This is a genomic window from Dellaglioa algida, from assembly GCF_030127605.1.
GTDB classification, from domain to species: Bacteria; Bacillota; Bacilli; order Lactobacillales; family Lactobacillaceae; genus Dellaglioa; species Dellaglioa algida.
In genome coordinates this window covers 1-57,671 of the sequence record NZ_JANXLE010000004.1, presented here as the reverse complement: position 1 = coordinate 57,671, position 57,671 = coordinate 1, and the positions used below count along the sequence as shown (strand labels likewise).

Below are 57,671 nucleotides of genomic sequence, written 5' to 3'. Positions count from 1 at the left end.
ATAATTCACGTTAGGATATCGTTCACTTAAGTTTTCATTTTTTAGAAATTTCTTAATTTCTGTCCCTAAATCCTCCATTGTCATCCTCCTTTTGGTGCCGTTTTATTAAACTCATCAAGTTGTCGTTGCAATGCAGCTTTATCAATCTCAGTATCCGCCTCAGGTGCTTGATAATCATCCTTTGCCCAATCAGGCAACGTTTCTTTTTTTATTATTTTTCTTTGACGCTGATTTGTTACTTTAGTTTCAGTTTTTTTCGTATTAAAATGACGAACCTGATTAATCGCGTCTTCAGGTGTTTTCACTTTTTGCTGTGACCAGTCATTGGCCATAGTATCAACAAATGATTTATTAAGCGTTGCTAAGTCTCGATCAATTAAAATATAATGAATCAAAATATTAATCACCGAATTTGAAAATATTTGGCGTTGTACAAGTTGTTGTAAAAGATAAGATTCATTATCGGTTACGTAGCCGCCCTTACTCTCCTTCAATGATTTCAAAAAATCGAAGGGACTGTATGCATCGCTAGCAAGAATTAATTGCGAATCTTCTTGTGAAAAGCCAACTTTTTTTAGGGTCTCAACTGATTTATGACCGCCATCCTGTTCATCATCATTCGTTGGATCTTCTTGTTTTTTTAGTTTAATTTGTTGATTATATTTATGTGCGATTTGTTGCTTAAAGGTATTATAATCAACTTCATTTGTTGACAGATCAGCCGCGTCACCAATAAACTGTGCCATTTCAATCTCGTCGATACCATATAGGAGATGTTCAGATACAATCAAATCTCGTTGGTTATTAATTTCATCTAAAGACACAAAACTTTTTTTCAATAATTCAATAAAAAATTTAAAATCAAATGAGTCAACGTTGTCTGATTCAATCAATTTTTGCGGAGTTTTTATATTAGTTAAAAACGACTTTTTACTTTCAGAAATAATATCAGGTTTATTAGAAAGATGTACTTGGCTAACTTGGAAAACATCCAAGAAACTTTTTGAAATTTCTTTAAATCCGTCTAACTTTAATGTGGGTAATGCAAATCGCGCAGTAATTTCTTTATACCGTGTATCCCCGATTGATTCCCATAACAGGATACTAAGCAAGTCATCTGTAAAAAAATCTGTCGCTTCTAAAGGCCGACGCAATTGATAGACCATCACTTTTCCCATAATATCATCTTTTTCAAAACTTTTTAAAAGACCTAAAGCCTCAAGTGAACTTCTAGCTTCATAGAATGCTGCTAAATCAATATTCAATAATGAGAGCAACTCGTTATGCATCTTCCGATTAGACAATTGTGGATTTTGGTTTGCTTCACCCTTTAGTAGTGAAAATAGACCACTCGCAATCACACCCATAATAGGTTGATACAAGTAGTCTAATCGTTCTATATCATCATTTGTAACCTTCTCATCCATTAATACGACGTAGCCGTCCTTTGGACTCATATTTTCCCATGTTTCAATCATTGATTATCATTCCTTCAAATCTTACTTATCGGTAGGTGTCTTATCCCGATCCATCATCTCATTCAATTCTTTAAGGAAAACGCTCATATCTTTAAACTGACGATAAACACTGGCAAATCTGATGTACGCAATTTCGTCAACATCAGCGAGTAGTCCCATGACGTATTCACCAATAAGTTGACTTGAAATTTCATTTTCGCCTAATGCTCTAACATTATTTTCAACTTGGTCAACAAGATGAGTAATATCCTTCATTGAAACTGGTCGTTTTTCAGCAGATCTGATAATCCCTTTAAGAATTTTTTCACGGTTAAACTCTTCTCGCGTTCCATTCTTTTTAATAACAAGTAATGGTGTAGCTTCAACCCGTTCAAATGTTGTGAATCTAAATTCACAATTTTCACATTCGCGACGTCGTCTGATAACGCGACCTTCATCTGTTGGTCGACTGTCAACGACTCGAGAGCCATTATGTTGGCAATGTGGACATTTCATTGTGACACCTCATTATTTTTTATTTACATTTATTTAGTCATTATTTTGATTACTAAGCCAGTTTAGCACTTGACCCCTCGTGACGGCAACCGTTGTCGAATTATCAATCACAAAATCAGCTAAATCTTTCTTCTTTTGAATTGGCCATTGTGCCTTAATTCTTAATTGCGCCTCGTCGGAAGTCAAGCCATCTCGATTAATTAATCGTTTTAACTGGGTTGTTTCAGGTACGAAAACAACCATAACGGCGTCACAGATTATTTGATAATTCTGTTCAAATAACAACGGCATGTCTAAAACGATTACCGGACTACCTAATTTTTTTTGAAACTGAATTTGCGCTAAAATCTCTTTTCTAATAGCGGGATGAATAACACCGTTTAACTTTTCTAACGCCGCACCATCATTAAAAACTAATTTCCCTAATTTTTTACGATTTAAAGCGCCATTTTCCATGAGATACTTCTCACCAAATTCATTGATAATCATTTTCAAAGTTTCCGATTTTGGCTCAACAACCTGCCTTGCGATAATATCTGCATCGATAACAGGCACATTTGAATTCTTAAAAATATGACTAACGGTTGATTTACCCGTCGCAATCCCACCAGTCAATCCAAGTATATAGGTCATATTTAGACTTTCCTCAGTGGTTGGCAGTGCGGACAATAATGGGTTCCCCGTTGTGCCACCTTTATTTTAACTATGGGTGTCCCACATCTAGGGCATGGTTTACCAGTTTGGCCATAAACATTTAAGTCAAATTGAAACAGTCCAGTCTCACCAAACGCGCCGGTATAAGATCTGATTGTTGTCCCACCAGCTTGAACCGCAGTAGCTAATTCAAGGATAATATTTTTACGTAAACTGCTTAATTTACTATCGGAAATTGAATTTGCTAGTTGTTCTGGATTTATTTTGCTCATCCATAATACCTCATCAACGTAAATATTTCCCAAACCAGCAACTGCTTCTTGGTTCAGTAACACAGGCTTAATAGACATATGTTTTCGCGCTAAATATTTCTTAAAATCGCTGAGTTTAAATTCATTTTCGGTCGGTTCCGGTCCTAATTTTTTAAGACCCGAAAGCTCACGTTCTTGCCCGGTCGGAATTAACTGCATTCGACCAAATTTACGAACATCATTATATCTTAAGTCTTGGTCATCGGTTAAGTGAAAGATAACATGTGAATGTTTTTCAATTGGTTCATCTGTGGCGCGAACGAAATATTTACCTTCCATTCGAAGATGAGATACCATTGTCATTTGATTATCAAACCGGAAAAGTAAATATTTACCCAACCGATCAATTGATTCAATTTTCCGTCCTTCTAATTCATGTTTGAAAGGAATGATATCCCCATTTATAATTTTGGGCCACAAGACGTCTATGGATTTAATTGTCTTGCCAATAACTAACTGACTAAGACCTCTTCGAACCGTTTCAACTTCTGGTAACTCTGGCATACTATCTCCTCCTCACCACTTTTATTTAGTATCAAACCAAGTATCGCCAAATGCACTTTCAACTTTTAGAGGAACCTCTAAAGAAACAGCGGCATCCATAACTTCAGGTACTTTCTTTTGTAAAATAGCAATTTCTTCTTCTGGCGCTTCAAAAATTAATTCATCATGTACTTGCAATAACATTTTAGCTTGTAAATGTTCTTCTTCAAGCATTTTGTTCATATTAATCATCGCCACTTTAATAATATCAGCAGCACTTCCCTGAATAGGTGTATTCATCGCTGTTCTTTCTGCGAATGAACGTAAGTTAAAGTTTCGACTATTAATATCTGGTAAATAACGACGACGATGAAATAGTGTCTCAACGTAACCTTTATCTTTAGCTTCGCGTACAACATTTTCCATATAATCCCTGACACCTGTGAATTCATTTAGATAAGTATCAATGAACGTTTGTGCCTGTTTTCTAGTAATACCAATATTTTTCGATAACCCGAAATCACTAATCCCATAAACGATTCCAAAGTTAACGGCCTTAGACGTCCGACGCATATTTGGTGTTACTTCATCCGGTGAGTCTAATCCAAAGATTCTCATTGCAGTATTGGCATGAATGTCAATTCCCTCTCTAAACGCTTCTTGCATGTTAGCGTCATGGGCAATATGCGCCAAAACACGTAATTCAATCTGCGAGTAATCAGATGAGAATATTTTCCATCCCTTGTGTTCAGGGACAAACGCCTGTCTAATTTTTTTACCTTCGGGAACGCGAACCGGTATATTTTGTAAGTTAGGATCAACAGATGATAATCGTCCCGTTGCCGTTAATGTCTGTAAATATCTCGTATGAACTTTTTTATCGGCATGTCTAACTTTTAATAATCCTTCAACATAAGTCGACTGAATCTTTGCAATTTGTCGATACTTTAAAATTAGGTCAGCGATTGGTGCTACCGCACTAAGTTGTTCTAAAACATCAACGGCAGTTGAGTAACCCGTTTTAGTTTTCTTAACAACTGGTAACTTCAATTTTTCGAACAAAATAACACCTAACTGCTTTGGTGAATTAATATTAAATTCTTCACCCGCTTCGGCATATATCTTAGTTTCCATCTCCGTCAAAATAGTTGAAAACTCACCTTGCATGGTATTTAGTCGATCTGCATCCACAGTGATTCCTTGGATTTCCATCTTGGCTAATACAAGTGATAGTGGAAGTTCCATATCTGTATATAAATTAAGTTGCTCATGGTCGGCCAATCCCGCCATCAATGGGGCTTTTAAAAGATGCAAAGCCTCGACTTTTGATGCCATATGATTATAGAAAGTAGCTTCGTCTTCTGGAATTCTACGCTTAACACCTTTTCCATATACTTCCTCATCCGTCTTAACATCATAATAGTCATGTTTTTGTGCAACCTTGCTAAGATCGTCACTATTATCACTTGTATCTAACAAATATGAGGCCAATAGGAGATCAAATCCAGTTCCATCAAGTTGAATCCCTAAACGGTTTAAAGCAACATAATTACGTTTAAAATTAAATACGTTCTTTGAAATCGAGGCATCCGAAAGAACATTAACCAAAGTAGCCGATTTTAATAACGCAACATCTTGAGTCACAAAGAATTTTTTACCATCGCCAATAGCAAATCCATCGAAATCCGCTGTATGATAATTATCATCTAACATCTCTAAATAAAATGAAATTGGTTGTGATAATTGCTTTAAGTCATCCAAATTATCAGTTGTTAATGTAACATAATTCGTCTTTTTGGGTTCTGGGAACAAATTTAGTTCAAGACTATCAGATGTCGGATTTAAATTCAGCTGGCTTAAAAACTTTTTAAAGTCCATTTCTTCATAGAAAGCAACTAATTTATCAAGGTCTTGTCCTTCCCATTTTGTATCAGGAAAATCGATTGTAATAGGCGCATCCTGTCTAATTCTCGCTAAATCCTTACTCATGAATGCTTGATCTTTATCTTCAATTAAATGTTCTTTCATTTTACTTTTCTTTAATTGATCAATATTATCGTAAAGATTTTCCATTGAACCATATTCAGTTAACAACTTAATTGCCGTTTTTTCACCAACTTTAGTGACACCAGGATAGTTATCAGACGTGTCCCCAACTAACCCTTTCATATCAATAATTTGTAGCGGCGTTAACCCAAACTTTTCCATCACATGTGCCGGCGTAAATTTTTCTATTTCACTAACACCTTTTTTAGTAACGGAAACAGTTACTTTATCAGTCGTCAATTGCGTCAGGTCGCGATCTCCAGTTACAATCGTAACATCATACCCCGCTTCTTCACCTTTTTTAGCCATTGTTCCGATAATATCATCAGCCTCAAAATCAATTAGTTCATACGTTTTAATTCCGTATCCAGCCAATAATTCTTTAAAATAAGGCATTTGTTCTTTTAATTCTGGTGGCGTTTTTGATCTTCCGGCTTTATAATTGTCATATTTTTTTGTTCTAAATGTCGTCTTTCCAGCATCAAAAGCAACTAAAACATGCGTGGGTTTTTCGGTATCCAATATGACATTCAACATATTATTGAAACCATATAACGCATTTGTATGTAACCCTGCTTGATTCGTAAATCGATCTACAGATTGATAAAGTGCAAAGAATGCACGGTACGCAATGCTATTTCCGTCAATTAATAATAGTTTTTCATTAGTATTCGTCATCTGATATCCGTCTCCTTTTAAAATCTCTATCCCCATTTTAACAAACATCAGCCATGATTAATAATTTATCACGCAATATCTCTAAAGTAATAAAAACCCCTAAGTTATGAATGACTAACTTAGAGGTTTAAACGACTTATTTTATTAATTACTAATCTCTACCACCGTAACCAAATATTCGCAAGAATGAAATGAATAGGTTGATAAAATCAAGATATAACATTAATGCACCCGTCATTGCCAGATTAGGAACTGAAACATCACTGTTACGTTGTAAAAATATCTGTCTTAATTTTTGTGTATCCCAAGCCGTTAAAATAGTGAAAATAATAACTGCTACATATGAGAATACGTAGTTAATCAGTTCACTTTGTAAGAATAAATTAACAAACGAAGCGACAATTAACCCAACTAAAGCAGCTAATGCTTGAGTACCTAACTTGGTTAAGTCTCGTTTCGTTACATTTCCTAAAATAGTCATTGTAACGAATACGGCTGAACTTGCAGCAAACGCGGCAATAATGTTTCCAACCGAATACATTGATATAATTAACGAAAGCGTTACACCCTCAAGTACCGAATAACCCATTAATAAAGCGAAGGTTACGAAAGGTGCCCTTGAAGCCTTAACATTAATATTTAAGACAACCACCAACTGAACGATAAATAACGCCCAGATTGACCAGCGATTTTCAGCCATAAACCCAAAAACTGATTCTTGAAAGACCGTTAAGGTTAGAAACGACGTAATGGCGGAGACGCCAACTGCAAGCGCCATATACCCATATAGTTTTGATAAAAAATTATTTAATCCATCATTTTCGTTAATAATAACTCTATTTTGATTATCCATCTCTTTTTCCTCCTGGTTCATTGTATAAGCACAAGTGTATCAAATTATTTAATATTATCAAGAATCTTCGCTTTTCTTAAAAAATAATTAACTAATAAAAAAGAAACGACTTTTACGTCATTCCTTACTGAATTCATTAATTATTTTTAAAACTTAAATTACTCAATAACTCTTCGTAAGCATATTCATATTTTTGAACATCACCGGCACCCATGAAGATAACCACTGCGTTACTATAATCCAGTAATGGCGAAATATTATCAAGTTTAATAATATCACCACCCTTAACAATTTTGGCACCCAGATCTTCACTGGAAACATTTCCTGACGTTTCGCGAGCTGAGCTAAAAATGTCAGTTAAATAAACTTTATCGGCAAGATTTAAACTAACCGCAAAATCATCCATTAACGCAATCGTTCTACTAAACGTATGTGGTTGGAAAACAGCAATTAATTCTTTATCAGGATATTTTTGACGTGCGGCATCAATTGTTGCTTTAATTTCTGATGGATGATGTGCATAATCATCAATAATTGTCATATCACCAATATATTTTTCACTAAAACGACGTTTAACACCTTTAAAACTTAATAATTCTTTTGCAATTTCTTCTAAATCAACTTTTTCAAAATGTGAAACAGCAATAACAGCCAAACTATTCAAAATGTTATGTTCCCCAAAGATAGGGATTTGATAATGACCTAAAGGTTCATCATGATAGAAAACGTCGAATTCTGAACCCTTAGTCGTCCGTTTAATATCACGAGCTTGAAAATCATCAGAATCCTTTGTTCCATAGTAATAAATTGGTACATCAGCTTTTATTTTGCGAAGTAATGGGTCATCTCCCCAAGCGAAAATACCTTTTTTCGTTTGTTTTGCAACAGTTTCAAAGGCATCGAAAACATCATCTATACCGGTAAAATAATCGGGATGATCAAAATCAATATTAGTCATAATTGAATAATCGGGATGATAAGCAACGAAATGACGACGATATTCATCAGCTTCATAAACAAAGAATCTTGCGTCCGGTTTCCCTTTACCGGTACCATCACCAATTAAGTAACTTGTTGGTGCAATACCACTAAGGACATGCGCAAGAAGTCCCGTTGTACTTGTTTTACCATGTGATCCGGCTACACCAATACTTGTGTAACCTTCCATTAGACGGCTCAACATTTCAGGATAGCTAACGATATCTAATCCCATTTCACGTGCTTTTTTAAGTTCAGGATGATCTGCGGTAAACGCGTTACCTGCGATTACAGTCAATCCTTCATGCATATTATTTTCATCAAATGAATAGACCTTAATTCCTGCCAACTCTAATCCACGTTGTGTGAACGTATATTGATCAATATCAGAACCTTCAACTTTAAAGCCCTGATCGTGTAAAATTAAGGCTAAAGAACTCATCCCTGAGCCCTTTATTCCTACAAAGTAATATACCTTTTGATTATTCATTATTATCCTCTTTTCTGACATTATTCATTCATAATTTTACCATAAATAACCCTTAAAATGAGTTAATATTCAGATTGTCGTTAAAATTCTTCTCTCATTCGTCTGAGCTCATCTTCATTTAAATAGACATCTCGTGGCTTTGAACCCTTAGCATGCGAAATATGTTGTTGGTTCTCAAGCTCATCAATAATATTCGCAGCCCTGTTATAACCTATTGAGAAAACACGTTGTAACTTAGAAATTGAAATCGTCTGTTCATGTGCTATAAAATCTAAAATACCTGGAAGCAAATCATCCTGTTGTTCATTTTGATCTGCCATTTTCTTCAATCCATCCGGATTAAATGCGTATCTTGGTTTCCCTTGCGTTCTGACAAAATCCGTAATTAAATCAACTTCATCTTCAATGTATGTTCCCTGCAATCTAACAGCTTGACTCGATCCATTACCGAGATATAGCATATCTCCTCGACCCAGTAATTTTTCAGCACCAGCAGTATCTAAGATTGTTCTTGAATCAATTTGACTAGAAACCATAAATGCTATTCGGGTTGGAATATTATTTTTAATCGTTCCTGTGACAACATCAACGCTTGGACGCTGCGTCGCAAGAATCAAATGAATTCCTGCTGCCCTAGCTTTTTGCGTGATTCTAGCGATATAATCCTGCACTTCATTTGAAGCAACCATCATTAAATCGGCTAACTCATCAATAATAATTAAAATATATGGCATTTTTAAGCCAAAATCACCATTTGCTTCCGCTTTTTGGTTAAAGTTACCAATATTTTTAGCACCGGCAGCAGCTAATTTTTGATAACGTTCTTCCATCTCATCAACAGCCCACTTCAATGCTGCTGAAGCTGCTTTTGCGTCTGAAATAACTGGTGCCAATAGATGTGGAATATCATGATATGGTGCTAACTCGACTGCCTTAGGATCAATTAATAAAAGCTTAACCTCATTAGGCGTTGCTTTATATAGAATAGAAACTAGCAAACTATTAATAAAAACTGATTTACCGGAACCTGTAGCTCCAGCAATCAATCCATGCGGCATTTTTTGTAGATTAGTTACTTGTGCTTCTCCAAATAAATCAACACCTAAGGCAACCGTTAGCGGTGATTTATTTTCCATAAAGACTGCAGATCTCAATACTTCAGAAAGGAGAACCGGTCTCGATTTCAAATTAGGAATTTCGATTCCGACACTGCTCCGTCCAGGAATTGGTGCTTCCACACGAATATCCTTTGCGGCTAATGCCAATTTCAAATCGTCAACAAGATTAGTAATCTTGCTTACCTTAACACCGGCAGCTAGTGAAATTTCGAATTGTGTAACAGTAGGTCCAACTGTCCATCCATCAACTTCTGCGTTCACATGGAACGCCTCTAATGTATTATTCAATACATCAATTTGAGAAAGTACCCACTCATCTAATTCGCCAGCATTCTCTAAGATAGGATCTGGTAATAAATCAAGGGATGGAAATTGATAAGTCGCATCCGCAATTACTATTTCTTCATCAGACTGGTCATCGTAATAACTGTCTTGTACTTCTTGTACTTCTTGTACTTCTTGTACTTCTTGTACTTCTGGTACTTCTGGTACTTCTGGTACTTCTGGTACTTTTGGTACTTCTTGTTTAGTTTGATAATCAGTTCCAACAGATGCAAGTTCTTCTCGTGATGAAACTTCAGGTTTATCTTTAAATACAGCAAGCTCTTTTTGAGCTTCATTTTCAGAATTAGTGATCTCAAATAGACCCCTAGCTAATGCATGTTTGTTATTAGCAACTATTTTTGGAGTCACATCTACTATAGGCGTAACTTCAGGTATTGGCGTCGCATTCGCCAAGAACTCGTTCTGTACCACTCTTTTTTCAACAACCGGTATAACTTCATTTGGCGATACCAAACTCTCACTAGCTGCGTCATCAGTTGTGCTTAAATCAGCATGAAGTGGTAACTCAACAGTCTCTTCACTAAAGTAATTATCAACTTGATCATCAAACAACAAATAAGTATCTTTCGCTTTGGTCAATTGAACCAAAATTTGACGATATTTAACATTTTTATTTTGTTTTTTACTCGTAAAGAATGTGGGTATTTGCTTTGGTCTGAACCCTCTAGAGTAATGATTAATTTGTGATTTCTCGTTCTGACTATCCGTTTTAGCTTCTTTTCGGATAAATCGATCATCATTACGAGGCGTCGTTTTTTCTTCTTTTATTGTTTTTTTATAAAATGCGGGTCCATCATAACGCTCCATTAATTTCATCCTAACTATGTAAAAAACTAATTGCCAATAACTGCAATTAGTTTTTATAAATCTATATTATGCAAATAATCTAGCTACCTTTTCGAAATCAAACGCATCGCCAACATGATTCGTCTTATCATCTAAAACTAGAATACCATGAGCGGTGGGCGCATTTGGAATACCCAATTCTTGAGCTGAACTGACCATCCCGTAGCTTTCAATTCCACGTAACTTACCCGGCCAAATAATAGCACCAGTTGGCATCATCGCACCAACTTTAGCAACAACCACTAGTTGGCCTTGTTCAATATTAGGTGCACCACAAACGATGTCTAACATCTCATTGTTGTTAACTTGAATTTTTGTGACATGTAAATGATCAGAATCAGGATGTTCCGTAGATTCTGCTACATATCCAACGACAAACTTAGGATCTTCATCAAGAACCAGTTTATCATCAAATCCAGCAGAAGCGATTAATTCATTTAATTTTTCAACCTGATTTTCAGTTAAAAAAACTTGTCCGTTACCAATTAAATTGGGTAACGCTTCAGAAATTTTCAAAAAATTAAATCCTAAAGTCATATTTGATTTTCCATCAAAAATACGAACAACATTATTTTTTAACTCTGAACTTTGTTGTTCCACGTCTTCACGTAAAACGACCATTAATGTATCACCAACATTTTTTAAATTATAACTTGATATCAACATATTTATTTGTTAATTCCCTTCTTTTTATCACTGATGACTAAAACATCACAAGACGCATTTCTAAGAATTGCATCCGTCGTTGACCCATTCACAAATCGCTCAACGGCATTAGCACCAGTTTGACCAACCATAATTAAATCAACATGTTTTTCTTCTGGTATTTCTCGACTTAATAACACTTTAGGAGACCCATAAGCCAATATCGTTTCAACATGATTGACACCCTTATCTAACGCGACTTGTTTGTAGTCGGCCAATGTATCATTTAACCGTCTAACTTCAGTCGTAACGTCATCTTCGTCCTCTGAAAATGTATTGTCAACACTGCCTTCCACAACGTGTACGATTAACAAACTTGCTTCATTTTTTAAAGTGCTATCGACAGCTTGATTGAATGCACGCTCAGATTGTGCACTGCCATCAATCCCTACCATTACTTTTTTATAAAGTTGCTCAAACATGGCCATCACCCCAATTAGTTTAATTTATTCATAAATGCTTCAATCTGTTCCTTTGTCTTACGATCTTTACTTACATAACGGTCAAGTTCATTTCCGTTTTCAAATGCAACAAAACTTGGAATGCCAAAAATACCCCATTCTTGGCAAAGTTCAATCTGTTCATCTCGATCAACTTTGTAAAAATTGAAATCAGTATACTCCGCTTCAATCTCGGGCATCATTGGCTCAATAAAATTACAATCTGGACACCAACCTGCGGTGAAGTAAAATAAAGACTTTCCATTTGCCAACAATTCATTTAATTTATTGGTTTCTAAAACTTCTAATTTTTCCAAGCTTACTACCCCTTAATAATTGTATCAACGGTTGAACGATCTAATCCTAAAATTGTTTTTTCAAGCAATTCTTTCGCCGCTTCGTAATCTCTGATTGAAAACATTGTTTGATGCGTGTGAATATAACGCGCGCAAACACCAATCACGGAACTTGGAATCCCATTATTTTCGGTTTGTGCAGCACCGGCATCAGTTCCACCCTGAGAAACAAAGTATTGGTATGGAATATTATTGTCTGAAGCAGTATCTAACAAGAATTCTTTTAATCTTGGAAGTGTCACTAATCTTGGATCGTAAATTCTAATCAATGTGCCCTCACCAAGATGACCAAACGTTCCCTTTGTTGTTTCAAGATCATTTGCTGCAGAACAATCAACAGCAAAGAACAAATCTGGTTTTAACATATTTACTGCACCCGGTGTACCTCGTAAGCCGACTTCTTCTTGAACATTGGCACCAGCAAATAATGTATTGGGTAATGTTGTATCTTTTAATTTTTCAAGCGTTTCTAATACAGCTGTACAACCGTAACGGTTATCCCAAGCCTTACTAATAATGTTTTTGCCATTCGCCGTTTTAATTGTTTCAACATCCGGCACAATATAATCACCAGGTGCAATACCAAATTCTCTTGCCTCAGCGGCTGATTCAAAGCCCCCATCAAATAAGATATCATTAATTTGTGGTGTCGCATTTTGATGATTATCACCACGTAATAAATGTGGTGATACCGAAGATGAGATGATTGGATATGTTTGACCTGATCGAGTTGTCAATGTGAATCGTTGTGAAGAAACAACGAATGGGTTCCATCCGCCAAGGGGACGAACTGAAAATAGACCGTTATCATTAATTGCAGCAAGCATAAATCCAACTTCATCCATATGAGCGGCAGTCATAATTTTAGGTGCATTTGTATCTGCGTTGTTACGAATACCAAAAATGCCACCCAAACCGTCTTGGACAACTTCATCAACATTCGGTGTCATTTTTTCGCGCATAACATCCCGAACATTATTTTCAAACCCACTTGTTGCTTGAAGTTCTGTCATTGTCTTAACTAAATTAAACGTTTTATCATTCATCATTAAAATCCCCTTTTCATTTTGTCTGAAAAATTGGTTATATTTTTATTTACTACCGTAGTATTACTTAATTTATATTATATAATACTACCATAAAAGAAGCTAAGAATGTATCTTCTTTACCATTTGGGCCACTAATCTAGTTCACATTCTTTATTATTGAAAATAATAAGTACAAAAAAATCTGGAATTATTATTCCAGATTTCCAGTCGGCATAAAGTGTGCCTCTAATTTATAGATTGGTTGACCCTTTTTACTAAACTTTTCTTCATATTCTGTCATCACATTATCTTCAGCCTCTATACTTGCATGTAAATCGAGCCAAACCTGATCATAAGCCATTCCATACTCATTTAAACTAACTAATGAATACTCAAATAATCCTCGATTGTCCGTCTTAAATTCAAGATGACCATCCGCTTTCATAACTTGTTCATATCCCTTTAAAAAGCTACCATGTGTGAGGCGGCGCTTGGCTTGTCTCGTTTTTGGCCATGGATCTGAAAAATTCAAATAGACGCCATCAACTTCGTTATCATCAAAGAATTCGGTAACTGAATCACCATTTCCTAATATTAATTGTAAATTGGGAATCTTGGCTTCAACTTGTTTTTTTAACGTAATTGCCGCAATTGTCGTTTGTAATTCAATACCAATAAAATTATATTCGGGAAACTTTTCAGCCATCCCCATAATAAATCCACCTTTGCCCATGCCTATCTCAATAAATAAAGGTTGTTTTTTTTCAAATCTTGACTGCCATTTACCTTTAAACTGATTCGGTGACGTCACAAGTAATTCTGGATGTTCAGCAATCAGTGGTTCAGCCCATGCCTTATTTCTTAATCTCAACTTATATGTCCTCATTTCATTTGATAAAGTAAGTGGGGCTAGAACGGTTTAATCGTTTTAGCCCCACTTCTCTTTAATTCATTTCTGCGTTATATTTTTGTAGTTCTACAAGCGCTTGGTTCATCTCATGGAATCGACCAAGTCCATGTGCTTTTTTAATCCGTTGTAAGATTGCCATTTTATAGTACCAATTAATTCGGTTCAGTAAATCATTATCTTCCAAAGATTCGTGATATGATTTTAACCAATCACGCCATTGCGAACTAGGAATATACTCAGACATCACTAAACTTAAATCCATAGCTGGATCGGCGATTTTTGCAGATTCCCAATCAACTAAATATAATTGATTTGTATCTGATCGCAACCAATTTCTGTGATTTAAATCACCATGACAAACTGTATAATTATCGGTTGATAACCCAGGTTGCTGTTCATTTAATTGGTGAAAAATATCAGTTAACAAAGGATGATTTTTTAAGTCACTACTTAGATCATCAAAATAATCTGCCAAAAGGCCACTTGGCGTAATTATTTCTCCGCCAACCTGACTCAACATGCTTCTAAGTTGTTTTGAACGATGTATTTTAGATAATAATTCAGGAACCATCTTCTGGCTCATTTCGTCAGAATTCAGATTTCGCCCATTTAACCATTCTTGAGCAGTCAATGTATCCCCACTTGAGATACGCTTAGTCCAAATTAATTTTGGTGTAATACCAGCAACCGATAATGCAGCTAAAAAAGGTGACATATTTCGTTTTAGAAATACCTTTTCTTGAGCTCTAGTTCCCATGTATGCGGTACCCGTATCTCCACCAATTGGTAACAATTGCCAACCGGGATCTAAGTTGAAATCCATCTTATTACTACCTCTTCTTCTCGACTGACCTCTGACCCTATAGTTTTATATTACAAACATCGACATTATACGTCAAGGATTTTTTTTACTCTAGTAACTAAGTAAAATTTCGTAAACAAACTTATTTCAATTAAACTTGCCAAAATACCGTAGCCAAGCATCATTAATTGTCCAGTACCAATGTAAAGTGCGATATTTAAAAATAACGCGCTTATCCCTAAAACGCCTAAAGTAAATTTTTTAAAGTTTTTAATTTGGAAGTCTTTTCCCTTTGGATACAATCTTGTAAAAATAATATTGTCATAATGCTTTGCAAATGGCAATAGTTGGAAGCCAATTAGATAGATGAATAAAACTAAAAAGGCAATTGCCAGCCATCCGACCGGTATAAACGCGATAATTAGTGCACCAATTAATGTTAATCGAATAAATAAGCCACTAAATTCAGTACCACGAATGAACCCTCGTGCATATAGAAACATGTACACATTTTTGTCATCTTTCCTCACTCGATTTAAAATAAAATCAAGGTATGCCCGCCTTTTAACTTGTCCCCTAACCATTGGTACATCAGTAAATAAATTAAAGAAGCGGTAAATGCCCAGCATTCTATTCTCTTCAAAGCTAATGGCTTTTTTCCAATCAAAAATCTCTTTAAAATCCTGAACCGATAGATAGCTTAATATTAAGCTACTCAACACAGCAATGATAAAACTCACAATAAAACTACCATACAAGCCAATCGAATAAATAACAATTGGTAAGAGCCCAGTAACTAGCGTCTTATTTAATCTACCAAATCGATTATTTTGATATTTTTCCAATAAAGAAACTGTCAGCCAATTATTTTTTAAACAGAGCTGCGTAAAAATTAAAAAAATAACATCAATCAACGTAATCTTCATACCAATCATCATGACAGGAATAAGAAGAACGATAAACACGAGTTGCATCAAACTAGCCATAATTGTTGAATATCGTTTCGCTTTTTTTAGATAGGTACCTAATGCGTATTCCTGTGGTAATAGAAATACAATATCTGCTTCTTTCAATAAAGTACTTAATCGACCAATTTGTAAAATGACTAGTAATCCAACAATCAAAGCAGGTCGATACCAAATTAAATTAATTGGCATGACTTTTAATCCGTTAGAGTATGCTAATCCTAATCCACCAACGAAGAACATAATCGCAACCACAAAATGATCATTCAAGACGTACCTTAAATACTTTAATAATAATAATTGATGACTCTTTAAACGATTAGTCCATAAGTCTTTCATCTCGTTACCTCGTCCTTAGTTAAACCGAGATATATTTCGTCCAAAGAAGCATCAGATTTATTGTATGCCTGTCTCAATTCAACCATAGTTCCCTGTGTTTTAATTTCACCTTTATTTAACAAAATAAACCAATCACAATACTTTTCAGCGGTAGCCAAAACATGAGTTGACATTAAAACACTCGCCCCGCGTTCTTTCTCAGAAACAATTAACTCAAGTAAATCATTAATCGCTAGAGGATCCAGGCCAAGAAATGGCTCATCAATAACATAAAAATCTGATTCCGTTAAAAAAGCACAAACAATCATGACTTTTTGCTTCATTCCCTTAGAGAAATTAGCCGGAAACCAATCTAATTTATTATCGAGTCTAAATATTTTTAGTAACTCGTTAGCTTTCTTCCAAGCTCGATCATTATCCAGGCCATAAGCCATTATCGAAAGTTCTATATGTTCTTTCAATGTTAACTCTTCATACAATATTGGCGTCTCCGGAATATAGGCCAGGTGTGATTTATAAGCCTGACTGTCTTCTCTTAACGTTACTCCGTTTAATTTAATAGAGCCCTTTTGTGGGGTTAATAATCCAATTATATGATTGATTGTGGTTGATTTACCAGCACCATTTAGTCCAATTAAACCCACTACATTTCCAGGTTTAACTTCAAAAGAAATATCTTTTAAAACTGGTATTTGAGAGTAACCGCCCACTAAATTTTTAACTTCTAATGTCATTTGCCGATTCCCCATTTACATTTTATTTATGACTCTAATTATATCATATTATGCTGAATTATCATTCATGATGTATAATATGTTCATACTTAACATTGAAAGAAGGTAAACATATGACTGACTGTATCTTTTGTAAAATCGTTGCTAATGAAATACCTAGTTTTACCATTTATGAAGATGAAAATATTAAGGCATTTCTTGATATTTCGCAAACAACGCCAGGGCACACGCTTGTTATTCCGAAAAAACATGTTACTGACATCTTTGAATACGATCAAGCGCTTGCGAGTGACGTATTCGCCAAGATACCCATGATTGCATCCGCAATTAAGGCAAGTAACCCAGATATTCAGGGTATGAATATTATTAATAATAATGGCGCAATTGCCTACCAATCTGTTTTCCACTCACATTTCCACTTAATTCCTAGATACACGATAAAAGATACCTTTAAGATATCATTCAAGGACAATTCAAAAAAATATGCACCAGACCAACTTGAATCAATGATGTCATCAATCAAAAATATGATTGGAGAAAAATAATGTCAAAAACGGTTAAACGTTTTACTTTGCTATCAATCATTGGCGGATCGGCTTATTATGCTTACACGCATAGAGATGAGCTTAGTACTTTTATCACAGAAAAAAAAGCAAAGGCGAAAGAAGATTTTTCTGATTATCAAAATGATATTAGTCGCGTTGCCAACTCATCAAAAAAATTATTAGACGCGACAAATCGTTTAAATACTGTTATTGATGAAACTGCACCCATTATTGATGCCATTAATGATCGTATCAACGAGTTTAGTTACGAAATTGAGCCAAACTTGCGTAAAATTAATAAAAAATTAGAAAAGTACCAATAACAAGCGGTTTAAAGTTTGATTTTTTTGTGAATTTTTGTGCAATTACTTTCATTACACGATAATTATGTTATATTAAGCATATTAGTCTTTCTTTGAAAAGACAAAAAATTTAAGAAATAGGATGTGTTAGGTTATGAAAAAATGGCTTGTTGCTTTAGCCGGCGTGTTATTAACATTTACATTAGCGGGGTGTGGGAACTCAACAGTTGCAACCACCTCAGGTGGTAAAGTTACAGAAAGTGCTTACTATGACAGTTTGAAGAAAACGTCAAGTGGTACATCAATCTTACAACAAATGATCTTGAACAAAGTATTGGAAAAAGAATATGGTAAAGACGTTTCCGATAAAGAAGTTACAAAACAATATGATACTTATAAAGCTCAATACGGATCAAGTTTTTCATCTGTTTTATCACAAAACAGCATGACAAAAACAAGTTTTAAAGCAGAATTACGTTCTAACTTGCTTTTAAAAGCTGCCGTTAAAGATTATAGTGACTTAAGTACTTCAGCTGTAAATAAACAATGGGAAGCTTACCAACCAACTATTACTGTTCAACGCATTCAAGTTGCTAAAGAATCAGACGCCAAAGATATCATCAAACAACTTGATGAACAAAAAACTGCTAAGAAGTTAACTGATAAATTTACTGCATTAGCTAAAGAAAAATCAACTGATACAACTTCTGCAAGTACTGGTGGTACGTTATCTCCATTCAACAACACTGATACAACATTAACAGCAGAATTCAAAAAAGCTGCATTTGACTTGAAGCAAGGTAAATATACGACTACTCCAGTTAAGACAGCCTCAGGTTACGATGTTATCTTAAGTGTTAAGAATGCCGGTAAAGGTAAAAAAGCCGACCATACTTCTGACTTAAAAGAACAAATTGTTACTGAAACTATGGCTGACTCAACTAAATTACAAAAAATAGTTGGTAAAGTTCTTAAAAAAGGTAACGTGTCAATTAAAGATAAAGACTTAAAAGATGTTCTTTCAAGTTACTTATCATCATCTTCATCATCTGCAAAATAATTCATTTAAAACATCAGATTAAATCTGATGTTTTTTTTTACAAAAAATAGACTCAATGAAAGGAGATTTGCCTTTCACTGAGTCTATTTTAGTTGGTCTAATTATTTAGTTCATCATTAGTGAGATGCGGTTTATAAAAATTACGACCGTCCATCCCAAAAATCCGTTCAGAAAACTCGCCCTCTTCAGTATGAGCCAGTGATCCCTTCAACATTTGAATTGAAGCATCTAGATTATCAATTTGATGTAAAACGTCCGCCTCAATTAAGTGCGGCTGCACGGGTGACCCATATTCCAGTAAACCATGATGAGCAAGTACAACGTGGCGTAATAGAATCATATCTTCAGATTCAAGATTAATTTTAAGTTCACCAGCCGCTTTAACAATTTCTTCATCAATTAATACGATATGTCCAATTAGATTTCCGGCTAATGTATAAGTTGTTGCAACCGAACCTGATAATTCAATCGTTTTACCTAAATCGTGTAAGATAACACCCGCGTACAATAGTGGCGCATTAATTACATCCCCATACTCGGCAACGATGGATTTAGCTAACCGAAGCATTGAAAGCGTGTGGTAGGCTAATCCGCCGGAAAACGCATGATGATTTTTCTTTGCCGCTGGATAACTGAAAAAGTCATCATGTTTTTCAGTTATTAAGTATCTCACGATCCTGTTCCAGTTTGGATTAGTAATTTCGAAGATAACCTTGTTGAATTCTTCTTCCATATCGTCTTTCTTCATTGGCGCGCTAACAACAAACTGGCTTGGGTCGTTAGGTTCGCCTTCTTCAGTCAATCTGATATGATATATTTTCATCTGGGGATTATTTTGATAAACCTCTCGTTTTCCTTTAATGAAGGCTACTTTACCTGTTTGAAATTGCTCAATTGCTTCTGGTGTTGCATCCCAAAGCTTAGCACTAATTTGACCAGAGCTATCCTCAAAATTAAACGCAATAAATTGCTTGTTATTCTTCGTATTTCGAACTTCTGCACTTTTTATTAAAACGAATAGTGCCACGTTTTCATCAACTTTATATTCAAATATCTTTTTTTCTTGTGCCATGTCAATCCTCCTATAGTTTGATTATCTTATCATTATCAAATTCGGCAAGTCCCGAATTATCGGCCGTCAGATATATAATCTGAACTGTCTCACTAATTTCTCGTATGAGTCGCAGAACCGCATTTTTTCTATTTTCATCAAAATTAACAAATCCATCATCAATAATAAGTGGTAATTCAATTGATTCATTAATTGTCATCACTAAAGCAAACCTAAGCGCGATATAAAGCTGTTCTGCTGTCCCTTGTGATAACTCTCCCACTTCAAATGATACCATATCAGAAGAAACGACGGTTAATAATCCCATTGAATTATTTATTTGTTTGAAACGACCAAGTGTTAATAATTCAAAATAATGGTTAGCTAATTTAATCATCTGTGGCATTCTAACACCAGACGAATCTTGTAGCGCCGCATTAATCCAGTTAATCGTTAATTTTTGAGTTAACCATTTATCGGCCAGTTCACTCAAAACAGTTACTTTTTCAGCCAAATCTTGTCGGAGCTCTGTATAATTACCTTCTGCTTTCAAAGTTTGTAACGTTGTTTTTTGATCAATAATAGTCTGATTTAAATCCAAAATATCATTTTGGATTTGAGCTGCTTGCTCTGTGGATTCAACAAGACGCTCGTTCAAAATTTCTTCAGATTCATATGTATCAAGTACTGCTCTAACTTCTGGAGGTAATTGGGCGTTAATCGTATCTAGCTTAGATTTATCTTGAATAAGTTGTTTTTGTGAATCATAATTTTTTTCAAACTGATTAACGTCCGTTAACTGATACTGCGCCAATAATTCATTAATTTGATTCGAAATATCATCGTGTGTTTTATTTTCATATTTTTTTTGCTCATCTAGATAACTCATTTTATTCTTAATCGACTGCGATTCAGTAATTAATGGTTTTAATTTATCATTAAAATCTCTAATTCTAATTAAGCTGTCCGCCAGATCATTTTTATTAAGAGCTAAAAAACTATCGGCAAAATTTGCCTGATTCAAATAGATATTAATTAAGTTTAGTAGATTATCAATCTCAATCGATTTTTGATTAACTTGGCTCATCAGAGAATCGAGTCGATTTAAATCATTTTGCATCGGAATCCATTGGTTTTTTGGAAAATTGGCTAATCCATATTGTGCCTGGTAATCATCTAAGTCAGCCGCAACCTGTCTCAATTGTTCCGTTAATTCATCTATCTTCAGTTGTTCTACATTGATTTCTGCACTAACAGTCTGTAGCTCCGTTTGAGCTTGCGTTAACTGTGTTGAACTCGGATTACCTTTTAAATTATGCTGTTTAAATGCATATATGGTATATACAATTGCTATAACTATTCCTAGCCACCCGATTAATTTTGATGGATTAAAGATCAATATGCCTAGAACAATTGCAACATCTATTGTACCCATTATCATCATTTGTTGTATAGACCATTTATTTTTTTTCGGTTGATTTTCTTGATTAATTTTTTGATTTAACTCTAGAACGTCCTGCTTTTTCGCAAATTGTTTTTGTTCAACTTTTTGCAAAGTTACTTTATTATTTTCTTCAAGTTTAACTAATTCGACAATTTTTTTAAGATCATCCGTACTAAACGCTGTTGGCATGGTTCCCTGTGAGTTTTGATATTGAATCGTTAATCTTTCTTGTTCAGCTAATAGTTGATCTAAGTTTGTCTGTTCCAATAACGTTTTGTCTAAGCGTTGTTGGTTCTCTGGCAAACGAACAAATAATGTATCAAAAGCATCCTGATTATCTTCATAAAAATTGATTAAATTTAATGCCGATAAATTCTCTTGTTCACTTGTTGCACTGTGATTAATTGATTTTAATCTTTCATCGTTCACTTTTTGTTTCCCTAACAAATTTTGCATCGTTTGATAATTATCGCCGGAAATCATTTCATTCCCATCAACTTTTTCTAACCCATTTGCCAATGTTTTTGACTGCGCATAAATTGGCCAATTTTGTTTTAGTTGTTCATAACGTTGTTTATCCGTTGCCACCTTTTGCTGTACCGCTTGTAATTTTTTAACCTCTTCATTGTTTTGATCTAGTTTTTTCTGCGTTGTTACGTATTCCGGAAATTTCTGTTTAGCCCGATCTATCTTATCAACTAAATTGTTGTATACTGCAATTTCCTTATTTAACTCCGTTACTCGACCAGCCGGCTTATAGACTTGATCTGCATCTTTTTGTATCTGTTTAATTAACTCTAGCCATTCTTGACTGCCAACCGCACCCATAGTCGTTAAGTATTCATTTAAATCTTCATTCGTTAAATCAAACACTTGATTCAACGCCTGTTGATTAAATGAAAACACTTGATTATACAGATTTTCATCCACTGGTTTTAGCCACTCCTGCAGTTGACTACTTGCGACTTTCGCACCGGACTGATTATTAACAATGGTTACTTTTCCACCGGATTTTCCCTGTGTTCTTGTCAATCTGTAGGAAACGCCGTCTACTAATAACTCTAATTCTCCGCCATATGTAGATGCATCTTTAGGTAAATACTGCTGATATTTCTTTTTAGCAGTAGCAAATCCAAACAGCATACTTAACATAAATGATGTTAATGTTGACTTACCCGCCTCATTTAATCCAAATATAACTTGATTCGTCTGACTGAAGTCAAATGTCTTATCGTGCCATTTTCCAAATCCATAAATTGTAACTTTAGTTATTTTCATTATCATGGCCCTCAATCGCTTGATTTTCATGAAGCAATGCTTTCGCACTTTCCTGTAATTCTGATACGTGTTCCTTACCTACCAGGTACGTATTTAGTTCCGGAATTTGTAATAATTTATCAGCTAACTCAGTCATTTTATCATTCGTAAAAACACGCTTCGCACTTTTTTCCCAGTACTCCTGGTCAATTGATTCAAAGATCATTTTCTCATTAACCAACATTTTCATTTTAACAATCCAATAATAATTATCTGATGAATGTTTTTGAATCCACGCTGTTAGCAGATCCCCATTTTGAATTCGATTTAATAATAACTCACTAAAATCATCTAAATCGGTTAATTGTATCACCATTAAATACGCTTTATTATCAGAAAATTTTTGGCATTCAAGATCAATTTTATCAATTGCATCTGACAGTGAGTTAATTGTTGCCATAGAAACGTTAACCGTTTCCCAATCAATTGTAGAAGAAGTCACAAATTCAGGAGATAATTTACTTCCTTTGCTATTCACCAAATAAAAGCCTTTATCGCCCGATTCCTTACGATGGCGGCCTTGCGTATTCCCTGGATAGATAATTGGTGGGACTTCACTTAAAACCTGTCGTACGTGAATATGGCCTAGTCCCCAGTAATCATAATTTTTCTGTAACAACTCTTTAATAGTAAATGGTGCATAACTTTCATCGACCGTTGAACTTGACCCTTCATTTGATCCATGGATCAATCCAATATGCCATTTTTCGTTTCCCCGAACTGGGTAGTCTGCAATTTTTGATGGTTCCCATCTATGTGCGTAACTAAACCCAGTTAATTGAACCTCATCACCGTTGTCCAAAACATGTGTCACTGTTTCAACTTCACTTGTAAAAAGCGTTACGTTCGAAGGGAATGTCAAATGATTTTGCCTATTATCGGAAAAATCATGATTACCAAAACTTAAGTAAACATTTATGCCGGCCTTTTGAAGTCGTTCACATTGTTCAATTAACGTTGTCTGTGCCACAATGCTCATTTCATCTGAATCATATAAATCACCAACCAGGCAGACAAAATCAACGGATTCGCTAATAGCCGTGTCCACAAGATTGCTCAACGCTTTAAATGTTGATTGATAAATTGAATTCATTAATTGCTTGGGTACATTTTTCAATCCGCCAAATGGACTATCTAGATGTAAGTCGGCCGCATGAATAAATTTCATTTTTCTTCTCCTTTATAAAAAAAATCCTGGTACAAAACATAGACTGCTTTGCCCCCAGGATTCTTATTTGAATTAATTACGGTATAAGTCTTGTATTGGTTTTGTGATAATTGAATTGACTTCATTCATAACTTCACTTAATACTTGTTCTTTGGCCATCAAATCTTTAATAGCTTCAAACTCACCAATTTTTTCTGAAAGTTGATGCGCATTTTCAAGTTCTTCATCCGTCATTTCTTCACCATTCATTTGCTTTTGTTGTAACGACATTTGAATTGTTTGAAATTCCTTAAATAATTTATACGCTTTTTCATCTTCTTGCATCTTTGTATAAGCTAATTTCAATGCCTTATATTCTTCTGTTTTACTAAGATCTTGCCCCATTTGGTTCGCTGTATCATAAATATTAACAACCATGTCTGATTCCTCCAATAATAGTTTATATTAACCTAATCAGTGTATCATTTTTAGGCATAATTTGCATTGATTTATTCTAATTTCCGAACATACCTTTAAACCCATCGCTAAGCCATTTTTGGGCTTTTTTGGCAGTATCTGATAATTTATTTTTTATTTCATCTGTTTGCTTTTCAACTGACCCTAAAATACTTTCTCCATCGTCATTCGAAGTTGTTTTATTCGCCAATTCATTAGCCGATTTTGTTGAAAAACTTGTTTTAGCTGTATTGGGCAGGATTCCTGTCATTTCACTTTTAAATAATGAGTTAACAATATCTCCACTTAAATTTTTCAAATAGTGCGTATCGTCCGTTGTATCAAACCCAACCCATGTTGCTACAGTTACGTCTGGTGTGTATCCAACAACCCATTGATCCTTTGTTCCATTTGTAGAACCTTTTTTTGCTTCAGTACTCCCAGTTTTTCCGGCAATTGTGTATCCGGACGGCGCGGCTGACTCACCAGTTCCTCCAGATTCAAAGACACCCATCATCATACTTGTCATTGATTTAGCTATCTTGCTGCTCATAACCTTAGTTTCACCATCATCCGAATTATTAACGACCGTTTTACCAGAAGCGTCGACAATTTTAGTGATAAAATGAGCCTTTTTTTGGACACCGCCATTAGCAAATGCAGTGTATGCACTAGCCATTTCATATGGTGAGACCCCGGTTGTTAATCCGCCTAAGGCCAAATCTAAATTTTTATCGGAATTTTTGACTGGTATGCCAAACTTTTTAACCGAATCATACCCTTTTTCAACGCCAATTTTATTTAGTAACCAAACTGCTGGTGCATTTTTACTAAGCGCCAACGCTTGGTACATTGGAATTTTCCCTGCATATTGATTATCATAATTATTAGGTGAATAATTATTTGAGCCATACGATTGTTTTTTATCTTTTAATTCCGAATCGTAAAAATAACCATCCTCAAGTGCCGGTGTATAAACTGCAATTGGCTTCAAGGTAGATCCAGGCTGCCGATTAATCTGCGTTGCTCGATTATATCCTCGGAAGACATGTTTACCTCGACCACCAACAATTGCCGTAACACCACCCGTATTTGAATTAATTGCGACAGAACCACCCTGGGCTTTCGTTCCATCATCGGCGTCTAGTGGAAATAACTCTGAATTGTCAAATGATGTTTGCATCGCCTCCTGATGCGTTTGGTCCATTGCCGTATAAATTTTATAGCCGCGGTTCATAATATCAGATTCAGTTAATCCGTAATTTTTAATTGCTTCACTAATGATAGCATCAAAATAATAAGGATATTTATAGCCCGATTGATAATCATATGTGTCATTCAACGTAATAGCAGTCTGCTTAGCACCCGATAATTCAGAACCAGATATTTTTTTATTCTCATACATGACGTCTAACACAATATTTCGTCGTTGTTTTGCTGCTACAGGATGATCTATTGGGTTAAATGCACCCGGAGAGGTTAGCATCCCTGCAATGACGGCTGATTCGCTAACAGTTAAATCTGAGGCACTCTTTCCAAAATATTTTTTTGATGCATCTTGGACACCCCAAACTCCGTTACCAAAATACGCATTATTTAGATACATCGTCAATATATCATTTTTTGAGTATACCTTCTCTGTCTGAACCGAAATAAATATTTCTTTCGCCTTACGACTGTACGTTTGTTCCTGAGACAAAAATGCATTCTTAACTAGCTGCTGCGTAATTGTACTTCCGCCACCACTAATTTCATGGCTACCCATCAACCGATTTTTAACCAAAGAAACAGCAGCACGTGCCATCCCCTTAATTGAAAATCCGTGTTCATGATAAAAATTACGGTCTTCCGATGACAGGACCGCATTTTGAATATTCGGTGAAATTTTTTTCAATGAAACATAGGTCCCTTTTTGGGAGTAAAGTGATCCCGCTTTGTCACCATCTTTATCAAAAATTTCAGTTGATTGTTGTAAGGCAGATTTTAGTCCTCTGACGTTCGTCGTTTTCGCTACATAAGTTAAATACGCACTGGAACCTAAAATAATTGTTAAAATTAAAATGGTTACCCACTGCCATCCATGTAAAAAATGCCAAGCCCCCTTAAACCAATTTTTAAATTGAATTAAATGCGTTACAAGCCAATTTTTATCTTCAGTTTTACTTCTTTTATTTTCATTTTCCATAATTTATCCTCATACTTAATCTTAATCTCTTACATTATTTTACCATAGCTCTGTATTTAAAGGCTAAATGCCAAATTTATTATGATATTTTTAAGTACTTAAAAAAGATCAAGAAATAGCTTTCGCATTTCTCAATCTTTAATTATTTAAACTAAATTATCCGGATTCGCATGATTCATAAAAATGGTATGAACGCGTTGAGCAGCTTGTTCATTGGGACTGATAATCATGATTGTATCATGACCAGCTACGGTTCCAACAATATCGGAGAAACCAAAATCATCAATAATCGCTGCCAGCAGATTCCCATTACTTGGGATTGTTTTAACGACGTTCATAAATTGAATTTCAGTGATACTAGTGACCACCTCAAAAATAATTTCAAACAGATGAACCTCTTCACTGAGATTACCTGATTTAAAAATCGCATACTTCAAGTTTCCTTGCTCATCTTGTGCCTTAACAATTTTCATTTCTCGAATATCTCTAGAAATGGTTGCTTGAGTCGCCTTGATGCCCGTACGGTCCAATTCTGAAATCAGTTCATCTTGTGTTGCGATTATTTTTTTATTAATTAACTGTTCAATTTTAGTTTGACGTATCTCTTTCTTCATAAGAATCCCTCTTTGAATGAGTATTTATTCTTAGTATAGCAAAATACATCAAAATACTGAAATAATACGATTAATTAAGCACAATTTTATTCATTTTATTGAATTTTGATTCAAATATAAACATTCCTGAGTCTCTGACAATGTAACCTTCTCCGATTAAATTTTGAATAACACGCCCAACTGTTTCACGTCGCGTTCCACTAATCGTTGCAATGTCCTCATGTGTGATGACATAGGGAATTCGTAAACTATTTTCACCATGCTTATCGGCTAAATTTTCGCTTAAATATTGTAATGCCTGCGTAATTCGAGTGGTCGTATTACTACATACCGTTCTTAATCTTAATATCTCAGAATTATTTAAAATATTTTCAAATTGTTCAAATAAGTATGCGGATACTTCATAATGAGTCTTAATTAGCCGTTCAATCAGTTTTACGGGAACTTTTGCCACCGTTAATCTTGTGGCAGCACGACTTGAAACGGTGTAGTATTCACTTTGCAACATACCACCAATTGGAAATATTTGATTTGGCGTCGCATACATATAATTTTGAAAAATACCCGCACGATCACCGCGCTCAATTTTAACGAGCCCATCCAATACAACATAAATGAAATCGCGCTTATCATTAACATCAAAAATGACGTTCCCCTTTAGAAATCGTTTAAATGTGATTTGCTCCAAACAAGCACTTTGCTCATCCCCATTTAAACACCCAAATAACTTATGATCAGAAATTTCTGATCGATACCTCTGTACTTCTTTTTCTGTAATCATCCCTTTACTCCCTTAATTACCCATATTTACGATGTATAACTATCAACACTATCAGATTAAATATGGAATGTCGATTTATTTTTTCGGATTTTGGAGACCCTGGTTTATTTTTTCGATTCACTGATAGTCCTAAATCGTTAAACTAATATTATCAAAAATTAAAAAATCAATTAGTCTCATTCGCACACTCAACTTGTGTCCAAACGCACAATTAGCACGAGAAAGTATACCTACCAACATCTAACCAAAATAAAAAAGTTAACAATTAAGTTAACTTTTTTATAAATTACATTTCTTTTGGTGCATTTACACCCAATAAGCTTAACGATTCTGTTAAAACAACGCTCACACTTTGAACAAGTGCTAAACGAGCTAGTTTTTGATCATCATCAACTAATATTTTTGAATTTGCATAATACTTGTTAAATGCTCTTGATAAATGAATTGCGTATTTCGCTACAACAGATGGTTCATATTCCTTAGCAGCACGTTTGATGATTTTAGGGAAGTCACCAAGTAACTTAATCGTATCCCATGCAGCAGGGTCAGAAAGTTCATTGTTACTTTCACTGATTGTAACGTCACCTGCTTTACGGATAATACTTTGAGCTCTAGCATTTGAATATTGCACGTAAGGTCCCGTTTCACCTTCAAAACGAACAACTTCTTCTAAAACAAAATCAAAATTATTCATGCGTTCATTTTTCAAATCATGGAAGATAACGGCACCAACACCGACATCCTTAGCAACTTGTTCAGCATTTGGCAAATCAGGATTTTTATCTTGAATTTGCTTTTTAGCAAGGTCCGTTGCATCATTCAAAACTTCTTCAAGTAAAATAACACGGCCTGAACGAGTTGATAATTTCTTACCACCTTGTGTAATTAAGCCAAATGGAATATGGTGCATATCGTCTGACCAATCGTTACCCATTTCCTTTAAAACTGCCTTTAACTGTTTAAAATGATTAGCTTGCTCATTTCCAACAACATAGAGTGATTGAACAAACTTGTATGTTCGTTTACGATAAATTGCAGCAGCTAAATCACGGGTAATATAAAGCGTTGCCCCATCAGTTTTTTGAATCAATGCTGGATTTAAATCATATTTTTCAAGATCAACAATTTCTGCGCCTTGACTTTCTTTTAATAAATTTTTATCCTTTAACATGGTTACGACTTCATCCATTTTATCATTATAAAAGGCTTCCCCTTTAAATGAGTCAAATTGAACACCAAGCATGTCATAAATCTTGTTGAAAGCAGACAATGATTCTGCACGGAACCAAGTCCAGAGTTCAATAGCTTCTTCATCACCATCTTCGAGCTTTTTAAACCAAGCACGAGCTTCAACGTCTAATTCTGGATTTTCTTCAGCTTCTTTATGGAAACGGACATAGTATTCAAGCAATTTATTAATTGGATCAGCCTTAACTTCGGCCTCACTACCCCATAATTTATAAGCTGTAATCAACTTACCAAATTGAGTTCCCCAATCACCCAAATGGTTAATTTTAATTGGGTTATAATTGATTTTTGCCAAGATATTCGCAATTGAATTACCAATTACTGTTGAACGTAAATGGCCCATTGAGATGGGTTTAGCAATATTAGGTGATGACATATCAATAGGAACATTACCCTCATGACCAACGTCTGATGCGCCATATTTACTTCCGTTTGAAAGGACTTGTTCAATGATATCTTGGCTAAATGCAGCTTTGTTCAAGAAAAAGTTAACATATGGGCCAACTGCAGCAACTGACTCAAATTGACTCTGATCAATTTGTTCCACAAGATCTTTAGCAATCATTTGTGGTGCTTTTCTAAAGGCCTTAGCTAATGCAAAAGCTGGAAATGCGTAATCTCCCATCTCAGAACTTTTAGGGATTTCAATTTTGGCAATAATTTCTTCTTCAGTTAAGTTCCCATCAACGATAGCAACCAATGCTTGTGCAACTTGTTGTTTATAATTCATTTTCCATTCCTCCTAAAATTGTATAAAAAAAGCCCCTTACAAATAATTATGTAAGAGACGAGAATTCCCGCGGTACCACTCTAATTGATTAATATCCACTCAAAGTATTCAGTTATTTCTAAAAAGTACGATTCAACTAACGCTTTTATCTAGCTTCCATCAACCTAGACTTGCTTTGAAATTAATTAGTTTACTAGCTTTTATTATCGAATTTATAGTTTGATTGTAACAAACTACTACAAAAAAAGATAGTTATTTCATAATTTATATTCACTTTTACCAAGTCATATTATCCATCGTACCGGTCTAAGATTTTGATTATTTATACAAAAAGGTTCTTAGATAACCTTCAAATTTGAAGACAATCTAAGAACCCACTCACGCTTGTTTATTCAAATACAAATTGATTATTATACAATTCTGAATAAAAACCTTTTTGATCTAATAATTCTTGATGATTTCCTTGTTCAATAACTTTTCCATCTTTTAAGACAACAATTTTATCGGCATCCAGAATTGTTTTTAATCGATGGGCAATAACAAAACTAGTCCTTCCTTGAATAACTGTATCCATTGCTTTTTGAATCTTAGCTTCTGTCACCGTATCAACATTCGAAGTAGCTTCATCTAAAATTAAAAGCGTTGGGTTAGTTAAAATTGTTCTTGCAATACTAATTAATTGTTTTTGACCAGTTGAGAAAACAGAATTTTCATCTGAAACTTTAGTGTCGTACCCTTTATCCTGACTCATAATGAAATCATGGATATTAGCTTGTTTAGCAGCAGAAATCATTTCTTCATCCGAGGCATCGGGTTTACCGAAAACAATATTATCGCGAATAGTACCCGAGAATAGAACACTCTCTTGAAGAACAATTCCAACATGGTCACGCAGACTTTGTAGTTCAAGGTCTTTAACGTTTACACCATCAAATTCAACCGAACCACCAGTAACGTCATAGAATCGATTCAATAAATTCATAATAGTCGTTTTACCCGAACCAGTTGGTCCAACCAATGCGACCATTTCACCTTTATCAACGTTAATGGAAACATCATGTAATATTTCTTTATCAGGACTATATCCAAAATCAACATTCTTTAATTTAACACCATCTGTTAAACCTGTTAATTTTTGTTTGTCTTTTGAGTTAACTTCATTAGGTTCATCAAACATCTCGTTCAGTCGACCAGCACCCGTTATGGCAAGCTGGAACATGCTGTATAGCGACGATATTTGTGAAATTGGTTGGTAAAATTGTTGTGAGTATTGAACGAACACAACAACAAGTCCTAAAGCAGTTGTACGACCCATATCACCATTCAATGCTAACCAACTACCAAAGAAAATAACGATAGCTGTATTAACCAATGAAAGACCATTCATAACTGGGAATAACATTCCTGAGTATACTTGCCCTTTAAAGGTTGCTTTACGAACATTTTCGTTATATGGCAAGAATCCATCAATGGCATCTTTTTGAAGACCATTAGTGATAACAATTTTTTGACCACTAATTTTTTCATTGATGTACCCATTTAGCTTACCAACTTCTTTTTGTTGGATATCAACATACTTACGTGTTTTAGCAATCAAGATCACGGCAAGAATTACTGCAATTGGCGTTGACGCAATCGTCACCCAAGCCAATTGAACGTTTTGTTGGAACATCATAATAATAATCCCAATCATTAGGGCAATATTACTCATAATTTGTCCTAAAGCTTGATTCAACGCATTCGAAATATTATCTAAATCACTTGTAAAACGACTTAAGATATCTCCATCTTTATGTGAATCAAAAAAACGAATAGTCATTTTTTGTAATTTTCCAAACAACCCTTTTCTCATTCTATTTGTTGAATTACCTGTAATAAATGTCACAATTATATTTGAGAAGAACATCGCAATAATTGAGAAAATAAAGAATAAGAATAACATCCATAATGAATTTACAAAGTTACCTTTATCACTTACCCCTCTTGTCAATCCAATCACATAATCAGCTAAAGCCGTAATTGCTTTCCCCATATACACGGGTGCTTTAACTTGGAAATAAGTTGACGCGATGATTGCGATAGTCATAACCGTAAATCCTAATTTATAGCTTTTCAAGTAATGGAAGAAGAATGCCATAGATCTATTTATATCTTTCATTAGACAGTCTCCTTTCCTTTTTGAGTGTTATAAATTTCTTGATAAATTTGACTGTTTTCAACTAAGTCTTTATGTGTACCCTCGCCAACCAATTCACCGTCATCCATGACAAAAATTCGATCAGCATTAATCACGGATGAAATTTTTTCAGCGATAACAAATGTTGTAGTTGCTTTTAATTCATTATTTAACGCCTTTTGAACTAATTTTTCAGACTGCGCATCAAGTGCTGATGTTGAGTCATCCAAAATTAAGATTTTGGGTTTACCGATAACGCCACGCGTAATTGATAAACGTTGTTTTTGACCACCCGAGAAATTGGCAGAGCGTTCTTCAACTTCTGCATCATAACGTGCCGGTAAGCGATTAATAAATTCAGATGCCTGCGCAATTTGACTTGCAACATCCATATCTTCTTCAGCCGCATCTTCTTTACCTTGGCGTAAATTATCTGCAATAGTTCCAGAAAATAAAATAGCCTTTTGTAAAACAAACGCAACTGTTTTACGTAATGATTTTTCGTTGATATCTCTCAGGTTCTTTCCACCAACTTTAACCATTCCTTCTTGAGGATCAAATAATCTTGGAATCATTTGTGCCAATGTTGTTTTACCTGAACCCGTGGCACCAACAATCCCAATCATTTCTCCAGGTTTAACCTCGAAGTTAATATGTTTAAGCGTTGGTTTATCGTCGCCTTCATATGAAAATGAAACATCTTCAAAACTAACAGAACCCGTTAAATTTTCTTCTGGGACATCTGTGTAGTAAATATCTGGTTCTTCGTCCAAAATTTCACGTAATCGTTTAATTGAAACCATTGCACGAGCACTGAAGGTCATCATCATTCCACCAATGATAATAGCAAACATAATTTGCATCAAATAATTAATAAATGATGTAATAGCCGTCACTGTACTTGGATCAGCCTTAGCTAAGTCACCTACAAAATAAATGGCAGCTACAACAGCCATGTTTCCGATTAACGTAAATGCTGGAATTAAAACAGAGAATAACGTCCCAACATAAATATTTTGTGCATTTAAATCGTCGGAAACTTTATCAAAACGTTTTTCTTCATTCGTTTCTTGATTAAATGACTTAACAACACGTACGCCCATTAGATTTTCTTTTGCTAACTCATTTACACGGTCAATCAATCCTTGCATAAGACCAAAATGACGTCCCATGCGACCAAAAGTTAACATTGAAATACCCAAAACAGCCACAATTAATATAACAATAATCCACCATAAATCAGGAATTGTATTCATTGCCAAAATAAATGCACCAACAAAAAGTATAGGTACTCGAATAAGTGTCTGTAAAATTGTCATAATTAATGTTTGGATTTGTGTAATATCATTGGTAAGACGCACCACAATATTACCAGCCTGGAATCGTTCGATATTACCAAACGAAAATGTTTGAATCTTTCTAAAGGCCGTTTCACGAATATCCGCACTCATTGATTGCGCTACTTTTGCTGAGAGTATCGTATTCACGACCCCTGCCAACAAACCAATAACGGCAACAACGATTAAGTATATGCCAAGAGACGTAATCTTATCACCTTGATCTTTCAAGATAGCATCGATCACTTTTTGTAACAATTTAGGTTGCCATAATGTGGAAACGGCCATAATGACGACCATGACAACTGCCCAAAAAATATCTACACGGTATTTTTTAGCATGTTTTAGTAAAATATCCAATTTCTTCCCCCTTAATTCTGTACACTTTTAAATGTTATTTTCAGTAAAAAAAATAACTAATATCAGTTACTAAACCTATCAAAAATAACGCGCAATTGCAATCATTTTGATTAATTCTTAACCATTTTTCATTAAAAAATGGCACAAAAAAATCCAAGATTAATCATCCTGGATTTAAATAAACTTTATTCGACTTCTTTTAAGCGGGCGACGAGAATCGAACTCGCGACATCAGCTTGGGAAGCTGGAATTTTACCACTAAACTACGCCCGCAGAACGTTGCTTAGTATAGCATATTTCCCCATCTTTGTCATAATTAATTAAGCCAGCTCGTTTTCTGACTTTTGTTCAAGATCTAATCGTTTCAAATTTTTAACGGCCTTCACGTATGAATAAATCAAAACGACACATGATCCACCCCACGCTAACGGGTTTGCAAAGCACGCCCCGGCATACCCAAATGCTCCAGCCAAAAAGATTGCCGCAAAAGATCGCATTAATAACTCAACAACCCCAGCAACCGTAGGTATAATACTTTGTCCCAGTCCTTGAAGGGTATACCTAATAACAAACAAGACTGATAACAGAAGATAAAACGACCCATTAATATTAAAATAAACCTGTGACAACGCCACAACTTTTGGTGCGTTGTTTCCAACAAACAAGGTCACTAACTGCTGACCAAATAAGATAACTAGTAAACTCGCGATAACGCTAAAAGTTCCTGACATTAATAAACATTTTTTAACGCCATCCAAGACTCGGCTATATTTTTTCGCACCATAGTTCTGAGCCGTAAAAGTAGCCATCCCGATTCCAAAAGACATCATTGGTTGCGTAGACAGTTGATCAATCTTTGATGCGGCCGTTGTACTTGCAACCGCAGTAGTACCCAACCCATTTAATGCGGATTGCAACATAATCGCGCCAATCGCAATAATTGAGGCTTGAAAAGCCATTGGTAAAGCAACGTAAAGATGTTCATTAATATTTTTCATTGTAATTTCTTTAAAATGATGATGACCAATATGTAAGATCGGAATTTTCCGATAAATATAAACTAAACAAAATACAACAGAACACGATTGCGCAATGATTGTTGCAAAACCAGCTCCCGCTACGCCCCAATGGAAGACTAAAATAAATAATAATTCTAAGCCAACATTAATAATACTAGCAAATATTAAAAAATATAGTGGTGTACGACTGTCACCTAATGCTCGAATAACATTCGATAAAATATTAAACGCCATTGACGCAAAGATACCACCAAAAATGATACTTATAAACGTTTGAGCATCTCCAAATATTTCGGGTGGCGTCTTCATAAGTGTTAAAATATCTTTTACAAAAAATAAACTGACTGCTGTTAAAACAATTGTCGCAACTAAACTAATTAAAAGCCCAGCCGCAAAACTCTTTCTAACACCACGGTAGTCTTTCGCACCAAAACGTTGTGCGGTGATAATAGACAGGCCGGCAGTCAATCCTTGCGCAAACCCAATAATTAAAAATTGAATACTCCCGGTTGATCCGACTGCGGCCAATGCGTCTACACCTAAAGTTTGTCCGACGATTAATGTATCCGAAATACTGTACAATTGTTGAAATAAATTACCTACCAATAATGGTATTGTAAACATAAAAATTAATTTTGCTGGATTTCCCGATGTTAACGATCGCAAATAAGCCCCTTCTTTACTCTAAATTTTGTTTAATACCCTTTTTCGTTCAATAATAAAATAAATTTTTTCTTGAATTCCGCCCTGTCTTGATTAGAAAATGCACTCGGTCCTTTTGTCCGTTGACCTGATTTTCTTGCCATAGCGCTCATATATCTTGAATCCAACATGCGGTCAATATTATCATTGGTATATTCAAAACCCTTATGGTGCATAACAATCACACCTTTAGGTAATAAGAGTGATGCGAGTCCATAGTCTTGCGTAATAACGATATCCTTTTTTTCAGCTAATTTAACAATTCGATAATCTGCCGCATCCGGTCCCTGATCCACATAACTAACTGAAACATATTCGGGATATTCCTTGGTCGAAAAATGTGGCGTACTTGTTATCAACAAGACGTTGATATTCCTGAGCCCTGCTTCATCAATGACTTCTTTTTTTACTGGAGACGCATCCCCATCAATAATAATTTTCAATTCATGACCTCTCACATCTAGTAAAAAAACCTTCAAAGAATAACCTCTTGAAAGTTTTATTTAGCTTCTGATTTTAATAATGCTTTAATAGCCGGAATTTGGCCCAAACTATCGATGGCATTACTAGGCATCACAACAGTATTCGCATCGCTTTTTGCAAGCTCTTTAAATGCTTCAATGTTCTGACTAATAAAATAGCCATCATGAACTTTATTTAATGAAAGATTAACGGCATCAATTCGGTATGCTTCAGCATCGGCAGTCTTTTTAACGGCCTCCGCTTTAGCTTGTGCAGAATTAACCCATGCATCGTTATCAGCCTTGTTTTTTAGCGCAACTGATTTACTGTAACCTTCGGCCTCAGCAACGGTTGCATCACGATTTCTAGCAGCCTTCAATAATTTATTCATTGAATCTTGAATTTCAACTGAGGGTTTAACCGTATCAATGTTGATACGGTCGACATTTAAGCCGTACCCGGCTGTAACATTTGAAATTTCGCCAAACAAGCCGCGGTTAATTTCTTGCGTTCCGTTTAAAACTTCATCCAACATTTTATTTCCGATAATACCACGCAATGATGCACGTGTATCCTGTATCATACTGCGCACAGAATCCTCATTTTTAAATACAAAATCTTGAATATCAGTAACGTGATATTTCAACGAAATTTTAACTTCAATCTCAGCGTTATCTTTTGTAATAACCACCTGTTTATCAAGATCTAGAGGTTGTTGCGCCGTGCTGACACGAATTACGGAAGAAATAAATGGTTTAATGAAATGTAACCCTGGAGCTAACGTCGTCTCATATTTTCCTAGAGTGATGACAACCCCTTGATGTGGTTGTCTAATAATTCTAATTGTTGCGGGTAAAATAAGCACCAATAAAACAACAATAATAATAACAGCTAAAAGTCCCAACATAATATATAACCACCTTTATATTTTTTTAACGTTTAATCCTTCAACATGTGTGCCGATAATCTGAACGGTATCCCCAATTTCCAATGTTTCCTCACTGAAGTAGTGGTAATAGATACCAAAAAAAGTAATGGTTCCTTGAATATTGTCATGATCAATTTTAAATTTTCGATTAATTAGTCGCTCATCAATAATTGATTCCTTATCCATATGAAAACCCTCCATTTGTTACTCTTAACGTATCTTATTTAGACCACAAAATCAATTTATTCTATTGTCGAAAGTAAATTCTTTACGATCTAAAATAGTCACTTTATCTATATGTTTTTCAATTTGCTTATCCTCAGGTGGCAACTGTAAATAATCACCGTATAGACGGCTCAAAATAGCATCGTAAGCACTTAGAATCGTTACCGTAAGGTTTTCAAAAGGAACTTCAACTACGGTTGCCAATTCCTTTTCTGAAAGCAATTCTTTTTCATATGAATACTGTGAAGCTAAATTTTTATATTCCTGAATGGTCTCATCTTGATTGTAAGTCCTTGCTAGCTCATCCCTTTTTTCTTTATATTCCCTTGTTTTACGACTTTGGTCAGGTTGCATCTTTCTAATTTTTGCGGTAATTTCAGTGTCTATCAATCGATAATTACTTGCTAAAATAATTTTAGCATTAAGATATTTATATCGAGACTGTTGAATCGACCGTTCAACATCTCCCATCGGTATTTTATCAAACGGAAAGATATCAACAAAGACACCTTTTCTCGCATCATTTATATTTCTTTTCTCTTCAATATATATTGACTCATCTAGTAGTTTTGCGTAACCAAACGCATAGTTTTGGTCACTTTGATCCGTTTGTAGAAAATAATAAGGCTGACTGAGCTCAGCAGGTGCAACCTGTAAGAATCGGTCGTAATCCTCCCGTACCATACCAATATCGACATCATCATCCCATGGAATAAATCCTTGATGCCTGACCGCGCCAAGTAAACTACCACCAATCATAAAATATTTAATTTGATTTTTTTGACAAATTTCAATAATTTCCTGAATTAAATCCAATTCCACTTTGTGTAGTTCTTCAATTTCCATTTTTATCACCCTATGTCGTCTGATTTCTTTTCCTAATTGTACCAAATTAAATACAAAACACGAAAACATTTAATTTCTATTAAGCTAATCATTTTCATTACTTTATTTATTCGCATCATGTTATGCTTAATCTATTAAATAAAAGGGGTGTCCAAATGCAAGAAACCATTATTGACTTAATCGGCCAACATGGCTATCTAGGTGTTGCGTTACTCATCGCAATTGAAAACATTTTCCCACCTATTCCTTCCGAAATCATTTTAACGTTTGCTGGATTTATGACATTATCAAGCAATCTTGAACCAGTTGGTCTCATCTTATCTGCTACGGTCGGTGCGACCATTGGTGCTTTAATTCTATACTCAATTGGCCGTTTTTTAAGTACTGACCGCTTAAATCGTTTTTTTGCGAGTAAGTATGGCTCATGGCTTGGTCTAAAACCGGTTCATATTGAAAAGGCCACCGAATTTTTCGTAAAATATGACAATCGAGCCGTTTTCTTGGGCCGTTTCGTGCCAATTGTCCGCAGTTTGATTTCAATACCCGCTGGTATTACAAAATATAAGTTACGTTTCTTTATTCCATTAACATTCTTTGGAACATTAATCTGGAATACTGCATTGATTTATCTCGGCGCATTTGCCGGTAATGCATGGGCGAAAGTTGCTGCAACGGTTGATATTTTCGCCACATTAGTTGGGATTGTTTTAATCATCCTGTCATTCTTTGGTATTTATAAATTAATCAAATTAAATAGAGACAAAAAAAACGATTAAATTCAAATAATGAATTTAATCGTTTTTAATACTTTTATTTTTCAAAAAGTTGGGTTAATCTTCCGCAACATCGATAGCTTCTAATAAAATGTTCAGTTCTGAGCATTCTCTTTCAAGCGATTTCTCCTCTTGGAAAAAGCTATCTCGAATTGATGATTGTTGTCTGTTTCCAATGTTACTTCTAAGATCAGCAAGTTTTTGCATTGCTGCTTGATACTCACTCATAATATCAAGTTTACACCTACTCATTATGTTACGCCTCCGAATGATGACAACTATTTATTGCCAGTATTAATTATTTATAAGGTCTAATTTAACACTTTTTCAATTGCTTGTTAACCCCTTAAATATTACCGTTCTGTTACAAAATAAAAAAGATATCGCAATGCGATATCTTCCTCACTTTATAGTCTTCTTTTTGACATTTTCTTCTTACATTAATGACTGAACGTCACGCGCAATTACTAATTCTTCATCAGTAGGTATGGCGAAAACTTTAACGGCAGATTCTGGCGTACTAAGCATTACCTGTTCACCCATTTTTTCATTATTTTCGGCATCAAACCCAATACCTAAGTAAGATAAATGTTCTATTACACGGCGACGAACGATACGATCATTTTCACCAAGTCCGGCTGTGAAAATAATGCCATCAACGCCCTGCATTTCTGCGATGTATTGGCCAATATATTTAATGATATTTTGAACGTAGATTTTTACTGCTAAATCGGCACGCGGATTTTTACCTAGTTGCGCTTTAACGTCACGCATATCGGGAGAAATACCTGAAATACCAAGTAAACCTGACTTACGATTCAAAATGTTGACCATTTCATCTATATCCGTAATTTTTAATTGTCTCATCATGTAAGCGACCAATGACACGTCTACGTCTCCAGAGCGCGTTGCCATTGTGATACCAGCAAGTGGTGTGAAGCCCATTGATGTATCAATAGATTTACCACCAACAGTCGCTGTAATGGATGCCCCAGCACCCAAATGTAAAGTAATCAATTTTAATTCTTTAGGATCCTTATCGAATAACTTTTCAGCTTCTGAAACAACATAACGAACGCTTGTGCCATGGGCACCATAACGTCTTGCGCCATACTTTTCATACCATTCATAAGGAACACTATACATGTAACTTTCTTCAGGCATTGTTTGATGAAATGCTGTATCAAATACTGCGACACTCGTTGCAGTAGGTAAGATTTCTTCAAAGGCTTGAATACCTAAAAGGTTCGCCGGATTGTGTAATGGTGCTAATTCTGATAATTCATCAATTTTTGCAATCGTATCAGCATTCACTAATGTTGATTTTTTAAAGAATTCACCACCAGCAACGACACGATGACCAACACCAGATATCTCGTTAAAATCAGCAATAATATCTAATTGAAGTAAAAGTTTTAATAATAATTGGACCCCAACCGAATGATTATCTATATCTAATACATCTTCATATTTTTTACCATTATCATACTTAATTGTAAGAATTGAGTCTTTAAGTCCTATTCTTTCAATCAATCCTTTGGCAATGACGGTTTCTTCCGGCATACTAAACAATTGAAATTTCAAACTTGAACTACCTGCGTTGATTGCAATAATTTTTGACATATTCTTCCTCCAGTTATGATTTCGTTTAATTAATATTATTATACTGTTTATATTACTTTAATCCCAAAAAAACGCAATCAAAATCTATTATATTTTCAGTAATGTATTATGCTAGCATACCTCTTTTAGAAAACGCATACAATATTTTTCAAAAAAATAATGGTACACGGAATTTTATCTTCCGTCTACCATTATTTTTTGTCCGAATTCTCTCATTAATCCAAGCAAATCCACGACTTTACCTTCACCTAAAACGTCTACCCAAGTATCAAATCTTTTTTTGATTGACTCGGTAACAACACGTTCTACTTTTGCACCTTGATCAGATAAACGTAAATTTATTCTTCTTCTATCAATCGTGTCTTGTTCTTGATAGATATATTGTAATTGTTTCAAAACGTTCAATTGGCGCGCAATCGCACTCCTTGAAACATTTCTTTTTTTTGCAATATCAACCATGCTAATGTTTTCAGTATTTTGAATATCTTTTAAAATTAAAAACTGTTCAAAAGACAAATTATACTCACTAGTAGGTTGTGAGATAAATCCTTCCACATACTTAAATGTTCCCAAATACATGTCAATATAGTCTTCCATTAACTTAGTTGTTGTCATTGCTAATTCTCCTCTTGCATACGTTTACGTATAGTTAAATTTAGCACACAACACGGTTAATTACTATCCTAAATGATTGTATTTTTATTTTTCTGCTTGTTCAGTTTGCGCAGCCAATTGTTTGCGATTTACAAAAACCCAAATTGCACCCAATACGACGACCATGACCATTAATGCGAGTACTGATCCAATCATGCCCGTACCTTGGCTATTAATTGCATAGGTAAAGCCGTTTAAAACATGTGTAACAGGTAAGAATGCTGCAAACACTTGATAAGCATTTGATAACATTGTATTTGGAATAACTTGTCCTGTGATAACTAATTGAACAAGTAATAATGCTAGTGATAAGAGAATTCCCATCGTTCCAAAAAGTTCATCGATAACGACACATAGGAGCGTAAAGATTAATCCTGAAAGGAATGTAAAGATTACAAAACTAATTGGATGTTCGATTGTTACACCAAAGAATAATGTTAACAACAGAACGCCCGCTGTTTGAATAGAAGAGATGAATAGCATTAAGAAAAGATTTTGTAACCAATTTGGTGACAATTCATTTTTCTTACGGTATCTGAATAAAATTAATTGAGTCACGATTGCACCAACAAATAATGATAATACAATCACTAATGGGGCAAACGTATTCTTCAACGTTTTAGCAAGATTGTCGCTTTCAACCTGAGTTTTAACAGGTTCAACGAATTGTGCCACATTTTTTGGTGATGAGTTAATATTACCAACTTGTGCTGCACCATCGGCTAATTTAGTATTCAATAATGTGACACCTGCATCTGCTGTTCCTAATCCATCTGTTACTTGTTTTGATCCATCGGCTAATTTTTTCGAACCATCTGCCAATTGTGGACTAGCTGCTGCTAATTGTGTTTCACCGTCTGTTAATTGTGAGCTAGCAGCCGTTAATTGTGAACCACCTGCTGTTAACTGTGAACCACCTGCTGCTAATTGTGGCGTAGCGGCCGTTAATTGTGAGCCACCGTCAACAATTTTATCAGAACCCGCTTTTAACTGAGTTCCACCCGCAACTAATGTTTGTGTTCCGGCTTCAAGTTGTCCGCCAGCTGTAACAAGTTTTTGTGAACCAGCCTTAAGCGCCGATACACCACTTGTTAAGGTAGGAACGTTACTGTTTAATTGATTAATCCCACCTGCTACTTGAGAAGTTCCGGCCGTATAAGCTAAAATCCCAGCAGATAACTTACCGACACTATTTGTCATGATTGATTGATTAATTGTATCTTTAATTGTTTGTGCACTTGTTGTATCAACGCTTGATCCATTAACGCTAGCGTTTAATTTCTTAGCAACATCTTCATTTGAATTAGAAGCTGTTACTAACTCATCAATTTGATCACTTAAGTCTTTTGTATCACCCAAGAGACCAATCATTGAATCACTCGTTAATGTATCTGTACTATTTAATAATGCATTAGCGTGCGTTGTAATTGTATCAAATTTAGTTAAGAGGTCTTTAAGATCCACGTTACCCATCGTTGATTTAAATTCAGCCATGAGTGAACCCATCTCACCCATAGTCTTCTCTAGGATAGCTTTTGTTGTTAATAAATTATCTTTTATTCCATTTGCATTTGTACCAACTTTTTCAATATCTTTACCAGTCGTTGTAACTTGTTTCAAGACTGCATTTTTTTCATCTTGACTCATCGTCGTTGATGCATTAATTAATTCACTAACTTTATCATTAGAACTTGTGGCCATGCCATTATAAATTAATGCGCTTGCCATCTTACCAGTTGTACTTGCATTAATTTTATTCAGTTGAGCCTGTACAGTCTCTAACTGATCGCCTGCCGCCATTAATTGTTCTACCAAGGCAGGTAATGCTTTCAATGTCGTCATTGACTCTTGAATTTCAGCAAGTTCGGCCTTTAATTCTTTTGATCCTTGTCGTGCATTTTTTATTTGTGAGATAAGTTCTGGAATATGTTCAATAATTTCACTGCGGGCTCTCAGCTTCGTTTGAATTTGTGTAACACCCGTTTTAATCCCAGTTGAGTATGCTGTTAATCCTGCAACGGCCATGGGTAATGATTGACTACCCGACATTCCTGCAGCTAACGTTTTTACCCCACTGTTTAAGGCTGATGAATTAGAATCAAGCGTGCTTGCTCCAGCGGCTAATTTATCAACACCACCCGCTAAGGTTGCGCCTCCACTTTGTAAAGTAGATAATCCAGCATCTAATGTTTTATTCCCATCAACATACTGAGTGACACCGTCTGATAATTTTGGTGCACTAGCAACAAGTGTATTAATACCGGTTGATAGTTGTTGGTTCCCATTAACTAAAGTACCTACACCGTTTGTATACGTATTTACACCATTAGCATACGTATTTACACCGTCAGCCAATGTATCAACACCATTAGTATACGTATTTAATCCGGTTTTTAATGTTTGATTTCCCTTATCAAAGGTCACCATGCTTGTTGCTAATGTATCTAAATTTCTTGTAACCTCTTTACTCCCGTTCTTAAGCTTGATTGTTCCTTTGTTCAACGTTTTAACTCCGGTTGAGGCTTCTTTAACGCCTGACCCTAATTGTTGAACAGAACCAAGTAATGCGGAATCATATGCTTTTTGAATATTCGTAAGAACTTGTGTTTTCAATTGTTCGGCCACTTGTTTTGTAATTAATTGAGAAACGTAGTTATTTGTATCTGATTGCTTAGTTTTTAACAAACTTACTTTTGGTGTTTCATCAAGTGCTGTTGTTGCATTTGATGAAAAATCATTTGGTAAGGTGACCGACATTGTATAATCACCTGAATCTAAATGCTTCTTTGCAGTATCTGCACTGACAAACTCCCATTTCGCTTGTTTATTGGTCTTGAGAATTTTAGTAACTTCCTCACCAACATTTATTTTTTTACCTTTGAATGATGCTTCTTTATCGTTATTTATAATAGCTACTTTTAAATTACCCGTGTCCATTTGTTGCTTGCTTGAAACCAATTTATACGTCCCGTATGCAATTAAACTCGGGATTAAGCACGCGATTGCAATGTAGCCAATCAACCTCTTATTCTTTGACATAAGTTCTTTGAACAAAATCATCCACCCTTTCTATTTTAGTTAATGGCATTAACGATTATTTACTTCGTTAACCTCGTTAACAATATTATGACTATATTCGTTTTCAATTCTTTTGTCAAATGATTTTACAAAAAAATTCCACTCAATAGCAATGAGTGGAATCCCTTATAATTTAATTTTTGATCAAATAGTAATAGATAAATTGACCAGGTGCAATAAGAATTAATCCGGCAAATTGAACAACGAAAATTAATAATTTAGTCACATTTTCAGTTGAAATTTCACGCGTATTCATTTCCTGTCTCGACTGCGGCGTCTCATTCTCTTTATCTTTTTTTATTTCTTTTTGATTAAATCCATTTAATTCAAGATTGTATGGATAAAAAGTTAAAAAATTTAATATCAAATAATAATTGATTAATAACCGCCAATTTGGTGCACTCCACAAGTTCCCAATCGCTAAAAGAATGATTAAAGGAACCAACCCTTTAAGTAAAGATACTGAATAATATTTAAATCGTTTCACAATGACCCTCCAGAGATTTTTCTTGTTCACTCTAGATTAGCATAATTTAATCAAAAACGCTGATACTTAGTGAAAACCTTTAGTATTTATTAAGTTAATTATCCAGTTGTAATAACTTATTTACCCTAATTCTTGATCGATTTACAGCAATCATCGTCACAACGTAAAGTGTGACAAAAAAAGAGGTTTCGATGGTCGTTCCAATAAAGGCACAAACAAGCGCCAGTGAGAACAAAATATTACCAAGAATCTGCCATTTTCGTTTCTCAATTGCGTAATCCGCTAATATTTTAGTTTCTTCTGGGCCTAATGAATCCACACTTCTAACATTAGCCTGACGTACTTTGGTTAATTGTAATGACAATCTAATATTATAAATAATCAATATTGCCATAATTAAATACAAAATTGTTTCCATTAGCACCCCTACTCTCTTCTTAGTTTAATACAGCTACCCTTTAATCACTTTTTCCTCTATACTTAATTTATGCCGTAAAATAATAAAAGAGTTGCTAAGATACCGCAACCCATCCATTATTTTACAACTAAAACGTCACAAGGTGCTATACGGGTAACATAATTTGTAACCGCGCCCATTAGCATTCGCTCGACTGCCTTCAAACCGGATTGTCCCATAATAATTAAATCTGAATGGTGATCCTCAATGAAGTCCTTAGCAATTACCGTCTTAGGACTTCCAAAACGGATGTGGATGTCAACATCTGTGAAACCATCTTTTACGATGCTATCTTTCAATTCATTCATATATGCTTCTGTATCTTCAAATGTTTGATAAACGATTGAACCGCCACCGTCCATCATCCCTGAAAAACTAACAGAGAATTGACGTGTGTCAATAACGTTTAAAATGTCTAAATGTGCATGGTTAGCTTTGGCACTTTCTACAGCACGACGTAATGCTTTTTCAGCTGAATCTGATCCATCAACTGGGACTAAAATATTTTTATATTCTTGTTCCATATTTGCCACCCCATATCTTTTATTTATGATTACAGTATATCATTAAAATTGTATTAGATGTTAGCGTTTTACCTACAAAATTTGAAATAAAGAAGGTTCCTACTATGTTATTAAAAAGAATTTCTATTTTTAGCGCTCCCTACTCCGTTCGTGAATTAACGGAAAAAGATTTACCTCAAATGTTAGCGTTAGAAAAAAGTCAGGCGGATTACTTAAAGCTTCAAGGAAAGTCTGACTTAACAATTGATGAAATCAAATCCGACTTAACATCTGTCCCTCTTTCAGTTAACCAGAATCAAAAATGGACTCTTGGATTTTTTAAAGATGAAAAACTTGTTGCTATTATTGATTTTCTAACAGATTACCCTCAAGTTCAGACCGTTTGGATTGGTTTATTTATTGTCTCAAAGGCCGATGAAGGAAAAGGGATTGTCGCCCATTTATCAAAAGCACTCTTTAAGTCTCTTAAATCTGAACAATTCACAAATGTTCAAACTTTAAAATATGAACAAGAAACAACAAATCAAATATTATTAGAAAAATTAGGGTTCATTGATCAACAACCATTAGTTTTGAAAAGTTCTGATGGGAGTAACATCCCCGCCATTCTTTCTAAATTAACACTTTAAATTAGAAAATTATTTAACATGTATCCAGTATTTCTTACTAACATTTGGTTATCTTCTTTCATTTCCTATGATTTTGGCCATCTAGGTGTTATGATTAAATAGTAAGAAACTGGAGGAATAAAACATATGAGCAAAAATTTATTAGCAGATCTTGAGAAAAACTTCATCACGAGTGATGAAACCTCTAAAACATTTAAGGTTCCAAGCAAAAAGGAAGATCTAACAATAAAGATTGACAATGATATTTTTGAAAAAGTTTCTAAGGATGATGAAAAACTCGAACGTCTAATTAAGAACTTACTTAAGTTCAGTTCAAAGAGTAAAGCAAAAGAATTAATCTCAATTAATAAACGTAATTACCGTATCTTCATGTAACCCACAAAACTAGCCCGGTTGAGACTAACTTTGGGGGCTAGTTTTTTTAATTCTTGTCAATTCGACGTTTTTATCTTAAACTATTAGTTAAGAGGTGATTCTTATGTTTTTAACTACTGGAGATATTAATCGTTCATATGCTATTAAAGGCATTGTAAATGCGACGGCTAAGCTTATATTAGAAGCCGACGAAATTGATCGTGTTGACGATTTTGATTCATTATACGATGACGTTCGCGCTGAATTAGCCGAACGAGCAATTAATAAAGGCGGCGATGGTATTATTAACGTCCACTTTGAACCACAAACTGTTCGCGTAACAATTGCGCCTAGATTCTTAGTCTTGCATGGTTATGGTACCGTTATCGAGTTTTCTAAATAAATTTATACGCGCTTGTGGCGGAACTGGCAGACGCGCAGCGTTCAGATCGCTGTTTGGGTTTCCAAGTGCAGGTTCGATTCCTGTCAGGCGCATCATCAACGTTGATACACCAGTGTTTAAATCCGATTCGTATCCATTTACGAATTGGATTTTTTATTTTAACCAAATAGCCTTTAACTTGTTTTAACAATCAAGCTGAATTAAATATTTTGTTACTCTTTTGATTAAATTCATTTTTAAATCTTAAAATTTAACAAATAAAAAAGTGTGCGATTCTGCATTTAGCAAAATCGCACACTTTTTTTAATAATTATATTCCTCTACTTGATCAGTTCATATATTCCTTCAGCGTAAATAGCTGCAGCTTTGAACACATCGTCCAATGGAATAAATTCATTAGCTTGATGCATCGTATCGGGAACGCCTGGGAACATCGCTCCGAAGGCAACACCGCGTTTCAAGAGACGACCATAAGTTCCGCCACCAACAACTAAACCTTCGGCCTTTTCGCCAGTTTGTTTCGTATAAACGCCTAATAACGTTTTAACCAAAGGATCTTCTGGTGATACATAATGAGGGCCTTGTAGACGACCGGCCTCAATTGTAACGTCCATTTCATTCGTAATATTTTCAATTCCACGTTTAATATCAACTTCTGTCATACCTTTAGGGAAGCGGAAATTCAAGGCCATTTGCCCACCCTTATCAACTTTAAAAGTAAATATTCCAGAGTTCATTGTTAAATCACCCATAATGTCATCAGTAAAGGCAATATTAAAATTATTCATACGTGAATCTTTGTGTAAATAGTCAGCAGCTAGACGTAGATAATTACCCGCGTCACCACCAAAATCAAATTGATTTAAAAATAATGCTAGGAAAGTTCCCGCATTTTCACCGTTTTTAGGTTCTTGCGCATGGGCAGCTTTACCAACCATCGAAATAGTTACCATATCATCATGGCGTTCTAGTTCGCCGGTAACGACGTTAGCAGCTATAAATTCATTAAAGACTTCTTCCATCTCGGCACCATTTTCCGTTTTAATCACGGCTTTAGCATCGCGAGGAACCATGTTTTCTCGGAGTCCAGCATCAAATTCAAGCAATTGATCCTTTTCACCATTTGAGCCATTAAAGTTCAAGAAGTAAGTGATATTTCCTTTTTCACCATTGATGATTGGGAAGAATGCATCTGGCGAAAATCCAAAATCTGGTTCGGGCATATTTTCAAGGTAATGTGTCATCCCTCTCCAGCCACTTTCTTCATCAGTTCCAATAATAAAACGAACTTTTTTTGAAACAGGCAATCCCAACTCTTGGATAATTTTCAAACCATAGTATGCAGCCATTCCTGGCCCTTTATCATCTGAAGCACCACGAGCATAAATTCGGCCATCTTTAACAACTGGAGAGAACGGATCAGTGTCCCAGCCGTTTCCGGCAGGCATAACATCAACGTGAGCTAAAATTCCCAACGTTTCGTCCCCTTCACCAAATTCAATATGACCAGCCAAACCATCAAGGTTTAAGGTTTTAAAACCATCACGTGCTCCAATTTCCAAAAATTTATCCAACCCAGCTTTAGGTCCAGGACCTAAAGGGGCTTCGGTTGTTGCAATTGATTCATCACGAACACTTTCAATTTTTAACATTGAAAATAAATCTTCTAATAAGGCATCTTGACGCTTTTCAACTTCTGCTTTCCAATCTATACTCATTTGACTTCCTCCTATAATATTAGTAAGACCATTTTATCACAAAATTTTAATAATCGGTATTCAAAGGCGCATTAAATCAAATAAATTGATATACTCTAGTCATTCAATAAAGGAGTGTCGAAAATGGAAAAAATATCTAAATCGATTTTAACGAACATATTTAATGAGGAAGAAAAACAAGTTACTCAGCAACGTATTGTTGTCGTTGGCGGCAATGAAAATGGTGGTGGCTCTGCTTTTATAACTGCAAAATCTGCTTTGTATAGTAGTGGGAATCCAGTCACAACAGCAACAGACAAATTAAATTTAGGTGCTTTGTACGCGAACCTACCCGAAACTGACTATATTAATTATTTCGACAAAGTATTACTTGCTGATGCGATATCAAATGCATCAGTTATTGTCGCGGGTCCCGGATTAGGATCTGATTTAAGAAGTTCTGATATTCTAGATGTTGTTCTTGCAAATGCGTCACTCAATCAGACACTAATTTTGAGCGACGCCGCCCTTAAAATAATAAAAGAATCGGAGCATCCTCTTCCAAAAACTAACTTAATTTTGGTTATGGATGAAGCAGAATGGGCTAATTTTTCTAATGTCCCAATCGAACAACAAACATCAGATTCAATGGAAATTTTCCAACAAAAAAATAACGCCATAATTGTCATAAAAAAGACGAATACTGAATTATATTTAAAAGATGGTTCCGTTCTAACGAGCCCATTAAAAACGTCACAAACAAGCACAAATTCTTTGACTGGGATAATTACCGGACTCGCTACTTTATCCTCTAATACGTCAGAAACAGTTGCAGCAGCCATTTACCTCCATGGCTACATCGAAGACCAAATCTCTCGTTCACAATTCCCAGTTCTTCCTTCGCGCATTGTTGATAACATTCCCTTATTTTTAAAAGAATTTACGCTATAAAAAAATTGTCGACTTTAACTAGTCGGCAATTTTTTATTGAATCGATTCAATTTCCTCGTCCGTTAAAACACGATAACGACCTAAAGACAATGTTTGTTCTAATTCTAAGGTTCCCATTTTCTTACGTTCAAGTCGGATGACCCTCATCCCGATTGCCCCAAACATGCGTTTAATCTGGTGATATTTCCCCTCGGTAATTGTCACAAAAACCTCAGATATATTTGTATCACTTTGATAAGATGCTATGCTCAATCTGGCAGGCTTTGTTCGTGTGCCATCCTTCAGTAAAAGTCCCGTCTCAAATTTTGACACATCAGCGTCGGTGACATGCCCTTCAACTTTAGCAAAGTACACCTTGTCCACGTGGCGTGTTGGTGAGAGCATTCGATGACCTAATTGACCATCATTTGTAATAAGCAATAATCCAGTTGTATCCTTGTCTAAGCGTCCAACTGGAAACAAATCATCCCGGTAGTCCACACGATTAAATAAATCCATTACTGTTTTTTGCTTTTTATCTTTAGTCGCCGTCAATACACCCGCCGGTTTGTTCAAGAGGTAATAATAATATTGTTGATATTGAACTACTTCTCCATTTACCTGAACGATTGCTTCTACCGGATTAATTTGAATTTTTGCACTGGTCACCTTTTCGTCATCAACAACTACTTGCTTCGTTTTTATGAGTTTACGAACATCACTTCTCGTACCAAATTGCATTTCGCTCAAAAATTTATCAATTCTCATTTCAGCTTAAACCTCACTTAATTCTCAATCTCCGTCGTAGTCCAGCAACGCGATCGCCTAATATCTTATCAGCTAATCTTGTTTTTAAACTAAAGTAGACATAAACATACCCGCCCAAACCGGCAGCGATAATAATTGTTATAATAGCACTAATTCGACTGTCCATCGGTAAAAATAGGTAGATAACTTTTACTGCCAAAAGTGCGATAAAAAATGTCATAAGTGCATAAATCATCATTTTATTTAATCTTGCCTGTATCAGTCTTACATTTAAATGGAACATTTTATGTAACGAGCGGATCATTAACCATGAGCTCACACCCATACCAATCGCTGTAGCCGCCAATGGTCCGAATGCACCAAGCCAGGCAACTAAAGGATATTGAACGATTAATTTGATTATCATCCCAATGAAGAAATAAACAATTGCCTTCTTATTTTGATAAACGCCTTGTAAAATGGCAGAAACAACCGTAAACAATCCTAAGAAAATCGATTCATATGCTGAGAACTGTAAAACGTAAATTCCGACTGGATCGTATCCATAAAAAATAACATATAGTGGATGAGCTACGGCAGCCATTCCTAGAGCACATGGTAACATTACAAAAAAGAATAATTGTAATGTATCCGAAGTTTGCTCACTCAATGCTTTTTTATCATTTCGTGTGTACGCTTCTGATAGTAGCGGTATAGCTGTAATTGACATTGCTGAAGCAATGGAAATGATAATCATCACCAATTTGTTAGCATTAAAACTAAATAATGCCCATAATTCATTTTGAACAGTTCGCGTATAATTAGTAACGTGTGTCATAATACCAAAAAAAGTATATTGGTCAATTAACCCAAATATTGTAATGGCTGCACCGATAATAATAAAGGGAATTGATTCTCGAATAACTTCTTTAATGATTTGCTGCGTAGAAATCATCAATTTATTATTACTATTTGCGACTAATCGATCTAGTTCGGGTTTTCGACGGTAAAAGTACCAGACTAAAACTAACATACCACCTAATGCCCCAATAAAGGCCGCAAAAGTTGATTGTGTCACACCAGTAATATAACTACCATGGCTAACTTTCATAATAATAAATGTTGCACCTAACATGTAAATAACTCTAGCAATTTGTTCGAAAAATTGCGAAATAGCGGATGGTGCCATTTCTTGATAGCCTTGAAAAAAGCCTCGTATTAAACTCATCATTGGTATAATTAATAAGGCCCAAGACAATGATCTAAAAACAGGGATAACATTTTTATCCCCACTCGTGATGTATGGTGCAATAATCCATAATATAACCGCACAAACGACGCCCATTATAGCCATCAATGCCATTCCATATTTGAATAATCGTCTCCCAATGCCATACTCATTTTGTGCATTGTAATGCGCAACTTGTTTAGCGACGGCAGAAGGTACTCCCGCTACTGCAATCATTAGAAAGAAACTGTAAACATTGTATCCCATACTGTACAAAGCATTTGCCTGTAGTCTATCTGGCCCCAGCCACATGTTCCATGGAATAATGTAGATAGCTCCCAGTACTCTTGAAAAAATACTACCCGCAGTCATCCAGGCTGACCCTTGCAACATTTTTCGTTTAGCATTACTTTGTTCAGACGCCATTTGATCTGCTAATTTTCCATCTTCATCCATTACTTTTGTACCCTACTTTCCCATAACACTTAATCTTACCATTTTATAGCTTTTAAATTTCAGTTGCAATTTATTTTTTTATTTTTAATCAAAAAATAAACGAGTATCACAAAATAATTATATTTTGTGATACTCGTTTAGCATATTTTAATATTTAATTTGCAACGATATTAACTAATTTACCAGGAACAGCAATCACTTTACGAATTGTTTTCCCTTCAAGTTCTTCTTTAATTTTATCGTCATTTAAAGCCAATTTTTCTAATTCATCTTTAGTAGCATCTTTAGAAACAACACTATGTTGACGAACTTTACCGTTAACCTGTAGGACAATTTCAACTGTATTTTCAACAAGTTTACTTTCATCAAATGTAGGCCAACTAGCGTAACTAATAGATTCTTCATGTCCTAATAGTGACCAAACTTCTTCAGCCATATGCGGTGCGATTGGCGCTATTAATTGAATAAAGCCTTCAACTTGTTCCTTAGCTAACGATTTAGCTTTATAAGCGTCATTAACAAAAATCATTAACTGTGAGATACCCGTATTAAAGTGAAGGGCCTCATAATCCTCAGTTACTTTTTTAACTGTTTGGTTATATATTTTATCAAGTTCACCGTCATTTTCATCAACAACTGCTGAGCTAATCTGATTATCTTCGGTCATGATTAATCGCCAAATGCGCTCGATAAATTTATGTGACCCATTCAATCCATCTTCGCTCCAAGCAATTGAAGCATCTAATGGTCCCATGAACATTTCATAAAGGCGTAACGTATCTGCCCCAAAACGCTCAACTATATCATCTGGATTAACGACGTTACCTTTAGATTTAGACATTTTTTCATGGTTATCACCTAAAATCATTCCTTGGTTAACTAGCTTTTGGAAAGGTTCTTTAGTAGGCACGACACCAATATCGTATAAGAATTTATGCCAAAATCTTGCATATAGCAAATGTAAGACAGCATGCTCAGCACCACCAACGTAAACGTCAACGGGAAGCCATTCTTCTAATTTTTTACGATCAGCAATTTCATTTGGGTTATGAGGATCAATAAAACGAACAAAGTACCATGAGCTACCAGCCCATTGTGGCATTGTATTCGTTTCACGCTTACCTTTACGACCGTTCTCATCGACAACGTTAATCCAGTCAGTTAAATTAGCTAAGGGACTTTCACCTGTACCAGATGGTTTAATATCCGTTGCTTCAGGTAACTCAAGTGGTAATTGGTCAACAGGAACTGTTGTCGTTTCGCCATCTTCCCAATGAATAATAGGAATTGGTTCACCCCAGTATCGTTGTCTTGAAAATAACCAATCTCTTAATTTATAATTTATTTTCTTCTGACCAACATTATTTTCTTCCATCCAAGCAATAGCTTTTTCGATAGCTTCGGCTTTTTCCAAACCGTTTAAAAATCCAGAGTTAATGTACTTGCCGGGAGTTGTGTTTGCTTCATCAGTAATTTCAGGGCCTTCAATGACAGGTAAAATATTTAATCCGTATTTTGTTGCGAATTCAAAATCCCTCTCGTCATGTGCAGGAACGGCCATAACTGCACCAGTACCATATGATGCTAAAACGTAATCAGCAGTCCAGATTGGTAATTTTTCACCATTTACAGGATTTATTGCATACGATCCCGTAAATACACCCGTTTTATCTTTTGCCAAATCAGTTCGTTCCAAGTCAGACTTAACTTCAATTGCTTTTTGATAAGCTTTAACGGCTTCTTTTTGAGAATCTATTGTAATTTTATCAAGGATATCCAACTCTGGTGCAATAACAATATAAGAAACACCGTAAATAGTTTCGGGGCGTGTTGTAAAAGCTTCTATTTTTAAATCGTCAAATTGATCAACCTTAAAATTGACACTTGCGCCCGTTGACCTACCGATCCAATTTCTTTGTTGTTCTTTAATACTATCTGGCCAATCCAAATCATCCAAATCGTCTAGTAAACGGTCTGCATAAGCCGTAATTTTTAGAACCCATTGACGCATAGGTTTTCTAACGATTGGGTAACCACCTCGTTCTGTTTTACCATCAATTACCTCTTCATTAGCAACAACAGTACCTAAATCAGGACTCCAGTTAACGGCAACCTCATCTTCATAAGCTAATCCTTTTTCGTATAACTTTTCAAAAATCCATTGTGTCCATTTATAATAATCAGGATCAGTCGTATTTAGTTCACGACTCCAGTCATATGAAAGACCTAAAGATTTTATTTGTCGCCTAAAATTATCTGTATTTGTTTTCGTAAATGCCTTAGGGCTGTGTCCAGTATCTAGCGCGTATTGTTCGGCTGGAAGTCCAAAAGCATCCCACCCCATTGGATGCAAAACGTTAAATCCTTGCATTCTTTTCATTCGAGCCAAAATATCTGTAGCTGTAAATCCTTCTGGATGCCCCACATGAAGTCCCTGACCAGATGGATATGGGAACATATCAAGCGCATAAAAATTTTCCTTTTCAGGATTTTCAGTCGTTTTAAATGTTTGATTGGCATCCCAAAATGCTTGCCATTTTTGTTCTATTACTTTGTGATTATAAGTCATGTATACTAACTTCCTTTCTGATTATATATACAAAAAAGTCCTATAGAAGATTAACTTCTATAGGACGAATTTTCCGCGGTACCACCTATTATTCCAGTATAAATTACTGACTCTTTTTCATAACGTGAAATAACGTTCGCACCTACTATTGTTCAGTGAGAAAACTCAAGGATGAGTTCAAATAACCATTTATGTATATTCTCACTACCATATACTCACTAAAATAATTGGTTAAATTACTAGTTCCTCTTAATCGTTTTATATTAATTTCAGTGTAGCAAACGAATCTTATTATTGCAAATAATCTTTAGTTTTTTTATCGAATAAATTAATTATCATTGCGAGAACTACAATACAAATTCCTGCCAAATATATACCATGAAGACCTTGATACAGAACTTCACGTAACTTAGGTATCAAATGCTTTGGTAATTGATCTGCAGTCTGTGGATTGATTAAAATGTCCATCATACTATCCTTTGTTCCCGGAGTTTTTACTATTTCTTTATGCATCTGCATATTAAATATAATGCCAAATACCGAAATCATCAATGTTTGTCCAAGAGTTCGGCTTAACGTGTTAAATGATGTCGCCACGCCAATATCAGACTGTGGCACTAAGCTCTGCGCAGTGACTGTCGTCGCTGTGATCGTTATTCCAAATCCAACTCCTAATATCGCGGAAATAATTAGAAATAAATAGAATGGTGTATTTATTGGCAAGAGGCCAAGTGCAACAGATCCAATTAAAATAAAAAGTAAACTAATCGATAACACTTTCTTTGGTGCCCATGCCGCCATCATATTGCCTGCAAAGAAAGAACCCGCAATCCATAGAATAGAACTTGGTGTCACCGCAAATCCCGCCATAGAAGCTTTTAATCCAAGTATTCCTTGAGTCCATGTTGGAATATAAACCTCAAACCCAATTAAGAATCCCGATATTAATGCGGCTACAATATTTTGAATTACAAACGTTCTGTTATTAAAAAGTTTTAACGAAATAATTGGATCCTCTACTCTTTTTTCCCATTTAATGAATAAAAAGAGCGAGACCATAAAACCAAAGAAACAGAGTAAAACAACTAAATCCATTCCGACATCACCCCAACGCTGGAAGCTATACAAAATTGCTAGAATGCCTGTCATCAAAAGAAAACTACCAAAAAAATCTATTTTTGAACTCATAATTTTACGTTCTTCTTTAAAAAACATCTGAATCATTATTATCGTTATCAAACCTATTGGCAAGTTGATAAAAAATACCCAATGCCAATTTAAATGATCCACAATAAAACCACCCAACAAAGGTGCAACTATTGAGGCAATTCCCCAAGCTGATCCATTCAATCCCATTACTTTTGCCCGATTTTCAACAGAGTAAATATCAGCAATAATGGTAAAAGATACTGGCATTATTGCCCCAGCACCAATACCTTGTATTGCACGTGAAACAATTAAGGTAGCCATACTATTGGAAAAGCCACAAAGTGTTGATCCAACCAGAAAAACTACAAGACCAAATATAAAAACTGGCTTACGTCCTAAAACATCTGCGAGTTTACCGTATATTGGTGTCATCATGGCGTTGGTTAATAAATAAATTGAAAAAACCCAATTCATTAACGATACACCGTGAAGTTCCCCAGCAATTGTGGGCATTGCGGTTGATATTATAGTCCCTTCAACTGCAGTCAAAAATGTTGCAACAAAAATAGCAACCGTAACTAAACGTACATTAGTTTTTGAATTCATGAAACGCCTCCTAAATAAAAAACGATTATATTAAATATTAATTTAATATAATTCGTTGAGTAAACTTTGAACTTTATCCGTTTTTTCCCAAGGCAATTCAATATCAGTACGCCCAAAATGTCCATAAGCTGCTGTCTGCTTGTATATTGGGCGACGTAAGTCTAACATTTTAATAATTCCCGCAGGACGTAAATCAAATATTTTTCGAACGGCTCCAACTAGATCTAATTCATCATACTTAGAAGTACCAAATGTATTGATATTAATTGAAACTGGCTGTGCTACACCAATTGCATATGCAAGCTGAACTTCAACTTGTGTGGCAATTTTAGCTGCAACAATATTCTTTGCAATATAGCGGGCAGCATAACTAGCTGATCGGTCAACCTTTGTCGCATCTTTGCCTGAAAATGCGCCCCCACCATGATGAGCATACCCACCATATGTATCAACAATTATCTTTCTTCCGGTAAGCCCGGCATCACCTTTTGGACCACCAATAACAAATCGGCCCGTTGGATTAATGTAGTATTTCGTTTCCGAGTCTAGTAGACTAGGATCAATAACGACTTTAATGACTTTTTCTATCATATCTTCTTGAATTTTTTTTAATCCTGTTTTTTCATCATGCTGCGTAGAAATAACAACCGTATCTACCCTAAATGGTTGGCCTTTTTCATTATACTCTACGGTTACTTGGGCCTTTGCATCCGGTCTCAAATATTTTAGTTCTTCATTTTTTCGTAAACTTGCAACACGACGCATTAATTTATGACTAATTGCGATTGGTAATGGCATTAACTCAGGTGTCTCATCTACCGCATATCCAAACATTAATCCCTGATCGCCCGCACCAATCTGATCGAACGGATCTAAATCGCCATTTCTTGTTTCTAACGATGTATCAACACCTAATGCAATATCAGGAGATTGTTCATCTATAGCAACCATGACGGCACAATTATCACCATCAAAACCAACCTGAGAATTAATATAGCCAATTTCTTTTATTGTATTCCTAACTACTTGCTGAATATCCACGTATGCATTCGTAGATATTTCACCAACTACAAGTACTAATCCGGTTGTCACAGTCGTCTCACAAGCGACTCTGGCATTAGGATCCTTTTCTAAAAGAGCATCTAATATTGCATCACTAATTTGATCTGCGACCTTATCCGGATGCCCCTCTGATACTGATTCCGATGTAAATAAATGTTTTTCAGTCATTTTTATCTCCTTAAAAGTGTATGAAATTAAAAAAGAACCTCAACTATAAAAGTTTAGGTTCCAATAAATACCTGTATGACGGTCCTAA

Annotated in this window: 53 protein-coding genes, 2 tRNA genes and 1 other annotated feature (1 of these 56 running past the window's edge); of the genes, 9 read left to right on the top strand and 46 right to left on the bottom strand. The window is 35.2% G+C overall.

Annotated elements, in window-relative coordinates:
* From dnaI to N0K73_RS04305, 17 genes are all read right to left on the bottom strand, one after another.
* Nucleotides 1–78, bottom strand: partial view of a primosomal protein DnaI gene (gene dnaI, locus N0K73_RS04385; protein ID WP_112249621.1) — the 5' end (the start) only. The gene continues 861 nt to the left of window position 1, outside the view; the window shows 78 of its 939 coding nt (coding positions 1–78); the start codon lies at nt 76–78; the stop codon falls past the left edge of the window.
* Nucleotides 79–80: 2 nt separating this feature from the next.
* Nucleotides 81–1,478, bottom strand: a complete 1,398-nt coding sequence (locus N0K73_RS04380; protein WP_112249619.1) for a replication initiation and membrane attachment family protein — start codon at nt 1,476–1,478, stop codon at nt 81–83.
* A gap of 21 nt (nt 1,479–1,499) precedes the next feature.
* Nucleotides 1,500–1,973, bottom strand: coding sequence for a transcriptional regulator NrdR (gene nrdR, locus N0K73_RS04375; protein WP_057973375.1), 474 nt, complete (start codon nt 1,971–1,973; stop codon nt 1,500–1,502).
* Between the two features lie 33 nt (nt 1,974–2,006).
* Nucleotides 2,007–2,606 carry a dephospho-CoA kinase gene (coaE, locus tag N0K73_RS04370; RefSeq protein WP_112249617.1) on the bottom strand — a complete coding sequence of 200 codons (600 nt, stop codon included), beginning with the start codon at nt 2,604–2,606 and terminating at the stop codon, nt 2,007–2,009.
* A 2-nt stretch (nt 2,607–2,608) separates the two neighbouring features.
* Entirely contained in the window at nt 2,609–3,442 is an 834-nt protein-coding gene (mutM, locus tag N0K73_RS04365; protein WP_112249616.1) for a DNA-formamidopyrimidine glycosylase, read from the bottom strand.
* A gap of 21 nt (nt 3,443–3,463) precedes the next feature.
* Entirely contained in the window at nt 3,464–6,145 is a 2,682-nt protein-coding gene (gene polA / locus N0K73_RS04360) for a DNA polymerase I (RefSeq protein ID WP_112249614.1), read from the bottom strand.
* 151 nt (nt 6,146–6,296) lie between these two features.
* Nucleotides 6,297–6,998 carry a Bax inhibitor-1/YccA family protein gene (locus tag N0K73_RS04355; RefSeq protein WP_112249612.1) on the bottom strand — a complete coding sequence of 234 codons (702 nt, stop codon included), beginning with the start codon at nt 6,996–6,998 and terminating at the stop codon, nt 6,297–6,299.
* A gap of 136 nt (nt 6,999–7,134) precedes the next feature.
* The gene (gene murC, locus N0K73_RS04350; RefSeq protein ID WP_112249610.1) at nt 7,135–8,466 is read right to left on the bottom strand and encodes a UDP-N-acetylmuramate--L-alanine ligase; all 1,332 of its coding nucleotides are present in this window, start codon (nt 8,464–8,466) and stop codon (nt 7,135–7,137) included.
* A gap of 80 nt (nt 8,467–8,546) precedes the next feature.
* Nucleotides 8,547–10,736, bottom strand: a complete 2,190-nt coding sequence (locus N0K73_RS04345; RefSeq protein ID WP_284068614.1) for a DNA translocase FtsK — start codon at nt 10,734–10,736, stop codon at nt 8,547–8,549.
* Nucleotides 10,737–10,802: 66 nt separating this feature from the next.
* Nucleotides 10,803–11,441, bottom strand: a complete 639-nt coding sequence (gene ytpR / locus N0K73_RS04340) for a YtpR family tRNA-binding protein (protein ID WP_057973368.1) — start codon at nt 11,439–11,441, stop codon at nt 10,803–10,805.
* A gap of 2 nt (nt 11,442–11,443) precedes the next feature.
* Nucleotides 11,444–11,902 carry a universal stress protein gene (locus N0K73_RS04335; RefSeq protein ID WP_284068613.1) on the bottom strand — a complete coding sequence of 153 codons (459 nt, stop codon included), beginning with the start codon at nt 11,900–11,902 and terminating at the stop codon, nt 11,444–11,446.
* 14 nt (nt 11,903–11,916) lie between these two features.
* Nucleotides 11,917–12,237 carry a thioredoxin family protein gene (locus tag N0K73_RS04330; protein ID WP_057973366.1) on the bottom strand — a complete coding sequence of 107 codons (321 nt, stop codon included), beginning with the start codon at nt 12,235–12,237 and terminating at the stop codon, nt 11,917–11,919.
* A gap of 5 nt (nt 12,238–12,242) precedes the next feature.
* Entirely contained in the window at nt 12,243–13,322 is a 1,080-nt protein-coding gene (gene pepA / locus N0K73_RS04325) for a glutamyl aminopeptidase (protein ID WP_057973365.1), read from the bottom strand.
* 193 nt (nt 13,323–13,515) lie between these two features.
* Entirely contained in the window at nt 13,516–14,175 is a 660-nt protein-coding gene (gene trmB, locus N0K73_RS04320; RefSeq protein ID WP_057973364.1) for a tRNA (guanosine(46)-N7)-methyltransferase TrmB, read from the bottom strand.
* A gap of 73 nt (nt 14,176–14,248) precedes the next feature.
* Nucleotides 14,249–15,037: a phosphotransferase family protein gene (locus N0K73_RS04315; protein WP_057973363.1), complete on the bottom strand. Its 789-nt coding sequence runs from the start codon at nt 15,035–15,037 to the stop codon at nt 14,249–14,251.
* A 65-nt stretch (nt 15,038–15,102) separates the two neighbouring features.
* Nucleotides 15,103–16,320 carry an ABC transporter permease gene (locus N0K73_RS04310; protein WP_112251608.1) on the bottom strand — a complete coding sequence of 406 codons (1,218 nt, stop codon included), beginning with the start codon at nt 16,318–16,320 and terminating at the stop codon, nt 15,103–15,105.
* Entirely contained in the window at nt 16,317–17,054 is a 738-nt protein-coding gene (locus N0K73_RS04305) for an ABC transporter ATP-binding protein (RefSeq protein ID WP_112251607.1), read from the bottom strand. Before N0K73_RS04305 ends, N0K73_RS04310 begins: the two co-directional genes overlap by 4 nt.
* Before the next feature lie 113 nt (nt 17,055–17,167).
* On the opposite strand from N0K73_RS04305, the gene N0K73_RS04300 reads away from it, so the two are divergent.
* The 3 genes from N0K73_RS04300 (at nt 17,168) to N0K73_RS04290 (ending at nt 18,961) form a co-directional block, all read left to right on the top strand.
* Nucleotides 17,168–17,599 carry an HIT family protein gene (locus N0K73_RS04300; RefSeq protein ID WP_112251606.1) on the top strand — a complete coding sequence of 144 codons (432 nt, stop codon included), beginning with the start codon at nt 17,168–17,170 and terminating at the stop codon, nt 17,597–17,599.
* The gene (locus N0K73_RS04295) at nt 17,599–17,922 is read left to right on the top strand and encodes a hypothetical protein (RefSeq protein WP_057973359.1); all 324 of its coding nucleotides are present in this window, start codon (nt 17,599–17,601) and stop codon (nt 17,920–17,922) included. The genes N0K73_RS04300 and N0K73_RS04295 overlap by 1 nt, the downstream gene beginning before the upstream one ends.
* A 133-nt stretch (nt 17,923–18,055) precedes the next feature.
* Nucleotides 18,056–18,961 carry a peptidylprolyl isomerase gene (locus N0K73_RS04290; protein ID WP_057973358.1) on the top strand — a complete coding sequence of 302 codons (906 nt, stop codon included), beginning with the start codon at nt 18,056–18,058 and terminating at the stop codon, nt 18,959–18,961.
* A gap of 97 nt (nt 18,962–19,058) precedes the next feature.
* Here the strand turns inward: N0K73_RS04290 and N0K73_RS04285 are convergent, their stop codons facing one another.
* The 16 genes from N0K73_RS04285 to N0K73_RS04210 all read right to left on the bottom strand — a co-directional run bounded on the left by N0K73_RS04285 (nt 19,059) and on the right by N0K73_RS04210 (nt 37,989).
* The gene (locus tag N0K73_RS04285) at nt 19,059–20,033 is read right to left on the bottom strand and encodes a 3'-5' exoribonuclease YhaM family protein (RefSeq protein ID WP_057973357.1); all 975 of its coding nucleotides are present in this window, start codon (nt 20,031–20,033) and stop codon (nt 19,059–19,061) included.
* 10 nt (nt 20,034–20,043) lie between these two features.
* Complete coding sequence (locus N0K73_RS04280) at nt 20,044–22,734, bottom strand: ATP-binding protein (protein ID WP_181647467.1); 2,691 nt, start codon at nt 22,732–22,734, stop codon at nt 20,044–20,046.
* Nucleotides 22,721–23,941 (bottom strand): metallophosphoesterase family protein, encoded by a 1,221-nt coding sequence (locus N0K73_RS04275; RefSeq protein WP_112251602.1) that lies wholly within the window; start codon nt 23,939–23,941, stop codon nt 22,721–22,723. Before N0K73_RS04275 ends, N0K73_RS04280 begins: the two co-directional genes overlap by 14 nt.
* A gap of 72 nt (nt 23,942–24,013) precedes the next feature.
* On the bottom strand, nt 24,014–24,358 hold the full coding sequence (locus N0K73_RS04270) for a YlbF/YmcA family competence regulator (protein ID WP_057973354.1): 345 nt from the start codon (nt 24,356–24,358) through the stop codon (nt 24,014–24,016).
* Nucleotides 24,359–24,434: 76 nt separating this feature from the next.
* Nucleotides 24,435–26,561 carry a PBP1A family penicillin-binding protein gene (locus N0K73_RS04265; RefSeq protein ID WP_112251600.1) on the bottom strand — a complete coding sequence of 709 codons (2,127 nt, stop codon included), beginning with the start codon at nt 26,559–26,561 and terminating at the stop codon, nt 24,435–24,437.
* Between the two features lie 146 nt (nt 26,562–26,707).
* Nucleotides 26,708–27,175 (bottom strand): arginine repressor, encoded by a 468-nt coding sequence (locus N0K73_RS04260; RefSeq protein WP_057973352.1) that lies wholly within the window; start codon nt 27,173–27,175, stop codon nt 26,708–26,710.
* A 70-nt stretch (nt 27,176–27,245) separates the two neighbouring features.
* Entirely contained in the window at nt 27,246–27,956 is a 711-nt protein-coding gene (locus tag N0K73_RS04255) for a Crp/Fnr family transcriptional regulator (protein WP_112251598.1), read from the bottom strand.
* 286 nt (nt 27,957–28,242) lie between these two features.
* Nucleotides 28,243–29,934, bottom strand: a complete 1,692-nt coding sequence (gene argS, locus N0K73_RS04250) for an arginine--tRNA ligase (protein ID WP_112251596.1) — start codon at nt 29,932–29,934, stop codon at nt 28,243–28,245.
* Between the two features lie 388 nt (nt 29,935–30,322).
* Nucleotides 30,323–32,092, bottom strand: coding sequence for an ABC transporter ATP-binding protein (locus N0K73_RS04245; protein WP_112251594.1), 1,770 nt, complete (start codon nt 32,090–32,092; stop codon nt 30,323–30,325).
* Nucleotides 32,092–33,747 carry an ABC transporter ATP-binding protein gene (locus N0K73_RS04240; protein WP_146303143.1) on the bottom strand — a complete coding sequence of 552 codons (1,656 nt, stop codon included), beginning with the start codon at nt 33,745–33,747 and terminating at the stop codon, nt 32,092–32,094. Before N0K73_RS04240 ends, N0K73_RS04245 begins: the two co-directional genes overlap by 1 nt.
* Before the next feature lie 262 nt (nt 33,748–34,009).
* Nucleotides 34,010–34,080, bottom strand: a tRNA-Gly gene (locus N0K73_RS04235).
* Between the two features lie 47 nt (nt 34,081–34,127).
* Nucleotides 34,128–35,492, bottom strand: a complete 1,365-nt coding sequence (locus tag N0K73_RS04230; RefSeq protein ID WP_181647465.1) for an MATE family efflux transporter — start codon at nt 35,490–35,492, stop codon at nt 34,128–34,130.
* 29 nt (nt 35,493–35,521) lie between these two features.
* Nucleotides 35,522–35,971 (bottom strand): YaiI/YqxD family protein, encoded by a 450-nt coding sequence (locus tag N0K73_RS04225; RefSeq protein WP_112251616.1) that lies wholly within the window; start codon nt 35,969–35,971, stop codon nt 35,522–35,524.
* Nucleotides 35,972–36,027: 56 nt separating this feature from the next.
* The gene (locus tag N0K73_RS04220; RefSeq protein ID WP_057973346.1) at nt 36,028–36,897 is read right to left on the bottom strand and encodes an SPFH domain-containing protein; all 870 of its coding nucleotides are present in this window, start codon (nt 36,895–36,897) and stop codon (nt 36,028–36,030) included.
* Between the two features lie 15 nt (nt 36,898–36,912).
* Nucleotides 36,913–37,104 carry a hypothetical protein gene (locus N0K73_RS04215; protein ID WP_057973345.1) on the bottom strand — a complete coding sequence of 64 codons (192 nt, stop codon included), beginning with the start codon at nt 37,102–37,104 and terminating at the stop codon, nt 36,913–36,915.
* A 51-nt stretch (nt 37,105–37,155) separates the two neighbouring features.
* On the bottom strand, nt 37,156–37,989 hold the full coding sequence (locus N0K73_RS04210) for a LicD family protein (protein WP_112251590.1): 834 nt from the start codon (nt 37,987–37,989) through the stop codon (nt 37,156–37,158).
* A gap of 155 nt (nt 37,990–38,144) precedes the next feature.
* On the opposite strand from N0K73_RS04210, the gene N0K73_RS04205 reads away from it, so the two are divergent.
* Complete coding sequence (locus N0K73_RS04205; RefSeq protein WP_057973344.1) at nt 38,145–38,765, top strand: DedA family protein; 621 nt, start codon at nt 38,145–38,147, stop codon at nt 38,763–38,765.
* 54 nt (nt 38,766–38,819) lie between these two features.
* Here the strand turns inward: N0K73_RS04205 and N0K73_RS04200 are convergent, their stop codons facing one another.
* The 7 genes from N0K73_RS04200 to N0K73_RS04170 form a co-directional block, all read right to left on the bottom strand.
* Nucleotides 38,820–39,014 carry a hypothetical protein gene (locus N0K73_RS04200; protein WP_057973343.1) on the bottom strand — a complete coding sequence of 65 codons (195 nt, stop codon included), beginning with the start codon at nt 39,012–39,014 and terminating at the stop codon, nt 38,820–38,822.
* 183 nt (nt 39,015–39,197) lie between these two features.
* The gene (locus N0K73_RS04195; protein WP_057973342.1) at nt 39,198–40,385 is read right to left on the bottom strand and encodes an acetate/propionate family kinase; all 1,188 of its coding nucleotides are present in this window, start codon (nt 40,383–40,385) and stop codon (nt 39,198–39,200) included.
* 174 nt (nt 40,386–40,559) lie between these two features.
* A complete protein-coding gene (locus N0K73_RS04190) occupies nt 40,560–41,000 on the bottom strand; it encodes a MarR family transcriptional regulator (RefSeq protein WP_057973341.1) in 441 nt (146 codons plus the stop codon).
* Nucleotides 41,001–41,084: 84 nt separating this feature from the next.
* Nucleotides 41,085–44,093: a YhgE/Pip domain-containing protein gene (locus N0K73_RS04185; protein ID WP_181647463.1), complete on the bottom strand. Its 3,009-nt coding sequence runs from the start codon at nt 44,091–44,093 to the stop codon at nt 41,085–41,087.
* Nucleotides 44,094–44,250: 157 nt separating this feature from the next.
* On the bottom strand, nt 44,251–44,604 hold the full coding sequence (locus N0K73_RS04180) for a hypothetical protein (RefSeq protein WP_112251586.1): 354 nt from the start codon (nt 44,602–44,604) through the stop codon (nt 44,251–44,253).
* A 94-nt stretch (nt 44,605–44,698) separates the two neighbouring features.
* Nucleotides 44,699–45,022 (bottom strand): hypothetical protein, encoded by a 324-nt coding sequence (locus N0K73_RS04175; RefSeq protein ID WP_057973338.1) that lies wholly within the window; start codon nt 45,020–45,022, stop codon nt 44,699–44,701.
* Between the two features lie 116 nt (nt 45,023–45,138).
* Nucleotides 45,139–45,585, bottom strand: coding sequence for a universal stress protein (locus N0K73_RS04170; protein WP_057973337.1), 447 nt, complete (start codon nt 45,583–45,585; stop codon nt 45,139–45,141).
* 104 nt (nt 45,586–45,689) lie between these two features.
* On the opposite strand from N0K73_RS04170, the gene N0K73_RS04165 reads away from it, so the two are divergent.
* From N0K73_RS04165 to N0K73_RS04150, 4 genes are all read left to right on the top strand, one after another.
* Complete coding sequence (locus N0K73_RS04165; protein WP_112251584.1) at nt 45,690–46,214, top strand: GNAT family N-acetyltransferase; 525 nt, start codon at nt 45,690–45,692, stop codon at nt 46,212–46,214.
* 126 nt (nt 46,215–46,340) lie between these two features.
* Nucleotides 46,341–46,589 (top strand): hypothetical protein, encoded by a 249-nt coding sequence (locus N0K73_RS04160; RefSeq protein WP_057973335.1) that lies wholly within the window; start codon nt 46,341–46,343, stop codon nt 46,587–46,589.
* A 103-nt stretch (nt 46,590–46,692) separates the two neighbouring features.
* Complete coding sequence (locus tag N0K73_RS04155; protein WP_112251582.1) at nt 46,693–46,971, top strand: hypothetical protein; 279 nt, start codon at nt 46,693–46,695, stop codon at nt 46,969–46,971.
* An 8-nt stretch (nt 46,972–46,979) separates the two neighbouring features.
* Nucleotides 46,980–47,063 (top strand) — tRNA-Leu (locus N0K73_RS04150).
* 228 nt (nt 47,064–47,291) lie between these two features.
* Here N0K73_RS04150 and pepV read toward each other — a convergent pair.
* The gene (gene pepV, locus N0K73_RS04145) at nt 47,292–48,689 is read right to left on the bottom strand and encodes a dipeptidase PepV (protein WP_112251580.1); all 1,398 of its coding nucleotides are present in this window, start codon (nt 48,687–48,689) and stop codon (nt 47,292–47,294) included.
* A gap of 123 nt (nt 48,690–48,812) precedes the next feature.
* On the opposite strand from pepV, the gene N0K73_RS04140 reads away from it, so the two are divergent.
* Nucleotides 48,813–49,619, top strand: coding sequence for an NAD(P)H-hydrate dehydratase (locus N0K73_RS04140; protein ID WP_112251578.1), 807 nt, complete (start codon nt 48,813–48,815; stop codon nt 49,617–49,619).
* A 33-nt stretch (nt 49,620–49,652) separates the two neighbouring features.
* On the opposite strand, the gene N0K73_RS04135 is transcribed toward N0K73_RS04140, so the two are convergent.
* The 5 genes from N0K73_RS04135 to metK all read right to left on the bottom strand — a co-directional run bounded on the left by N0K73_RS04135 (nt 49,653) and on the right by metK (nt 57,583).
* Complete coding sequence (locus tag N0K73_RS04135) at nt 49,653–50,366, bottom strand: 16S rRNA pseudouridine(516) synthase (RefSeq protein WP_112251576.1); 714 nt, start codon at nt 50,364–50,366, stop codon at nt 49,653–49,655.
* A 13-nt stretch (nt 50,367–50,379) separates the two neighbouring features.
* Nucleotides 50,380–52,029 (bottom strand): putative polysaccharide biosynthesis protein, encoded by a 1,650-nt coding sequence (locus N0K73_RS04130; protein WP_225416514.1) that lies wholly within the window; start codon nt 52,027–52,029, stop codon nt 50,380–50,382.
* Between the two features lie 154 nt (nt 52,030–52,183).
* Nucleotides 52,184–54,598: a leucine--tRNA ligase gene (gene leuS / locus N0K73_RS04125; RefSeq protein ID WP_112251574.1), complete on the bottom strand. Its 2,415-nt coding sequence runs from the start codon at nt 54,596–54,598 to the stop codon at nt 52,184–52,186.
* 57 nt (nt 54,599–54,655) lie between these two features.
* Nucleotides 54,656–54,861 (bottom strand) — a binding site (T-box leader).
* Between the two features lie 28 nt (nt 54,862–54,889).
* Nucleotides 54,890–56,353, bottom strand: coding sequence for an MDR family MFS transporter (locus N0K73_RS04120; protein WP_112251572.1), 1,464 nt, complete (start codon nt 56,351–56,353; stop codon nt 54,890–54,892).
* Nucleotides 56,354–56,395: 42 nt separating this feature from the next.
* Nucleotides 56,396–57,583: a methionine adenosyltransferase gene (gene metK / locus N0K73_RS04115; protein ID WP_112251570.1), complete on the bottom strand. Its 1,188-nt coding sequence runs from the start codon at nt 57,581–57,583 to the stop codon at nt 56,396–56,398.
* Nucleotides 57,584–57,671 lie beyond the last annotated feature (88 nt).

Excerpts from the sequence above, each read along its gene's own strand:
- N0K73_RS04260 (WP_057973352.1), bottom strand. The coding sequence starts at position 27,175 with ATGAAGAAAGAGATACGTCAAACTAAAATTGAACAGTTAATTAATAAA.
- leuS (WP_112251574.1), bottom strand. The coding sequence starts at position 54,598 with ATGACTTATAATCACAAAGTAATAGAACAAAAATGGCAAGCATTTTGG.
- N0K73_RS04355 (WP_112249612.1), bottom strand. The coding sequence starts at position 6,998 with ATGGATAATCAAAATAGAGTTATTATTAACGAAAATGATGGATTAAAT.
- pepV (WP_112251580.1), bottom strand. The coding sequence starts at position 48,689 with ATGAGTATAGATTGGAAAGCAGAAGTTGAAAAGCGTCAAGATGCCTTA.
- mutM (WP_112249616.1), bottom strand. The coding sequence starts at position 3,442 with ATGCCAGAGTTACCAGAAGTTGAAACGGTTCGAAGAGGTCTTAGTCAG.
- N0K73_RS04300 (WP_112251606.1), top strand. The coding sequence starts at position 17,168 with ATGACTGACTGTATCTTTTGTAAAATCGTTGCTAATGAAATACCTAGT.
- N0K73_RS04305 (WP_112251607.1), bottom strand. The coding sequence starts at position 17,054 with ATGACATTAGAAGTTAAAAATTTAGTGGGCGGTTACTCTCAAATACCA.
- N0K73_RS04295 (WP_057973359.1), top strand. The coding sequence starts at position 17,599 with ATGTCAAAAACGGTTAAACGTTTTACTTTGCTATCAATCATTGGCGGA.
- N0K73_RS04265 (WP_112251600.1), bottom strand. The coding sequence starts at position 26,561 with ATGGAAAATGAAAATAAAAGAAGTAAAACTGAAGATAAAAATTGGCTT.
- N0K73_RS04255 (WP_112251598.1), bottom strand. The coding sequence starts at position 27,956 with ATGATTACAGAAAAAGAAGTACAGAGGTATCGATCAGAAATTTCTGAT.
- N0K73_RS04270 (WP_057973354.1), bottom strand. The coding sequence starts at position 24,358 with ATGGTTGTTAATATTTATGATACAGCGAACCAAATGGGGCAAGATCTT.
- N0K73_RS04245 (WP_112251594.1), bottom strand. The coding sequence starts at position 32,092 with ATGAAAGATATAAATAGATCTATGGCATTCTTCTTCCATTACTTGAAA.
- N0K73_RS04345 (WP_284068614.1), bottom strand. The coding sequence starts at position 10,736 with ATGGAGCGTTATGATGGACCCGCATTTTATAAAAAAACAATAAAAGAA.
- N0K73_RS04240 (WP_146303143.1), bottom strand. The coding sequence starts at position 33,747 with ATGGTCGTCATTATGGCCGTTTCCACATTATGGCAACCTAAATTGTTA.
- N0K73_RS04130 (WP_225416514.1), bottom strand. The coding sequence starts at position 52,029 with ATGGATGAAGATGGAAAATTAGCAGATCAAATGGCGTCTGAACAAAGT.
- N0K73_RS04120 (WP_112251572.1), bottom strand. The coding sequence starts at position 56,353 with ATGAATTCAAAAACTAATGTACGTTTAGTTACGGTTGCTATTTTTGTT.
- N0K73_RS04205 (WP_057973344.1), top strand. The coding sequence starts at position 38,145 with ATGCAAGAAACCATTATTGACTTAATCGGCCAACATGGCTATCTAGGT.
- N0K73_RS04155 (WP_112251582.1), top strand. The coding sequence starts at position 46,693 with ATGTTTTTAACTACTGGAGATATTAATCGTTCATATGCTATTAAAGGC.
- N0K73_RS04170 (WP_057973337.1), bottom strand. The coding sequence starts at position 45,585 with ATGGAACAAGAATATAAAAATATTTTAGTCCCAGTTGATGGATCAGAT.
- argS (WP_112251596.1), bottom strand. The coding sequence starts at position 29,934 with ATGAATTATAAACAACAAGTTGCACAAGCATTGGTTGCTATCGTTGAT.
- polA (WP_112249614.1), bottom strand. The coding sequence starts at position 6,145 with ATGACGAATACTAATGAAAAACTATTATTAATTGACGGAAATAGCATT.
- N0K73_RS04215 (WP_057973345.1), bottom strand. The coding sequence starts at position 37,104 with ATGGATAAGGAATCAATTATTGATGAGCGACTAATTAATCGAAAATTT.
- N0K73_RS04310 (WP_112251608.1), bottom strand. The coding sequence starts at position 16,320 with ATGAAAGACTTATGGACTAATCGTTTAAAGAGTCATCAATTATTATTA.
- N0K73_RS04380 (WP_112249619.1), bottom strand. The coding sequence starts at position 1,478 with ATGATTGAAACATGGGAAAATATGAGTCCAAAGGACGGCTACGTCGTA.
- pepA (WP_057973365.1), bottom strand. The coding sequence starts at position 13,322 with ATGAATGATAAAACGTTTAATTTAGTTAAGACAATGACAGAACTTCAA.
- N0K73_RS04280 (WP_181647467.1), bottom strand. The coding sequence starts at position 22,734 with ATGAAAATAACTAAAGTTACAATTTATGGATTTGGAAAATGGCACGAT.
- N0K73_RS04275 (WP_112251602.1), bottom strand. The coding sequence starts at position 23,941 with ATGAAATTTATTCATGCGGCCGACTTACATCTAGATAGTCCATTTGGC.
- N0K73_RS04140 (WP_112251578.1), top strand. The coding sequence starts at position 48,813 with ATGGAAAAAATATCTAAATCGATTTTAACGAACATATTTAATGAGGAA.
- nrdR (WP_057973375.1), bottom strand. The coding sequence starts at position 1,973 with ATGAAATGTCCACATTGCCAACATAATGGCTCTCGAGTCGTTGACAGT.
- ytpR (WP_057973368.1), bottom strand. The coding sequence starts at position 11,441 with ATGTTGATATCAAGTTATAATTTAAAAAATGTTGGTGATACATTAATG.
- N0K73_RS04175 (WP_057973338.1), bottom strand. The coding sequence starts at position 45,022 with ATGGAAACAATTTTGTATTTAATTATGGCAATATTGATTATTTATAAT.
- N0K73_RS04285 (WP_057973357.1), bottom strand. The coding sequence starts at position 20,033 with ATGGCACAAGAAAAAAAGATATTTGAATATAAAGTTGATGAAAACGTG.
- N0K73_RS04195 (WP_057973342.1), bottom strand. The coding sequence starts at position 40,385 with ATGTCAAAAATTATTGCAATCAACGCAGGTAGTTCAAGTTTGAAATTT.
- N0K73_RS04160 (WP_057973335.1), top strand. The coding sequence starts at position 46,341 with ATGAGCAAAAATTTATTAGCAGATCTTGAGAAAAACTTCATCACGAGT.
- murC (WP_112249610.1), bottom strand. The coding sequence starts at position 8,466 with ATGAATAATCAAAAGGTATATTACTTTGTAGGAATAAAGGGCTCAGGG.
- N0K73_RS04335 (WP_284068613.1), bottom strand. The coding sequence starts at position 11,902 with ATGTTTGAGCAACTTTATAAAAAAGTAATGGTAGGGATTGATGGCAGT.
- coaE (WP_112249617.1), bottom strand. The coding sequence starts at position 2,606 with ATGACCTATATACTTGGATTGACTGGTGGGATTGCGACGGGTAAATCA.
- N0K73_RS04190 (WP_057973341.1), bottom strand. The coding sequence starts at position 41,000 with ATGACAACAACTAAGTTAATGGAAGACTATATTGACATGTATTTGGGA.
- N0K73_RS04135 (WP_112251576.1), bottom strand. The coding sequence starts at position 50,366 with ATGAGAATTGATAAATTTTTGAGCGAAATGCAATTTGGTACGAGAAGT.
- N0K73_RS04315 (WP_057973363.1), bottom strand. The coding sequence starts at position 15,037 with ATGGATTTCAACTTAGATCCCGGTTGGCAATTGTTACCAATTGGTGGA.
- N0K73_RS04200 (WP_057973343.1), bottom strand. The coding sequence starts at position 39,014 with ATGAGTAGGTGTAAACTTGATATTATGAGTGAGTATCAAGCAGCAATG.
- N0K73_RS04290 (WP_057973358.1), top strand. The coding sequence starts at position 18,056 with ATGAAAAAATGGCTTGTTGCTTTAGCCGGCGTGTTATTAACATTTACA.
- N0K73_RS04165 (WP_112251584.1), top strand. The coding sequence starts at position 45,690 with ATGTTATTAAAAAGAATTTCTATTTTTAGCGCTCCCTACTCCGTTCGT.
- N0K73_RS04210 (WP_112251590.1), bottom strand. The coding sequence starts at position 37,989 with ATGGAAATTGAAGAACTACACAAAGTGGAATTGGATTTAATTCAGGAA.
- N0K73_RS04220 (WP_057973346.1), bottom strand. The coding sequence starts at position 36,897 with ATGTTGGGACTTTTAGCTGTTATTATTATTGTTGTTTTATTGGTGCTT.
- metK (WP_112251570.1), bottom strand. The coding sequence starts at position 57,583 with ATGACTGAAAAACATTTATTTACATCGGAATCAGTATCAGAGGGGCAT.